The following is a 57,671-nucleotide window of genomic DNA, read 5'->3' as shown; positions in this document are numbered from 1 at the left end:
CGCGCTCGCTGACCCCCGCGTCGTGGATCGAGTACGCCCGCCGGGGCTTGACCGCCCGGACGAAGTCCAGCGACTCGGAGACCTTCAGCCACGGCGCACCTGTCGGCACCAGCAGCGTCGCCACCGGCAGATCCGGGACGAAGAAGGCGTCGCCGGGGTGGTAGAGCCCGCCACCCGTCGTCCCGACGTCGACCACGAATCCGAGGTTCGGGATTCCGGGCAGCCCCTGGTAGACCTCGGCGTGGTCCCGGCCGACCGCCCGCACCCGGAACCCACCCGCGTCGAACTCGTCACCGGAGGCGACCGGCACCACCGCCGGGCCGAGGTCGGCCAGTTGCCCGGTCACGTCGGCGTGGGCGTAGATCCGCAGCGCCGGATTGGTGGCCACCGCCGCGCTGATCCGCTCAATGTCCAGGTGGTCGGGGTGCTCGTGCGTGACCAGCACGTGGTCGACCGAGTCCAGCGCCTCGGTCTCGGACCAGACGCCGGGATCGATCACCAGCGAGCGTCCGTCCGCCTCCAGGCGTACGCAGGCATGGGTGTACTTGATCAACCGCATTCGCCGAGCCTATCCCGGTTCCTCCGCGCTCACCTCTGTTACGCCGCCAGTCTGCCGTCCCGTCCCCCTGTGGCTTGTCGCTAACCGGTCGACCAGGGCATCGTCCGGTACGGGAAGGGACCGTCCAACGTCGTCGGCAGCCGGACCGACGCACGGGTGGCCAACGGTTCGACCGGTGGCTCGACGGCCGGGCAGCGCGTTCCGCGTGCCGGGAGCGTACGGTCGAGGAGATACCGCTCGATGGCGGCGTCGGCGCACTCGCTGCGGCCGTACACGCCGTGTCCCCATCCCTCGTAGCTGAGCAGGACCCCGTTCCGACCGAGCTGTCGGGCCAGCCCGAGCGCCTGGTCGTAACCGGTGATCGGGTCGTGCACCGCGTTCACGACCAGCAGCGGGGTGGCGCTGCCACGGACCCGGAGCCGGTGTTGCGGGTTGGCGATCCGGGCGGGCGAGCCGAGACAGGCCGCGGCCAGGGCGACGTTGGGCGGCGCGTAGCGCATGTCCGGGGCGATCCGTTCCGCCCGACGCAGGTATCCGGCCCACTCCCGGTAGTCGCGCACCGGCAGGCTCCAGTCGTTGCAGAAGATCGAGACCTGCGGGGCCTCGACCTCCACCGGCGGTTCCGGTTCCGACCGTTGCCACGGCCGCGGGCCCGCGGAATCGAGTTCGACGAGGAGGTCCGCCAGGAAGGACCAGTCCGGCCCGTAGAGGATGCTGAAGGAATACCAGATCAGCAGCTCCGGGCGCAGTGTGACGTCCGGATAGTACGGGGACGGGATCTCGCCGCGGGCAACCCGGTCGAGCAGCCGGTGCCAGAACGCCCGGACATCCTGCCCGTGCAGCGGGCTGGTCGGCGTACGGTCGTTCCACTTCACGAACTCGTCGAAGGAGTCCTGCGCGCTGGCCGCCCCGGCGTCGAGGAAACCGCCCGTGCCGAGACTGTGGTCCAGGCTGCTGTCCGAGACGATCGCGCGTACCCGGTCGGGGAAGAGTTCGGCGTACTGCTGGGCGTTCAACGAGCCGTAGGAGAGGCCGTAGTAGGTGAGCTGCCGGTCGCCGAGCACCTCCCGGACGTGATCCATGTCGCGGACCACGCTGAACATGTCGGCATGGTCGACGATCGGGCCGCTGCGCGCCCGGCAGTCCGCCCGCCACCGGGCGTTGAAGGCCAGCCGGGCGTCGAAGTCGGCCTGGCTGCGCATCGCGAACGACGGCTCCTGATCGAGCAGCTCCTGGGAACAGTGGATCGGGGTGCTGAGGCCGACGCCGCGCGGGTCGATGCCGACGATGTCGAAGCGGCTGCGGATCTCCGCACCGAACCGGTCCGCCCCGAAGATCGCCATCAACCTGCCGGAGCCACCGGGGCCGCCCGGGTTGATCTGCATCGAGCCGATCCGGCGGCGCGGATCGGTGGCCGGGCGCCGGGCCAACGCCAGTTCGATCGTCGGTCCCTTCGGACGCGACCAGTCGAGCGGCACCCTGAGCGTGCCGCACTGGGCGGTCCCGTCCTCCGGACACGGCGACCAGTCGATCGCGCCGGGTCGACCGGTGGCCGGGGTTGCCGCCGCGACGTCCGCGACGGCGACCGGCAACGCGAGCGTGGTGACGACCAGGGCGGTGCTGAACAGGAACTTTCCGGTCCGCACGAGTCCTCCATCCGTCGCGGCGACCGACGCGGCCTGACCGTCCGCGCCCGCCGCGAGGCCCCGTCGCCGAGGCGCACGATGTGACGGATGTAAACCTAGCAATGCGTCCGGGCCGCCGGGGAGGTCTCGGCGGGGCGCTCCTACCCGTCCGGGCCACCGGGAGGTTCGGCGGGGCGCCGCCTACCCGTCCGCCGGCCGGGTCGACCGCGCCCTGTCCGGCTCAGACCAGTCGGGTACGCGGGCCGGCCCGGAGCACCCCGGAGGGCAGTTCCCGGCCGACCAGCCGCTCCGCGTAGGCAGCCGCCTCCAGCAGCGCGTCCAGGTCGACACCGGTCTCGATGCCCATGTCGTGCAGCATGTGCACCACCTCCTCGGTGGCCACGTTCCCGCTCGCCCCCGGGGCGTACGGGCAGCCGCCGAGCCCGCCCACGCTGGCGTCGTACTCGGTGATCCCGAGTTCGAGCGCGGTCAGCAGGTTCGCCAGCGCGGTACCCCGGGTGTTGTGGAAGTGCAGCAGCACCGGGATGTCTGGTTGCCGGTTCCGGACGGCGGTGACGAGTTCCCGGACCCGGCGCGGTGTCGCCATCCCGGTGGTGTCACCGAAGGCGACCCGGTCCGCCCCGTCGGCCACCACCCGGTCGACGATGCCGGCCACCCGGGCCGGGTCGACGTCCCCCTCGTACGGGCAGCCGAAGCTGGTCGCCACGATCACCTCGGCGGTCGCCCCCGCCTCGTGCAGCAGTGCGATCAGTCCGGCGATGTCGTCGAGCGACTCGGCGGTGGCGCGGTTGACGTTGCGCCGGTTGTGGGTGTCGCTGGCCGAGACCACCACCTCGATCTCGGTGAAGCCGGCGGCCAGGGCCCGCTGGGCACCCTTCGAGTTCGGCACCAGCGCCGAGTAGCGCACCTCCGGTGCCTTCGTCGCCCGTTCCCACACCTCGTTGGCGTCGGCCATCTGCGGGATCGCCTTCGGGTGTACGAAGGAGACCGCCTCGATCCGGCGTACGCCGGTGCGGCCGAGCAGGTCCAGCAGGCGTACCTTCCCGTCGGTCGGTACCGGCTCCTCGTTCTGTAGCCCGTCGCGCGGCCCGACCTCCCGGATCGAGACCGCGCTCGGCAGGTCGGCACTCACCTGTCGACTCCCATCCGTCTGCCGGCTTCCATCCGCCTGTCGGCTTCCGTCGGGCCGGTCACTTCTTCGCCCGCATCCGGCCGACGATGCCGGTGTCGTAGTCGCCGCCGAGGAACTCGGGGTTGTCGAACAGCTCGGCGAAGAACGGCAGGTTGCACTTCGGTCCGGCGATCTCGAACCCGGCCACCGCCGTACGGGCCCGGTCGATCGCCTCGGCCCGATCGGCCCCGTACACGATCAGCTTCGCCAGCAGTGAGTCGTAGAACGGGGTGACGGTGGTGCCGAGGGCGTACCCGGAATCGACCCGGACCCCCTCGCCGGTCGGCTCCGTCCACGCGGTTACCGCACCCGGGCCGGGCAGGAACCGCTTCGGGTCCTCGGCGTTGACCCGCAGCTCGATGGCGTGCCCGCGCGCGGCCAGCGCGCCCGGGTCGAAGTTCGGCGCCAGGCCGGCGGCCACCCGCAGCTGCTCCTCCACCAGGTCGACGCCGTAGACCAACTCGGTCACCGGATGCTCCACCTGGAGCCGGGTGTTCATCTCCAGGAAGAAGAACTCCCCGGTGGCCGGATCCAGCAGGCACTCCACGGTGCCCGCGTTGCGGTAGCCGACCGCCTCGCCGGCCCGGACCGCCGCCGCCAGCAGCCGCTCCCGCAGCTCGGGCGAGACGGCCGGGGACGGCGACTCCTCGACCAGCTTCTGGTTGCGCCGCTGCACCGAGCACTCCCGCTCGCCGAGCGCCACCACCCGCCCGTCGGCCAGGCCGAGGATCTGCACCTCGACATGCCGCACCCGGGGGAAGTACCGCTCGATCAGCACCGAGCCGTCCCCGAACATCCGCTCGGCGAAGGCGCGCACCCTGTCGTACTCGGTGCGCAGGCTGGCGGGGTCGGTGGCGACGGCCATGCCCATCCCGCCGCCCCCGGCGGCGGCCTTCACCATGACCGGGAAGCCGATCTCCTCGGCGGCGGCGAGCGCCGCCTCGACAGTGCCGGCCGGGTCGGTGGTGCCGGGCGCCACCGGCACGCCCGCGGCAGCCATCAGGTTCCGGGCATTGATCTTGTCGCCCATCGCCGCGATCGCGTCGGCGCCGGGCCCGACCCAGACCAGGCCGTTCGCCTCGACGGTACGGGCGAAGTCCGCGTTCTCCGACAGGAAGCCGTACCCGGGGTGGATCGCCCGAGCGCCTGTCGACTTGGCGGCGGCGAGGATCGCCTCGGTGTTCCGGTAGCTCTGCGCCGGGTTCGCCGGCCCGACGCAGACCGCCTCGTCGGCCTCGCGCACGAACGGCAGGTCGGCATCCGCCTCCGAGTGGACCGCGATCGTCCGCACGTCGAGCCGGCGGGCGGTCCGGATGATCCGACGGGCGATCTCACCACGGTTCGCGACGAGCAGAGACTCGATCATGCGCTACCTCCCAGTACTCGACCCGGCCGTACCTCGTCGTACGGCCGTCCGCGACCCGGCTCAATGCACCCGCTGTCGACCTCCCCCGTCGGTCCGGTGGGCCGTGGGGTCGGGCGCGGCACCTGAGCGCCACGCGTTCAGCTTAACGAACGTTCAGTCACCCGGGAAACGCCGACTCGGTCGGCCGGGGAGCGACGACTCGGTCGGTCGGCCAGGAAGCGACGGCTCGGGAGCGACGGCTCGGGCGGCCGGGCAGCGGCGGCTCGGGCGGCCGGGGACGATCGCTCAGTTGTCCGGGTCGGCGAGCAGCGCGGCCAGGGTGGCGGCCCGGAGCAGCGCGGCCCGTCGCTGGCGGTCCACCTCTCCGCCGAGGAACGGCGTGGAGTTCATCAGGCCGAACGCGGCATGGGCCAGCACCCGCGCCTCGCCCGCCGACAGCTTCGGGTGCAGCGCGGTCAGCACTCCCACCCACTCCTCGACATAGAGCCGCTGGAGCCGCCGGATCTGCCGCCGGGGCTCCTCCGGCAGCCGGTCCAGCTCGTGCAGGTGCAGCGCGATCACCGCCGGATTGGCCAGGGCGAACTCGACATGGAAGTCGATCAGGGATTCGAGGGCCGCCCGGAAGTTCTCCGGATGCTCCGCGACCCGCTGCCGACCACCGGCGAGCAAGCCGTCACTCACCGGCATCAGCGCGGCGATGAGCATCGCCTCCTTGCCGGCGAAGTGGTGGTAAAGGGCCGGACCGGTCACTCCGGCGGCCGACCCGATGTCGTCCATCGAGACACCGTGATAGCCACGGGCCGCGAAGAGACCGACCGCGATCTCCAGAATCTCCTCGCGCCGGGACCGCCGTCGCCGCACGCCGCTGGCGGGCGCGCCGGCCTCCGTCGCCATCACCTGCTCCTCCACCGTCACCCGACCAGCCTAGTCAGCTGTCAATCGCTGGATCCCCGTCGAGTGTCGGCGGCCACTGGTTGGACAGGCCCCCGCCCGAGCGGGCGGACGGGCCGGCGGGGCGGGGCGGCCCGGTCGGGTGGGGATCGGGTCGGCTACTCGTCGGGGTCGAGGGAGTATCTGGCGCGCAGGGCGTCGGCCTCCGCCGTACGGCCGAGGGTGGCGAGCGCGACACTGAGCAGCCAGGCGGTCCGGAGTACCGCCTCGGAGTGCTCGGGCAGGCCGTTCAGGGTGGCCCGGAGCAGCGGTTCCGCCTCGGCCGGCCGGTCCAGCCGGAGCAGTACCTCCCCGGCGAGCAACTCCACCAGGAGCGCCTCGCCGAAGGCCTGGATCGACCGCAGCGCGTCGGCGGTACCGTCCAGCCTGGCCAGCGCCTCGTCCGGCCGGTCCGCGCCGAGCAGCGCCCGTGCCGCGACGTCGGCAAGCATCGCCCGCTCCCACTGCACCGCCGGCTCCACCTCGGCGTCGTCGGAATCCGGCCGCACCGAGCCGCCGGGCAGGGCCGCGGCAACCCGGTCGGCCACCTCCAGCGCGGCCAGCGTCGCCACCGGGTCACCGGCCCAGTGCAGGGCGGCCACCTCACGACGGCGCACCCGCAGCTCGTCCAGCGGCCGCCCGGCCAGCCGGAACGCGGTGGCGGCGGCACCGAACCGCTGCGCCGCGAGGTTGTCCCGGTCCTCGGCGTAGAGCATCTCGCCGGCCTCCTCGAGCACCCCGGCCCGGGCCGGGAGGTTGTCCGGGCCGTCGAGGTTGTCGGCGAGTTCGTCGAGCAGGGCCAGTGCCAGGCCGTCCTCACCGAGCGACCGGTAGACGGCGGCGAGCAGGTGCCGGCACTGGTCCGCGTCGGCCTGCCGGCCGAGCCGGTCCAGCTCGGCCACCGCCTCCTCCGCCGCCTCGGCCGCCTCCACCGGGCGGTCCGCCCGCCGGTAGGCGTCGGCCAGCTCCCAGCGCAGGTAGGCCGCCCCGTCCACGATGCCCCGCTCCACGCAGAGCGCCACCGCCTCCACCAGGTCGTCGACCGCCTCGTCGGGCCGGCCGGCGGCGACCAGCGCCCGGGCCCGCCCGGTCCTGGCCGGCAGCGCCAGCTTGTCGGTGGCCAGCCGCACCGCCTCGTCGTACGCCGAAACCGCCCGCTCCGGGTCGTCGAACGAGTTGGCGTAGCCGAGGCTGGCGACCGCCCGGTGTTCGGGCAGGCCGAGTTCGTCGTAGAGGTCCCGGGCCCGCAGCGCCGCCTCGCCCACCTCGGCGCGCCGGTCCAGCGACTCCAGCACCCGGACCCTGGTCAACGCGATCCGCGCCACCAGGTGGCGGTCGTCGGTACCGGCCGCCTCGGTCGACGCCCGGTCCACTGCCGCCAGCGCCTCGTCGCCCCGCCCCAGCTCGGCGTACGCCACCGCCAGCCGGTCCTGGGCGGCGGCCCGGTACCAGGGGTCACCGTGCGCCATCAGGTGGTCGGCGGACTCCCCGACCAGCGACATCCCCTCGTCCGGCTCGCCGGACATCACAAGCAGTACGCCCAGCCGACCGGCCACCACCTGGGCGCGGAGTGGATCCGGCAGCTCCTGGTACAGCGCCAGCACCTCCCGGTTCGCCGCGACCGCCCCGGCCAGGTCGCCGGCCACCTGCCGCTCGACCGCCCGGAACTCGCCCCGCCGGGCGACGACGGACGGCTGGAGTGACTGCCCGGCGAACCGTTCGTCGAAGGTCGCCAGTACGGCCAGGAGGTCACCGTCGCGTTCGGTACGCCACGCCGTCTCGGCCAGGTCGAGCAACTGCTCCGGGCCGGCGTCGAGCGGCACGTCGAGCGGAGCGGGCGGCTGCCCGGCCGACACCGCCGGTGCGGAGTCCCGGCCCGCCGCTCCGGGACCGGTGCCCGAAACCGACCCGCCCGAACCCGCCTCGACGGTCGAGACCGACCCGCCCGGAGCCGCCTCGACGGTCGAGGTCCCGGCGGCAGGGGTGGGACGGCGGCGGGCGGTCGGTGACAGCGGCAGATAGTCACCGACCGGCTCCTGACCGAGCAGCTCGGCGATGGCCGCCGAGCGCGCCCCGGTGCCATTGCGGGCGTCGAACCGGACCGCCAGCTCCCGGGCCGTACCGGCCAGTTCCTCGGCGAGCGCCGCCACCGGCACCTCGGCCGACGGGCGGTCCAGATGCCCGGGGCGCCGCACCGGCAGCTCGGCGTGACCGTCGGCGGCGAGCCGGTGCAGCAGCAGCGCCCCGCTGGCGGCGAAAACCATCGCGTCGGCCGGTGACGGCGGCTCGTCCAGCCACCCGAGATGCCGTTCCAGCAGCTCCAGCCCGCGCGCCTCGTTGCCGGTCAACGCGCAGAAGATCAGATGGTCACCGACCAGCGACATGTTCGCGATGTTCGTCCGGTGTCGGCGGTACGCCCGCAGGTGAGCGTCGCGCGCCTGCTCCCGCCGGCCGGTGTGCAGGTACGGCAGCAGCAGCGCGGTGAGTACGCACTGCGGCTGCTCGACGCAGCCCAGCCGTCCGGCGAGTACCGGCTCGGCCAGCGCCACCGCCTCCTCCCACCGCCCGAGCGAGGCGAGGTACTCGATCTGGTCGGTCGGGTCGCAGCCGGCACAGTCGGAGAGTTCGTCCCGGGGTGCGGTGATCCACTGGCGGTACCACTGTGCTGCCTCGTCCGCCGCACCGACGTGCACCGCCACCTGGTGCCGGTACTTGTAGACCATCTGGAGGCTGTGGCCGCCAGCCCGGTAGCGCCGCTCCATGTCGTCGAGTACGGCCATCGTGCGGTCCAGCGGCACCTCGGGAAACTCGAGCAGCCCGCTGACCATGTGCTTGAAGTACCAGAGCAGACTGTGCTGATAACGCTGCTGGTAGGGCCTCGGGTTGCGGTCGAACTCGGCCAGGCACCAGGAGAAGGTGACGAACGACCGGGCCGGCTCGCCGCCGTAGTAGTAGGCGGCGGTGGCGAGCATCCGGGCCGCGAAGGCGAGTTGCTCGTCACCGCTGGCGTCGACCTGCCGGAGCAGCGCCTCGGCGGCGGCGACCTGACCGCTGCCGTACGGCATCTCGCCGATCCGGTCGATCGTCCGCCACAGGTCGTCGGTGTCCCGGGCCATCCTCACTCCTGTCCTGGTACGGCCCGGCCGAGCAGGCCGAGGAACGAGCTGTTCAGCAGGGCGGCGTCGGCGGGGCGGATCGGGTGGTAGCCGAGCAGCAGTGCCTGGCCGTACAGGGCTTCGACGGCGAGCCCGACCAGGGCCGGGTCACCGAGTGCGCTGACCCGCCGGACCAGCGGATTACGGTGGTTGAGCACCAGTTGCGGCCGCTCGGGCGGGCCGGAGGCGGCGAGTGCGTCGAGTACCCCGGCCCAGGTCTCGTCGGCTCGCTCCCGGGTCGACCGGAGCTGCTCCTCGAACGCCGCCGACCGGCTCACCAGATAGAGCGCCGGCAGGGACGCCGGGGCGTACGACCGGAGCACCACCTCGACACCGAGCCGGTCCAGGGCACGCTGCGCGGCGCCGGTGAACGGCCGCAGCGCCAGCTCGGTCGCCGGGTCGAGGGCGTCGAAGCGGGTGGTCAGGTCGTTCGGCTCCAGCCGTTCGACAAGCACCGACCGGTCGACTGTCGGCAACCGCTCGATGATCTCGGTGTCGTACGTGTGACCGGCGTTGACCACCGCCAGGTCCTGCGCCGCCGCCACCCCGGCGAGCTGGCGAAACTCGTCGACGCTTGCCGCGTACCGGATCAGGCCGTGCCGTTCGCGGAACTCGGCCAGGGTGGTCTGCCCGGTGTTGGTCTCCATCGGCCACCAGCGCTCGACCAGCCGCAGCATCTCGTCGTCGTGCAGGGCCAGCGCCTTCACCCCGAGGTGGTGCACCTGGAGGAACTCGGCGAGCCGACGCGGCGCGGTGGTGGCGAGCCGGACCAGCCAGCCCCGGAGCTGGTCGCCGAGCGCCTCCCGGGCCGCCTCCAGCAGGCTGTCCTCGTAGAGCGCCTCCCGGCTGGCGGTCGGGCGCAGCTCGGTGGAGTCGACGACGCAGCGGGCGAAGAACGCCCAGTCCGGCAGCAACCCCTCGGCGCCCTCGGTGAGCAGCATCCGCTTCAGGTAGACCCGGTGACCGGCCCGGCCCGCCGGGTTGACCGGAGTGGGCAGTACGAACGCCGCGCCGGTCAGCCCCGCCTCCGGCACCGACAGCGGTACGACGTCGAACGGGGTGAAGCCGAGCACCTCGCGGGCGTACCGGACGAGGTTGTCCCGGCGCACGGAGGGCGACGTGCCTGCGGTGGCCGCCCACGGCGGCGGCCCGGTGGTGGTCTCGACGTCGCCGACGAACACCCGGATCGGCAGCAGCGAACCGAAGATCCGGGCCAGCTCGGTCACCGTCGGCTGGGTCAGCCACTGGTCGGCGTCCCGGCGCGGAACCAGCGTGACTGTGGTACCCGGTTCGGCGCGCTGCCTGTCGGCGGCGTGGGTCGCGCCGTCGGCCGTGGCATCGGTGGCCAGTTCGACCCGGTAGCGGCCGTCGGCATAGCCGGTCCAGAACACGGTCGGCTCGTCGCCGTGCCGGGTGCACACCCGGACCTCGTCGGCGACCAGGAAGCAGGAGAGCAGGCCGATGCCGAACTGGCCGAGGAACTCGTGCCGGGCGAAGCCGAGTTCATCCCTTTTGGAGCTACGGCCGATGGTGGCGAGCAGCTCGTGCACCTGGGACTCGGTCAGGCCGATCCCGGTGTCGTGCACCCGCAGCGTGCCGTCCCCGGTCAGCTCCGGCGGCTCGATCCGGACCACTGCCGGCGCGCCGGGGTCGCCGGCCCGGCGGGCGGTGATGGCGTCCACCGCGTTCTGCAACAACTCCCGCACGTAGACCCGGGGACTGCCGTAGAGGTGATGGCTGAGCAGATCGACCACGCCGCGAAGGTCGACCTGGAAGGTCCGGTCCACGATCTCTTCACTCACTCCCGTCCGGTGACGGCGCTCACGGTACCGGCCCCGGGCGCCACGCCGCGTCCTGCTTTTACGCCGACTTTTCTCGCGCGCCCGGTGTGACGTTCGGCTTGACTCTCGACCGGATCGAGACCGCAGGCTCGCCCGGTCAGGCCGGCACGGTGAGCTGGGAGGGGCGATCATCAGATGTCCGAGGCAGCGACACCAGCGACAACGACGGCTGCGACGACGGCGACATCGCCGGCTGCGGCGTCCGTTGGATGTAGCACCGAGGCACGGCGGGGTGGCGGCGGATTCGGAGCACTGTGGACGGCGGCGGTGATGTCCCGGCTCGGCGACGCGCTGCGTACCCCCGCGCTGGCCCTGCTCGCCGCGTCGCTGACCCGGGACCCTCGGGCGATCGCGGCCGTGGTGGTCGCCGGACAGCTTCCGCCACTGCTGTTCGGCCTGCTCGGCGGCGTCTACGCCGACCGCTGGGACCGGCGCCGCACGATGGCCACAGTGGACGGTCTGCGCGCCGTGCTGGTCGCCGTCTTCGCCCTGCTGGTCGTCACCGGCGAGGTCGGGATCGTCACGCTCGTCGGCTGCGCGTTCCTGCTCGCCACCCTCGGCGTGCTATTCGACGCCGCCGCGTTCGCCGTACTGCCCGGGATCGTGCCCGCCGAGCGGTTGGCGGTGGCCAACGGGCGACTCCAGGCGGGTACCGCCATCGCCGGTGGATTCGTCGGGACGCCACTGGCCGGAGTGCTCTTCACCCTCTCGGCCGCCCTGCCGTTCGCGGTCGACGCCGTCACGTTCGCCCTCGCCGCCCTGCTGGCACTGACCCTGCGACCACCCCTGGTCCGCACGGCAACCACCTCCGCCACCAGCCGCGACACCGCCGCATGGCGGGCGGCCGGTGTCGGGCTGCGGTGGATCTGGCAGGACCACACGCTGCGCCGGATCACCGGCCTGACCGTGGTCACCAACCTGGCCACCAGCGGCCTGATCGCGATCACCGTGCTCTACGCGCTGGAGGTGCTGGCGGTGTCGGCCGCCGGATATGGGCTGTTCATGTCGGTGGGGGTGCTCGGTGCGCTGGCCGGTGGACTCTGCGCGGGCCGGGTCGCCGCCCGGTTCGGCACCCTGCCCGGGCTGCGCTGGGTGCTGGTCGCCGAGACACTGGCGATCGCCACGCTGGCCGTGGCCCGGCATCCGGTGCCGGGCGCCGTCGCACTCGCGGTCTTCTCCGCGGGTACGGCCGTCTGGAATGCGCTCTGGTCGGCGTACGGGCAGCGCAACGTCCCCGCCGAACTGCTGGGGCGGGTCGGCAGCGCCCAGCGTACGGTCGGACTGCTCGCCGCCCCGGTCGGTGCGATCGGCGCCGGCCTGCTCGGCTCCGTCGCCGGCCTACCTCCGGTGCTGTACGCCGCCACAACCATCTTCGCCCTGGTCACGATGATTTCCTGGCGCTCGCTCCGCCCCCACGCTCGAACCGCCGTCGACGTGTAGCGTCCGGTTCGCCCCAGCAGGGCGAACGTCACGTCCTGCGATACTCCGAGGGTGCGGGCGTCGGTGGAAGTGGAAGTGCTACGGGAACTGGTCGGCCGGTTGCTGGGGGTGGAGATCCGTACCCTCGTACCGCTCGGCGAGGGCACCGACCACGTCGCGTACGAGGTGGACGGCGTGTACGTGGTCCGCCAGCAGAAGCTGGTCAACGGCGCGGACGGGGCGGACACCGCTGACGGGGTGTCGGCGATCGAGCGGGAGATCGCACTGCTCGACGTCGTCGCGCGGGTGTCGCCGATCCCGGTGCCCGAGGTGGTCGCCGCGGCGCCCGAGTCGGGTCTGGTGGTGCAGCGCAAGCTGTCGGGTGAGTCGCTGCTCGACCGGCCGCCGACCGATCCGGCAGCCCTGGTCGACCAGCTCGCGGAGTTCCTGACCGCCATCCACGGCATCCCGCAGGGACGGGTCGCCGGCCTGGTCGAGGAGGACCGCTACCCGCTGGCCGACTACCTCGCCGACACCGCCGCCGCGCTGCCGGAGGTCGCCGCGCTGCTCGGTGCCGAGGAACGCATGGCGGTGGACCGGTTCCTGGCCACCCCGCCACCTGTCGAGCCGGACGTACTCGCGTTCTGCCACAACGACCTCGGCGCCGAGCATCTGCTCGCCACGCCGGACCGTACCCGGCTGACCGGCGTACTCGACTGGTCCGACGCGGCGGTTGCCGACCCGGCGCACGACCTGGGCCGGATCTACCGCGACCTCGGCCCGGAGGTCGCCGGCCAGGTGGCCGCGCGGCTTGACCGGCCAACCGGTGACCTGCTGGCCCGCGCCGCGTTCCACGCCCGCTGCGCGCTGATCGAGGACCTGGCGTTCGGCGCGACGGCCGACCGGCGGTACGCCGACGCCGCACTCGCCCACCTGACCCGAACCTTCCGCAACTGACCCCTCGCGGGCCGGGAGTCACCAAGATTCTTGTCGAATCGAGGCGAGCCGCCGACCACAGGTCGCCAAGAATCTTGGCAACCACCACGCGCGCAGCCCGATCGACCGGGAACCGGGTGCGGTTGTCAGGCCTCTACCGGGCATGACGACGACGAGGCGGGACGTGTTTCGGGTAACCGGCGCGCTGTTGGCCGGTACCGCCGGGATCGGGGCGGTCACCGCCACCGCCGGCTGCCAGTTCCGGCCCGGCGACCGGGCCAACGACCAGGCCGGCGAGGAGACCGACCCACGCAATTCGGCCCCGGGCGACGCGCTCGTGGTCGAGTTGGCCGAGGGCAAGCTGGCGGTGGTCGAGGCGTCGACCGGGCGACTGTTGGTCCAGCCCGCCCCGGCGGTGGTCAGCGGCGACGGACGCCGCCTGGTCCGGATCGAGCGCCCAGGCAGCGACACCGCGTCGCAGCGCCCAGCCGGCGCTACCGCCTCGCAGCGCCCGGACGGGGGTACCCGGCTGACCAGTCATCAACTGCCGGACGGCGCCACCGTCAGCGCCGGCACCCTGACCGGGGCGCTGGCGGTCCGCACCACCTCCGCCGACGGTGAGCTGGTGGCGCTCGCCGACGACGCCGGGCCGGGACACACGCCGTACCGGCCGGGGCCTCGGCAGCGGACCACGATCGTGGTCGCCGACGGTGCCGGCCAGCGCCGTCGACTGGAGCTGCCGGGCAACCTCGAACCGGAGGCGTTCGACGTGTCCAACCAGGCACTTTTCGTCCTCGACTATCTGCCGCCGACCGCGCCGGACCGGTACCGGGTACGGGTCGTCGACCTCGCCTCCGGGCGGGTCGAGCCGCTGCTGACCCGGCTCAAGGCGGTGGTGCCGGAGGGTGCCGAGGAGGAGATGCGCGGCGAGGGCCGGCAGGCCGTCCACCATCGGCAGCGCAATCGGCTCTTCACGCTCTACACGCACCAGCCGGACCACGTACACACCCGGGACCGGATCGCCGCCACGGCGGACCCGGGCGGGGCCCGGGACGACGCCCCGCACGTGCACGCCTTCGTGCACACCCTCGACCTGACCGAACGCTGGGCGTTCTGCGTCGACCTGCCGGCGCCGTTCGGCGAGCGGCCGGCGGCCGGGCACACGATCGCGCTGAGTCCGGACGGCAGCCGGCTCTATGTGGCGGACACCGGCTCCGGCGCCCTGGCGGTGATCGATCCCGAAGGGCTCACCGTGCTGAACGTCGTCACCTTCGACGCGCTGCGCGACGCCACCGCCGGGCCGGGCGGTGCGGCGCCAGCCGCCGCGAGCGTCGACGGTGCCGGGATGCTGCTGGTCGGGGCCGGCCGTGAGGTGGTCGGGATGGCGGCCACCGCTGGCGGGGGCCGGGTGCCGCGCTGGTCGACTCCGGCGGAGGTACGCGGCCTCGCCGGCCCACCCGACGGCTCCCGGCTGTACGTCGGCCAGCCCGACGCCGTACTCCGGGTCGACCCCGCCAGTGGGACGGTACGGCAGCGTATCGCCGTACCCGGGCTGGTGGCCCTCCGTCAGGTCGTCCCCGCCAGCGGGAACTAGCCGGGCCGAGCCGAGCGGCCGAACCAGCCGGGCCGGCAGACTAGCCGAGGCCGCCCGGCTGGTCTCCCTTGACCACGGGTGCCCGGACCAGGTTGCCCCACTCGGTCCACGAGCCGTCGTAGTTACGCACCCGGGGGTAGCCGAGCAGGTGCCGCAGCACGAACCAGGTGTGGCTGGACCGCTCGCCGATCCGGCAGTACGCGATCACGTCGTCGTCCGGCGACAGCCCGAGCTGGTCGGCGTAGATCGCCCGCAGCTCGTCGGGCCCCTTGAAGGTGCCGTCGTCGTTCGCCGCCGACTTCCACGGCTTGCTCAGCGCGCCCGGGATGTGCCCGCCGCGCAGCGCGCCCTCCTGCGGGTACTCCGGCATGTGGGTCAACTCCCCGGTGTACTCCTTCGGGGAGCGGACGTCGACGAGCGGCCGGGCCGCCGCGATGTGTGCCAGCACCTGGTCCCGGTACGCCCGGATCGGCGCGTCGTCCCGCTGCGGCGTCGGATAGTCCGCCGGAGGCCGCTCAGTCTTCTCCCGGGTCAGCTCCCGCCCCTCGGCGACCCACTTCTGCCGACCGCCGTCGAGCAGTCGTACATCGGAGTGGCCGAAGAGGGTGAAGACCCAGAGCGCGTAAGCCGCCCACCAGTTGAAGTTGTCGCCGTAGAAGACGATCGTGTCGTCCCGGCCGATCCCCTTCGCCGCACAGAGTTTGGCGAACGCCTCGGCGTCGAGATAGTCCCGGGTCACCTGGTCGTTCAGTTCCAGGTGCCAGTCGACCTTGACCGCGCCCGGAATGTGACCGGTCTCGTAGAGCAGCACGTCCTCGTCCGACTCGACCACCACCAGGCCCGGCTGGCCCAGGTGTTCGGCCAGCCACTCGGTGGTGACCAGACGCTGCGGGTCGGCGTAACCCTGGAGGCTCGGTGCGGGATCGCTCGGCATCGGCATGTTGCCCACCGTACGCCGGGCGGTCGCTGGAGGAGGTCCGCTCTCCTCGGTTACCGTCGTCACATGGCGGAGCCGACCCGGACAGGCGTACGACACGAGGGTCGGACCTTCCGGCGCGAGGACTGGTACGGCGACGAGTTCGTCGAGCACGAGTACGTCGACTGCGAGTTCTTCGACGTCGACCTGACCGAGGCGAGGCTGGACCGGGTCAGTTTCACCAACTGCGCCTTCGGCAACGTCAGGTTCAACGCCTCCCGGCACGCCGACTCGGCCTTCCTGCGCTGCACCTTCACCAGGTGCAACTTCTTCGAGGCCGAGTTCGCCGGCTGCAAGCTGGTCGGCAGCACCTTCGTCGAGTCGGCGGTCCGGCCGTTGACGGTGCTCGGCGGGGACTGGTCGTTCGTCGGTCTGCCCGGTGCCGACCTGCGCGGCGTGACGATCCAGGGCGTACGGATGCGCGAGGCGGACCTGACCGGCGCGAACTGCACCGACGCGATCCTGACCGACGTCGACCTCTCCGGCGCGCAACTGCGCGCGGCCCGGTTCGTCCGGACCGACCTGCGCGGCAGCGACCTCAGCACGCTCGACCCGACCACCGTGGAACGCTCCGGCGCGATCGTCGACCAGAGCCAGGCGATCGTGCTCGCCCAGGCACTCGGCTTCCAGGTCGGCTGAACACCGCCCCGGCCACTGTGGCAAGGCCAGGCCGGCCGGTCACCGCAGGGAGGCCGGCGGGTCAGTCCACGAAGGGCTGACCTTGCTGGTACGGCGCCAGCACCGGGCGCTTGGCGGTGATCGTGTCTCCGGACGACCGGCCGGTGATCCGGCGCCGGACCCAGGGGGCGAGGTGCTGCCCCATCCAGCGCAGATCCGCACCCCGGGCCGCCAGCCACGGTGTCGGGGCGGGCCGGGGCGGCACCACCAGCCAGCCGTCGTCGGGTACGACGTCGAGCGCGGCCAGCACCCGAGCCGCGACCCGGCGGTGCCCGACGGCCGAAAGGTGCAGCCGGTCAGGGCTCCACAGCACCGGGTTGAGGAAGACGTCGTCGGCGAAGAGGTCCACCAGTTTCGCCCCGTGCCGCTGGGCCGTCTCGCCCACCGCCCGGTTGAGCATCGCCACCCGGGGGGCGATGAGCCGCTGCCCCGGCAGCCGGGCCATCACGTCGGCGAACCGGAACACCAACACGTCCGCCCCGGTGGCCCGGAACTCGGCGATGACCTGGTCGAAGCGCTCGACCAGGGGGCGCGGGTCGAAGTTGCGGCGCAGTACGTCGTTGCCACCTGCGGCGAAACTGACCAGGTCGGGGCGCATGGCGAGGGCTGCCGGCACCTGTTCGGCCACGATGTTGCCGAAGAGCCGGCCCCGGATCGCCAGATTGGCGTACCCGAAATCCGGCCCGGCCTGGGTGGCGAGGGTCGCGGCCACCAGATCGGCCCAGCCCCGGAAGCTGCCGTCCGGATATGGGTCGTCCAGGCCCTCGGTGAAGCTGTCCCCGACCGCCACGAAGTTGCGCCAGCGCACGTCGCGCCTCCCCCTGTACCGCTCTCCCCACCGATCGACCGATCTCCCCGCCGATCGACCGGGGGCCAGTCTGTCAGCCCGGCCCCGCCCCGATCACGCCCGGCGCCCGAAGGTGACCGGGACCGCACGCCCGCCCGGCGACGCGCAATTTGCGGTGCCCCGCTCCGGCCGGCGGGTCTAGGCTGCCGGGATGCTGCTACGGATGTCCACGCTGTTTCTGCGTACGCTGCGCGAGGACCCGGCCGACGCGGAGGTGCCGAGCCATCGGTTGCTGGTCCGGGCCGGTTACGTCCGTCGCGCCGCCCCGGGCGGCTACACCTGGCTTCCACTCGGCCGGCTGGTGCTGGACCGGATCACCGAGGTGGTCCGGGAGGAGATGGTCGCGATCGGCGGCCAGGAGGTGCTCTTCCCGGCCCTGCTGCCCCGGGAGCCGTACGAGACGACCGGCCGGTGGACCGAGTACGGCGACGACATCTTCACCCTCAAGGACCGGCGTGGCGCCGACTACCTGCTCGGCCCCACCCACGAGGAGATGGCCGCCCTGCTGGTCCGGGACACCTTCACCTCGTACCGGGACTTCCCGGTCTCGATCTTCCAGGTGCAGACGAAGTACCGCGACGAGGCGCGGCCCCGGGCCGGACTGCTGCGCGGGCGGGAGTTCCTGATGAAGGACTCCTACTCCTTCGACCTGGACCGGGCGGGGCTGGCGGCGGCGTACGACCGGCACCGGGCGGCGTACCAGCGGATCTTCGACCGGCTCGGGTTGTCGTACACGATCGTCGCGGCCACCTCCGGCGCGATGGGCGGCTCCGCGTCGGAGGAGTTCCTCGCCTCGACCCCGGTCGGCGAGGACACCTTCGTCGGCTGTACCGCCTGCGACTACGCGGCGAACACGGAGGCGGTGACGACTCCGCCGGCCCCGGCCGGCGACGTGCACGCCCACCCTCCGGCGCAGGTGCACGACACCCCGGAGACGCCGACCATCGAGAGCCTGGTCGCGCTCGCCAACGACCGGCAACTCGGCGGCCGGACCGACTGGACGGCCGGCGACACCCTCAAGAACGTCGTCGTCGAGCTGCACCGGCCCGGCTCGGACGAGCCCGAGTTGCTGGTCATCGGCGTACCCGGGGACCGTGAGGTCGACCTCAAGCGGCTCGGCGCGGTGCTCAGCCCGGCCACCGTGTCGATGTTCGACGGCTTCGCCGAGCGACCCGAACTGGTTCGCGGCTACCTCGGCCCGCAACTGCTGGCCAAGCTCGGCATCCGTTATCTGGTCGACCCCCGGGTGGCGCCCGGCACCGCCTGGCTGACCGGCGCCAACGAGCCGGGCCGGCACGCCACCGACGTGGTCTGCGGGCGGGACTTCACCCCGGACGGGACGATCGAGGCGGTCGAGGTCCGGGCCGGTGACAGGTGTCCGGCCTGCCGGCCCGGAGCGCTGACGATCCGCCGGGGCATCGAGATCGGGCACGTCTTCCAGCTCGGCCGGCGCTACACAGACGCGTTCCGGGTCGACGTGCTGGGCCAGGACGGCAAGCCGGTCCGGCTGACGATGGGCTGCTACGGCATCGGGGTGTCCCGGGCGGTGGCGGCGATCGCCGAACAGCACCACGACGAGCGGGGACTGGTCTGGCCGGCGGCGGTGGCGCCGTGCGACGTACACCTGGTGGCGGCCGGCAAGGGGCCGCAACTGGAGGCGGCGCTCGACCTCGGCGGGCAACTGGCCGCACGCGGCCTGCGGGTGCTGGTCGACGACCGGACGCACGTCTCGGCAGGGGTCAAGTTCGCCGACGCCGAGCTGATCGGCATCCCGCGCACCGTCGTGGTCGGCCGCCGCTGGGTCGACGGGTACGTCGAACTGCGCGACCGCGCCACCGGAGACCGCAGCGAACTCTCGGCGGCGGAACTGCTGGCCCGGCTGACCGGGCCGACCGGTCCCGGCTCGGCAGGTCCGGCATAGGCGCTCACCGGGTCGTCCGCACTCGCTCGGTGGGGAAACCATTTGTGCGGGCGACGATCACGACGACCAGCACCGGCACCAGCAGCGCAAGGACGCTCCAGGGGAAGGACGAGGTGCCGAGCCGGTCGAGGAGGACGCCACCGACGACTCCGCCACCGGCCATGGCCACGTTCCACAGCGTGACGAGCATCGCCTGTGCAGCGTCTGCCGCCTCGCCGCCCGCGTCGCCCACGGCAGTCTGTAGGAGGGTGGGGGCGCCACCCCAGCCGAGGCCCCAGAGCGTGACCGCGGCGTAGACCAGGGCGGGGCTGTCGGCCAGCACGGCCAGGATGGTGGCTGCCACGGCGACAAGGAACACGCTGGTGATGGTGAGAAGCCGCAGTCGGCGGTGGATGTGCACGCCCACGATCCAGATGCTCACCATGGAGGCGGCGCCGAAGACCAGCAGTACGAGGTCGGTCGAGCCGCCCATGTCGCGATGCTCGAGGAACGTGGCGACGTAGGTGTAGAGGATCGTGTGCGCCAGGACGAAGACCAGGGTGACGGAGAGGACCGCCGGCACGCCGGGGAGGGTGAACGCGTGCGACATTGGGGTACGGCGGCCCTCGGTCCGCTGTCCGGGGTGGTCCGGGACAGCCACAGTGATCCATCCGAGCAGGACGACGGTGAGCCCGGTCATCAGGAGGAACGCCACCTGCCAGTTCACCGCCTTGCCGACGAAGGTCCCCGCGGGCACGCCCAGCGACAGCGCGACCGGAATTCCTGCCATGGCAATCGCGATGGCCTTGCCCTGAAGATGAACGGGTGCCATGCGGCGGGCGTATCCGGCGAGCAGTGCCCAGGCCAGGCCTGCGGCCACCCCGGCGACGAACCGGGCCGCCATGGTCAGGGGATAGCTCGCCGAGAGTGCGGTGACGGTGTTCGCGGCGGCGAAGCCTGTCATCGCCGTCAGCAGCAGACGCTTGCGCCGCCAGCCCGCGGTGGCTGCGGTCAGCGGGATCGCGGTGACTGCGGTTCCGATCGCATAGATCGTCACCGTCTGCCCGGTGGCGGATTCGCTGACGTCGAGATCGGCACTCATCGCGGGCAGCAGACCGGCGGGCAGCGTCTCGGTCAGGCTGGTGATGAAGACCGCCGTGGCGAGTGCGAGGAGCGCCGGCAGGGGGAGTTTCCGGTCGGTGCCGGAACCGGTCGGCCGTACGGGCTCCGTGGTGTGGGTTCGCATGCTGCGTATGCTCGAACCATCACATTGATGTGAAGGTCAAACCGCCGGTTGATGAGGTAGGTCACATGCGAATCGGAGAGCTGTCGGAACGCACCGGCACCCCTCGGCGGCTGCTGCGCTACTACGAGGAGCAGGGACTGATCCTGCCCGATCGCTGCACGAACGGCTACCGCACGTACGACGAACGCTCCGTGGACCGGGTCATGCAGATCAGAGGGCTGCTCGACGCCGGACTGCCGACCCGGATCATCAAACAGATCCTTCCCTGCCTCGACAAGCCCCGGGCCATCCACTTCGCCGACGCGACCCCGGAGATGATCGCCACGCTGGAGGACGAGCGCGATCGCATGGCCGAGCGCATCAGGTTCCTCACCCGCAACAGGGATGCGATCACGGAGTATCTCGACGCGGTACGCGGCGCCGATCGTCCAGATGCCGCCCCCGAAGCGTCTACGACGTCCTGACCCGCTACACCTGGTCCGTCGGCCGGCTGACCCGGCGGGACCGCTGTGCCTGGTAGAACCGCTGGCAGTCGGCGTACCGGGGCAGCAGGTCGGCGGCGCGCAGCTCGGCCAGGCCGGGCGCGTCGGCGTCGCGCTCGGAGAGGATCGGGTCGAGGTCGGCCGGCCAGGGCAGCGCCAACTCCGGATCCCGGACGTGCACGACCCGCTCCCGGGCCGGGGCGTACCGGGCGGAGCAGAGGTAACTGACGATGCTCTCCTCCTCCAACGCCACGAAGGCGTGGCCGAGCCCCTCGGGCAGGTAGACCGCGCGGTTGTCGATTGTGTCCAGCCGGGTCACCTCGTGCCTGCCGAAGGTCGGTGAACCGACCCGCAGGTCGACAACCATGTCGAGTACGGCGCCACGCGGGCAGTAGACGTACTTGCCCTGGCCGATGGGTACGTCCGCCCAGTGCACGCCCCGGATGACGCCCCGCCGGGAGACGCTCTGGTTGGCCTGGGCGACGGTGAGTTCGAAGCCGAGCGCGTCGGCGAAGACCTCCGCGTCGTACCAGACGAGGAGCCGGCCCCGATCGTCGCTGAACTGCTGCGGAAGGAACTCCCAGGCACCGGGAATGGACAGCTCGGTGGCCTTCACTCGCACCTCACAGCGTCGCTCGGATCTCTCCGGCTTATCGGGGCCAACCGCACGATACCGTCCAACAACCCAGAGTGGCCGATCAGAAACCCGACATGGTGTTAGCGTGCCGCCCAGGGGGTAGCAGGTGGTATCGGGAATTCGGGGGTTCGGAGGAACATCGTGACTGAGGTCAGAGTCCGTGACGTGATGACCAGGACGATCGTCTATCTGCCCGCGGCCACCACTCTGGACGAGGCCGCCCGCGCCATGCGGGACGCCGACATCGGCGACGTGGTGGTGACGGACGGGCCGAGCCTGTTCGGCATGGTGACCGATCGGGACATCGTGGTCCGGGCGGTTGCCGAGGGCAGTGACGCCCGGCAGACCACGATCGGCTCGGTGGCCTCCCGGGAGATCGTGATGATCGAGCAGAACTCCACAGCCGCCGACGCCGCCGTCCTGATGCGGGAGCGGGCCGTACGCCGGATCCTGGTCTGTGACAACGACCGCGAACTGGTCGGCATCGTCTCCCTCGGCGACCTGGCGACCCTCCTCGACCCGTCGGCACTGAGCGAGATCAGCGAGCCCAGCCCGCGCCCGTGAGGCACCTCGGTAGCCTGGGATCCATGCCGCAGTCGATGCCGCCCAAGCTCGCCGAGATCGTGGCGGAGTTCGCCGCCGCCCCCCGGGACGTGGTCCTCGAGATGCTGCTGGAGTTTTCCGACGCGGTGCCACCGTTGCCGGCGGAGTTGGCCGGCCACGCCGGGATGGAGCAGGTACCGGAGTGCCAGACGGCCTTCTTCCTGCGTGCCGAGGTGGCCGCCGACCGTACCGTCACGACCTGGTTCGACTGCCCGCCGGAGGCGCCCACCACCCGGGCCTTCGCCGGGATCCTGGCCGAAGGGCTGGCCGGGGCGAGCGCCGACGAGGTACTGGCCGTGCCGGACGACCTCTACCAGCGGATGGGGCTGGCCCAGGCGATCAGCCCGTTGCGGGTACGCGGCGGCAACGCCATCCTGGCCCGGCTCAAGCGGCAGGTCCGGGAACAGCTCGACTGAGCGCGGCGACGGGGAGCCAGGAGCCCTGGCCGGGCGCCCGGCGACGTTTCACGTGCAACGGTATCGACGGTTGTCTTTCAGGGTGCCGCTGGTGGCCGTCCGTTCCACCTCGGCGAGCATCAGCCGAAGCGACAGGCTGTGCCGCTCGGGAGGCAACCGGTCGAGCGCCCGCCGGGCATGGTCCAGACCACCGGCCGCGTCCCCGGCGGAGGCCATCATCAGGCCCCGGTGCAGTTCGATGTGCGTGGCGAACCGGGGCAGGCTGGCCGGTCGGGTCCGGTCCGCCGCGTCCTGTGCGGCCACCGCTCCCGGGTGGCCGAGCCGGGACAGCAGCATCGACTCGAAGGTGTGGAAACGCCACAGTGGCACCGCGAAGTCGGAGATCTGCTCTGAGCTGCCGGCCGTGTCGAAGACCCGGCGGGCATCGTCCAGTTTCGACAGTGCGCCGCCGGTGTCGCCCCGGCAGGCGGCGACGTGCGCCTGCGCGGTGAGCGCGTTCAGCCGGCCCAGGGTCGGCCGCTCGGAGAGCCCGGCGGCCTGCTCGGCGAGGCGGGCGGCGACCGGCAGGTGCGCGCCCTCGTACGCCAGCGCCAGGGCGGCCCGGCCGCGTACCCAGACCCGGGTCTCCAGGTCGCCGGAGCGGTCCGCCGCGATCGCGGCCATCTCGTACGACCGGATCGCTCCCCGACCTCCGTCGTTGCCGGGCAGCGTCTTGCCGTGCACCGTCATCAGCCGGGCGGCGACGCCCCACAGGTGCGGGCTGTCCAGCTCCTGTTGCAGCACGACGAGATCGGCGGCGAGCCGGCCCCGCAGCTCGGCGGCACCGAGCGACATGTAGTCCTGCCCGTACCCCTCGGATCGGGCGACCCAATCGTCGACGTCCCGCCGTGGCCCGATGGCGGCGGCGAACCCGTGCTGCACCAGCTCGGCCACGGCGGACGAGACGACGACTGTCGCGGCGATCGCCAGGGCACCTCTGCGGTTCACGCTGTCTCCCAACACCCGCTCGTAGGCGAGAACCAGATCCGGGGTGGCCGGCCGCTTGCCGAGCTCGACGTTGCACAGATGACTCTTGCTGTAGTTGGTGCGCGCCGCCATCTGGGTCAGGGTGACCTGGGCGTCCGTACGCGCCACCCTCAGCCTTGCGCCGACGTGATCCATCCGTCTACCGCCTGTGCGCTCCGGAAAACACCTGAAAACCGCGCCTACTATCGGTAGTTCTCTGATTACGGGAATGTGGGGATGTGGATCGCTTCAGTTCGATGTGGCACCGATCAATGTTCTACCGCTTCCGGGCGCAGATCGTAAGCCTGGAGTGACCTCGGGATCGGGGCCCGGACAGGAGTTCCACGGCTCGCGGGTATGACACGACTCGACCTCATCGGCCTCCAGGTCGGCTCGTGATCGGTCCACGCGGGACCGGGGCGCGTACCCGCTGTCTTCCCCTGGGAGGCGGGGGCGCCCCTGCCGGGTGCGGCGGCCGTGCCGGCGGCCGCCGCACCTCCCGGGCAGCTCAGGAGGCGACTCGTGGGTGCGAGTGCGGCGGTGCGCCCCGGCGTACGCCGCAGGCGCGGCAGGCGGAGATGACCGGGGCAGCCGCGCGCCGGACACGGAATCGGATGGTGCTCTCCGCCCGGCTCATCGTGATCGAGCACTGGCCGCGCGACGACGGCCGTTGCCCTATTTGCAAATTGCCGTCCTGCCGGGCACTGGCGACGGCACGCGCTTATTTAGAAATGGTGAACGATCAATTCGTACCCACGCACCCGCTCGTCGATGTGGTAGACATCGACAGCCATGCCACCCCAGGGGAGGGGACGACCAGCGCCGAGCCGGTCGACGGGGGCGAAGGGGAGTGTCAGGGATGAGCGAGACGACGCTGTGCCTGCCGTGCGCACTCGCCCTGCGCCCGCCGGTGACCGAGCCGCCGCACAGTTGTCCCGGGCAGGTACGCCTGGTCTCCGGCACCGGCCAGGTCCGGGTCGTGCTCTGCGGGTGCCGGATCTGCTGGCCGGACCGCTCCACCGAGCAGCCAGCGCAGCGGCCGGCGGAGTCGTCAGCCGGCGACTTCCCGGGCGAGCCCCTCGACGACCTCGGCGTTCGGCAGGAGCCCGAGGGCGGCACCGGGTAGCGCGATCTTGCTGTGCCGGACCCCCGACCCGACGATCACGTACGGCGTGCCGAGCACCCGCGAGTCGACAAGGATCGGCCACGAGTCGGGCAGCCCGATCGGGGTGATGCCGCCGTACTCCATGCCGGTCAGCTCGACGGCCTCGGCCATCGGGGCGAAACTCGCCTTGCGTACGTCGAGGTGGCGGCGTACCACCCCGTTCACGTCGGCCCGGGTGGTGGCCAGTACGACGCAGGCCGCGTACCTGACGATCCCCTCCCGCTTGCCGGCCACCACCACACAGTTCGCCGACACGTCCAGCCCGACGTCGTAGGCGGCACAGAAGGCGGCGGTGTCGGCCAGGGTGGCGTCGATCGGTGCCACCAGGATGTCGTCGACGCCGACCGGGGAGTCGGCGGGCCAGCGGTGCAGGGCCTCGGTCACCGGCGCGGCGAGCAGGTCCTGACGGGTCCGGGCCGGCTCGGTCTTCAGGGTTCCCATCACGTCAGTGATCCTCGCACCGCCCGGGACACGGCGAGTGCCGACCCCGGCGGGGACGGCGGTCAGCTGCCGGCGAGGAAGGCGTTGTCCGGCACCAGGGTGCGCTCCCGGAGCCGGTCCCGTTCCGGTGCCTCGGCGGCCCGCTCCCGCCGCAGTTGGACATCCTCGATGCCGTGCCGGACGGCGAACCGGATCACGCCGTAGAGGAAGACGAAGCCGCAGACGTACATCATCGCGGCCAGAGCCATGTAGATCATGCGTTCGAGGGTAGGTGAGACGATACGGAGGTTTTTCGCGTTCCGGACGTTATCGCCCGGTCGGGTGGTCCGGGTACGCCGGTCAGTCGGGCCGGGCGTGCGGTTCCGGTGCCGGCTGCCGCAGTACGGCGTCGAAGACCTGCGCCAGTTCGGCCGCGTCCTCGCCGGCGTGGTGCGTGTGCGGGATACCGGTCAGGCCGAGCGCGTGCTTGATCCGGCCCTTGTGCGTACCGGCCCACTCGGCACCGGTCCGACCCATCCAGTAACTGCGCAGATCCACCCCGGAACCGGTCGCCCCGAACGGGCTCCGGCCGGTGAACCGGACGAAGTACCAGTGCACGAACATCCCGTCCCAGACGGCGGGAGCGGCCAGGAAGACGGGCCGGCCCTGCCTGCGCAGCCCGTTCACCCAGTTCGCCGCGGCGGTCATCGCCACCTCGGCCGGCGGTGCCTCCCGGAGCAGACGCTCCCGGTCGAGGCCGGAGACGGCGAGTGCCTGCGGCACGAACTCGTCGGAGATCGGGCGCAGCTCGGTGTAGAAGCTCAGCTCGGGTCGCCCGGCCACCGCCATGCCCAGCGAGATCATGCTGTACGGCCCGGGGATCGGCCCGTCCGCCTCGACGTCGACCGCGACGTACAGCTCAGGAAGATCAGCCACGGCATCAGCTTGCGGCGGCACGCCGGCCCGGTCCAGCCAATTCCGTCCGCCGATCCACCTACGGCGGTATCCAGCACACCTGAATATTGGTTGAGGTACGCCGGGTTATCCTCGACCAGTGACCGAACCCGCACACACCCTCACCGTCGGACAGCTCGCCGAGCGCAGTGGTGTCGCCGTCTCGGCCCTGCACTTCTACGAGGCCAAGGGCCTGATCGCCAGTACCCGGACCAGCGGCAACCAGCGCCGCTACGGCCGGGACACCCTGCGCCGGGTCGCCTTCATCCGGTTCGCCCAGCGGGTCGGTGTGCCGCTGGCCCAGATCCGGGAGGCGCTGGCCAGCCTCCCCGAGGAGCGCACACCCACCCGGGCGGACTGGGCCCGGCTCTCGGCCGGGTGGCGCGGCCAGCTCGACGAGCGGATCCTCGCCCTGCAACGACTCCGCGACAACCTCTCCGACTGCATCGGCTGCGGCTGCCTCTCGCTGGACCTGTGCGCGCTCTCCAACCCCGACGACATGATGGCCGGTACCGGTTCGGGGCCGCGCCACCTGCTCGCCGGGCTCACCGGGACGGCACCCGTGCCACCGGAGCCGGTCGACGCCCCGGACGGTAGCTGCGGTGCACCGGACGTCTGCACCACGGACAGCCCCGCCGTGGCCCGTGTTTGACGACCGGAAGACCCCCTGCCGGAAGCGGGCAGGCATAAGGCCGCGCTGACCGGGAAGCCAGGGCCGATCCACGGCTCTTGGAGGGTGAGATGCGGTACCCGAGTGCGGCCAGCGACAACCGCCCCACCGCACGGCGGACCGGCCGGCCGGCAGTCCGGCCTGGTCGATGACGCCACTCGGGCTGAGGATTCCCGGCATCGACCTGCGCCGCCTCCACCTGCCCGCCCTGCCCGAGACGCTGTCGCCGCGCACGGTGCCGCAGCTCGTCGCCGGAGTCGCGCACGAGGCGGAGTCGATGGTGGGCCGGGCGGCCCGGGTCGCCGGGCTCAAGCGCCGCGCTGTCTGGTCCCGGCCCGGCCGACACCACATCGAGGTGCACGGTATCGCCCAGCCCGGCGGCGAACGGCTGGCCAGGCAGATCGAACAGGCCCTGGAAGGGCTCTCCGGGGTCGAGTGGGCGCGGGTGAACGCGCCCTCCGGGCGGGTGGTGGTGGCGGTCGGCACGCCCCCGCCCCGACTGCGGTCGCTGATCGCGGTGATCGCGGCCGTGGAGCGTACCGACGGACGGGAGCCAGACCCGGACTGCCCGGAACCGCATCCCCCCGAGGAAGGTCCCCGGACCCGGGGGGCGATGACCAGGATCGCCACCGATGCGTTCGGGCTCGGCCTGTCGGCGGCGGTCCAGGTCATGCCCTTCATCCGGGCACCGCGCGAACTCGCCGGCATGCTGCGCGCGGCGAACCTGCATCCGAAGCTGCACGCGCTGGCCGGGCGCGGACTGGGCAGCGACCACCGGGCCGACTCCTGGCTGCCGCTCGCCACGGTACTGGCGCAGGGCGTGACCGGCGGCTGGGCCGGAATCCTGCTCGACGGCGCCCAGCGGGCCCTGCAGTGGGGCGAGGCCCGCGCCCAGCTGGCCGCCTGGGAGCAGGTCGAGCCGCTGCTCGCCGGCACGCCGGAACGGGCCGGGGCGGTACCGCCCTCGAACAAGCGGCCGCATCCGAAGCCGGACGGCCCGATCGAGCGGTACCAGAAACGGTCCCTCGAATCCGGCGCACTCGCCGGCGTCGCCGCGCTTCCCCTGGCCGGCGGCAAGCGGGCCGCCGCACTCGCGTTGAGCGGCCTCCCGGCCGCGGCCGCCGCCGGGCGGGAGGCGTACGGCGCCAGGCTCGGCTGGCTGCTCGCCCGCCGGGGCGTGATCGCCATGGACCGTACGGTGCTGCGCGAACTCGAACGCCTGGACGTGCTGGTACTCGACGCCGCCGCGCTGCGTTCCGATCGGGGAGTACTGGCCGACCTGCTGCCGCTGCCCGGCGTCGACGCCGAGAAGGCGGCGGGACGGGCCTTCGACCTGTTCGACCCGGAGAGCCCGGATCGGGTACGCGACGCCGACGGTTGGACCCTCGGCCCGGTCGACGCGCTGCGGCTGCCCGCCGGGGCCGGGGCCGAGCAGATCGAGCAGCTCCGCCCCGACGGCGGTACCCTGCTCGGCCTGACCACCGGCGACCGGCTCGCGGCGGTGGTCCGGGTCGCCGCCGAACCCGCACCCGGGATCGACGCGTTGCCGGCCGCTGCCCGGCGGGCCGGCCTGCGACTGCTGGTCGCCGACGACAGCAGCCACGGCAACGACGGCGGGAACGGGAACGGCAGCGGCGGGAACGGCAACGGCACGGGCACGGGCGGGGGCGGACACGACTTCGCCGACGGGCACCTGCCCGGCGGTCCCCGGCTCGCCGGCTCGATCCGGTCGTTGCAGTCCGAGGGGGCGGTGGTCGCCCTGGTCTCCGGTGACCCGCGCGCGCTGGCCGCCGCCGACTGCGGACTCGGGGTGTGGCACGCCGACGAGCCGCCCCCGTGGGGCGCCCACCTGCTGGTCGGCTCCGACCTCGGGGCGGCGGCGCTGGTGATCGGGGCCGTCGAACTGGCCCGTACGGTCGCCCAGCAGAGCATCGCGCTCTCCGCCGGCGCCAGCGGGCTCGGCGCGATCGCCGCGTTCACCACCGCACGGCGGCAACTGCCGGACCGGAGCCTGGCAGCGGTGAACGCCGCCGCCGGACTGGCGTTCGGAAACGGGGTCTGGCGCGCCGGCCGGTTGCCGCGGCGGAGTACCTCGGCCGCCGCGCCACCGACGCCGTGGCACCTGATGCCGGTGCGGACCGTGCTGGACCGGCTCGGCAGCGACCCGGCAGGACTGTCCACAGCAGAGGTGGACCGGCGCGGAACGGCAGCCTCGGTCGGCCCGGCCGAGGCCGTCGACCTGCCCCGGGCGTTCGTCGAGGAGCTGTCGAACCCGCTCACCCCGGTGCTGGCCGGCGGGGCCGGGCTCTCCGCCGCGGTCGGTTCGGTGGCCGACGCCGCGCTGGTCGGTGGCGTGATCGGGCTGACCGCGCTGATCGGCGCCGCACACCGGGTCAACACCGAACGGTCGCTGGCCGAGCTGCTGTCCCGGTCGGCGGTGACCGCCCGGGTCCGCCGGGACGGCACCGAACGGGTGGTCGCCGCCGACGAACTGGTCCCCGGTGACATCGTGGCGCTGGATCCCGGCGACGCCGTCCCGGCGGACTGCCGGGTGGTCGAGGCGGTCGGGCTGGAGGCCGACGAGTCGTCGCTGACCGGTGAGTCGCTGCCGGTGGCGAAGACCAGCCAGCCGGTGGTCGCCGCCGCGGTGGCGGAGCGCCGGTCGATGCTCTACGAGGGAACCACCATCGCCGCCGGGCGGGGCCTGGCCGTGGTGGTGGCGACCGGCGCGGACACCGAGGTCGGCCGGAGCATGGCGTTGGCCGGCGAGGCTGTCCCGACCAGCGGGGTCGAGGCCCGGCTCGGCCGGCTGACCAGGATGTCGATCCCACTCGCCGCGAGTTCGGCGGTGGCGGTCGCCGGGGCCGGGCTGCTCCGGGGCGTACCGCTTGTGCAGTCGGCCGGCACCGCCGCCAACCTCGCGGTCGCCTCCGTACCGGAGGGGTTGCCGTTCCTGGTCAGCGCCGCGCAGTTGGCCGCCGCCCGCCGGCTGGCCGAACACGGCGCGCTGGTCCGCAACCCGCGCACCATCGAGGCGCTGGGCCGGGTCGACGTGCTCTGCTTCGACAAGACCGGCACGCTTACCGAGGGCGAACTGATGTTGGCCGGAGTCGGTGACGGCGAGCGGTACGCCGACCTCGACGGGCTGGACAAGCCACTGCGTGGCGTACTCGCGGCGGCGTTACGGGCCACCCCGGCGGCCGAGTGCCCGGAGGAGGTCAGCCAGCAGACCGACCGGGCGGTGCTGACCGGGGCACGGCGGGCCGGCGTCGGCACCGGCACCCGTACACACCCGTGGCACCAGAGGCACGCGCTGCCGTTCGAGCCGTCCCGGGGCTACCACGCCACGGTCGGCAGGTACCGGGGACACCATCTGCTCAGCGTGAAGGGCGCACCGGAGACGATCCTGCCCAGGTGCGCCCGGCACGGCGACCGGGGCCTGGACGAGGCGGGCCGGCGGGCGCTCCAGGAGACGCTGGACCGGCACGCCGGGGCCGGCCAGCGGGTGCTCGCGGTAGCCGAACGGAACCTGCCCGGCGACACGGTCAGCGAGGACGATGTCCGGGAACTGACCTTCGTCGGCTTCCTGGCCCTCTCCGACGGCGTACGCGACAGCGCCGCCCCGGCGGTGCGCCGGATCCGGCAGGCCGGGGTGCACACCATCATGATCACCGGTGACCATCCGGCCACCGCGGAGGCGATCGCCGCGATCATCAGTACCGACGACACCGACCAGCGGGTGGTCACCGCCACCGAACTCGACCGGCTCGACGACGACGCCCTCGCGGAGCGGCTGGCCCGGACCGACGTGGTGGCCCGGTGTACGCCGACGCACAAGGTACGGATCATCCGGGCGTTGCAGAAGTGCGGCCGTACGGTGGCGATGACCGGCGACGGTGCCAACGACGCGCCCGCGATCCGGCTCGCCGACGTCGGCATCGCGCTCGGCCAGCGGGGTACCCCGGCCGCCCGGGCCGCCGCCGACCTGGTGGTCACCGACGACCGGCTCGAAACGATCATCGCCACCCTGGTCGAGGGGCGCGCCATGTGGTCCTCGGTACGGCACGCGCTGAGCATCCTGGTCGGCGGCAACCTCGGCGAGATCGCGTTCAGTGTGCTCACCGCCGCGCTTACCGGCCGGTCCGCGTTGAACGGCCGGCAGATGCTGCTGGTCAACCTCCTCACCGACCTGGCTCCGGCGATGGCGATCGCGATCCGGGCGCCCCGGGCGGAAAGCATGGACGGCCTGCTCACCGAGGGGCCCGAGACCTCGCTCGGCGCCACCCTCAGCCGGGAGATCGCGTTGCGGGCCGGCACCACGACCCTCGGTGCGACCACCGGCTGGACGCTGGCCCGGTACACCGGCACCCGGCGCCGGGCCGGGACTGTCGCGCTCGCCTCGCTGGTCGGTACCCAGCTCGGCCAGACCCTGCTGGAGGGCGCGACGAGCCCCGGCGTACTGGCCTCGACCGCCGTTTCGGTGGCGGTACTCGCCGGGGTGATCCAGACTCCGGGGCTGAGCCACTTCTTCGGCTGTACCCCGCTCGGGCCGGTCGGCTGGGGAATCGCCGCCGGCAGCGCGCTGAGCGCCACCCTCACCAACACCGTCGTCGACCGCCTGATCACCCCGCCGACCGCCGACGGCCACGACGACGGGACCGGCGACACCAACCGGATCGGCGACACCGACGGAACCGCCGGTACGCGACCGACCGGTGGTGCCGCCGCGAACCGCGACGGCACCACCGACTCCAGCCGATTCGGCAGTTGAACCCCGACCGATCTCCCGGGGGCTGCGGTCAGGAGCCCCTCGGCCGGAGGAACTCCACCGCCCGGTCCGCCGGCAGTTCGGTGATCCTGCCGACCGCGCCGGTCGCCGGGTCGAGCACCTGAAGGGCGTCACCCTTCCCGTCGGCGGTACGCAGCCGCAGCAGCACCCCCTCCGGCAGGTACCCCAGCGGCTCGCTCCACCAGTCACGGGCAGCCGGCGGAGTCGGGCCGGGCCTCGGTGGGCCTGGCTGGTCGGAGTGCGGCAGGTCGAACCGGTAAACCGCCTTGCTGGTCAGGTCGACCCGGATCAGATCGCCGCCGTGGTCGAGCCCCGGCATGCCCTGCTCCGGGTCCGCCACCTCGACCACGCTGAACAGCAGCGACCGCCCGTCCGGGGAGAGCCTCGGCGCCTCGAAGCCCACGCTTTCCAGATGCCGCAGGTGCCGGCGCAGATCGAGCTGGATCGAGGTGGGTTCGGCGCCACTCGCCGGGTCGACGAGCCGGAGTTCGATGCTCGTCCGTCGGGTCGGCTCGTCCGGCATCCTGAGCAGCACCACCTCGCCGCCCGGCAGCACCGCGACTGGCCCCCACCGCCGGCCGTCCACGCCGGGAACCGGCCGCTGCTCGCCACTGGTGACGTCGAGCCGAAGCGGCGGGGCGTTCTCGTCGCGATTGTTGGTGAGCAGCAGCCAGCGGCTCTGCGGCGACCAGGTGGTCGGGGAGAACCCGTCCGCGAGCTGGTGCCGGGTGGTGCCGGTCAGGTCCCGGACGACGTACCGGCCGTCGCGCTGCTCGCCGAGCCAGCGGCCGTCCGGGGAGAGGGTTGGTTCGGTGTACGAGACGAGGAAGCCCGGTGAGGACGAGTCCTGCGCCGAGGTCGGCTCGGCGAGCCGGTGCTGCCGGCCGTCCTCGGTGAGCAGCACCGGTGCGATTTCCTCCCGCTGGCCATCGTAGACGAGTACGCCCCGGCCGACCGGACCGGTGGCCGGCAGCGGATCCGGTCCCGACGCCGGCAGGTCGAGCCGGTCCGGCAGCCAGTCGACGGTCGGCACCGCGACGGCCGTCTGCCCGACGGGCGGGTCCGGCCGCAGTCCGACGACCGCGACGGCGCCGAGGGCGACCACGGCCGCCGCGGCGGCCACCGGGGCCAGCCGGGCCACCCGACGGCGCCGCCGGGCCACCCGGACGGCACGCCCGGTCACGTCGTACGCCTTCGCCTGCTCGGCAACCTCATCGAGCAGGTTCCTCAACGTGCTCATCTGCCACCTCCATCGGGTCACGGATCAGTTCGGCGAGTTCCGGGGCGAGGGTCCGCAGCCGCCCGAGGGCATGGTTGGTCTGGCTCTTCACCGTGCCGACCGAGCAGCCGAGCACCGCCGCGGTCTCGGCCACCGAGAGGTCCTCGAAGAACCGCAGCACCAGCACCGCCCGCTGCCGCCAGGTGAGTCGGGCGAGAGCCCGCTGGAGGAGAAGCCGGGAGACCACGCCGTCGGCGCCGTCCCCGACCGGCCCGATCTCGGGTACGCCTTCGGCGGGCTGCACCACCTGCCGGCGCCACCTGCGCCAGGACAGGATCCGCTCGTTGTACATGACCCGCCGGACGTACGCCTCCGGGTCGCCGGTGGCGGCGACCCGCCGCCACCGCGCCGCGACCTTCACCAGCGCGGCCTGCAACAGGTCCTCGGCGTCGTGATGCCCCCCGGTCAACAGGTAGGCCACCCGGGACAACCGGACCAGCCGTGCCTCGACGAACTCCCGGAATCCAACGTCGTCCTCCACGATTCCTCCCGCCACAACTCGCTCTGCCGGTTACATGCCGGCGGACCGCGACAGGTTGGAACCGACTCCGAACCGCACATGATCACATACTTAGATATCTCCCTACTTCTATTAATTTCCCTTCGAGATCAGTAGCGTCACGTTAGCCATCGGTGGCGGGGGCCACCGGATTGATGGCACGACGGAGGGGGATACATGCGTCGAACGATCGCGATCCTGGCCGCCGGAACATTGGCGGTCGCAGGGTTGACACCGACCGGCGCCCAGGCTCGACCGAACACGGACGAGCACGACACGGGCGTTGCCACCAGCGCCCCGGCGATCGGCCTCGCCAAGGTGAAGCCGAGCGCCGCCAAGCAGCCGGCCGGGCCGAACCCGTTCCTGGCACTCCTGCCGGACCCGGCCAAGGCCGACTACGTCGGGTGGAAGAACTGGCTGATCAAGCAGGCCGACCAGCGGGCCGGGCTGCGGGCACAGCAGCGGGCGGTGGCCGCCGCACCGGTACTCGCCGACGAGGAGGAGCCGGCCGGGATCCGGGGTGGCAACGACACCCCGGCGACCGCACAGCGGATCACCGGATTCGGTACCGGCGCCAAGGACAACCCCCGGCTGCGCATCCTCGGCGCCCTCTCCCCGGAGCAGGTGGAGGCGACGGAGATCGCACCGAACCCGGAGGACGACGGCGCCATCCCGCTGGCCGGCGAGACCGGGGTCGGCACCACCGAGCAGGCCGTCACCACCACGGCCGCGATCGGGGACGGCCCGCACGGCAGCGCGGGCAGCGGCAACGGGGACTTCGACTTCTACGAGGTCACCGGCGTCGCCGGCCGGACCCTGACCGTCGACGTCGACACGCCGGCCGGTGAACTCGACTCGGTCGTCCTGCTCTACGACGCCGAGGGCGAGTTGATCGCACTCAACGACGACAGCCCGGAGGGACTGGACAGCCTGCTGGTGCACCAGTTCACCGCCGACGGCACCTACTACGTGGCGGTGGTCGGGTTCCCGACGATCCCGGCGGACCCGTTCGACTCCGCCAGCGGCGGCGGTGCCGGCACCGAGGGGCCGTACCAGGTCACCATCGGGACCGCCGAGCAGGACAGCGACTTCTTCGCCGTGAAACTGCGGCCGGGTGACGTCGTCGGCGCCTCTGTCGAGGGCTCGGCCGCCGGGATCACGGTCTACGATCCGGACGGCCGCGAGGTGCACGGGTCCGCCCAGGACGCCTCCGCCCTCTACCCGCCGAACAGCCCGCTGCCGGGCGGCGGAAACGCGGTCACCGAGCACGTGGCCGACAAGGCCGGCTGGCACTACGTCGGCGTGACCCTCGGCGACGGCATGTACGACATCACGGTCGAGGCGTACCGGTCGAAGCAGCAGCCACGGCAGACGCTCTTCCTCGACTTCGACGGCGCACGGATCAACACCGCCATCTTCGGCGGCCCGGGCGTACGCACCCTGAGCCCGATGCGCGCCTTCCTCGGCCGCTGGGGGCTGACCGCTGCCGACGAGAACGCGGTGATCGACGGCATCATCGCCGAGGTGCGGGAGAACCTCCGTCGGGACATGATCGAGAGCGGACTGAACGAGCGCTTCGACATCCGGATCCTGAACAGCCGGGACCACGCCGACCCGTTCGGACAGGCGAACGTCAGCCGGATCATCATCGGCGGCAGCATCGAGGAGTCGGGCGTACCGACCATCGGCATCGCGCAGTACATCGACCCGGGCAACTTCGGCACCGAGGACTCCGCACTGGTGCTGCTGGACGTGCTGAGCGAGCCGGCCGGTGACGACCCGTCGCTGAACACGTACATCACCGAGGACAGCAACCGGGTCGAGTTCGTCGGCCGGGCGGTGGGCAACGTGACGGCGCACGAGGCCGGGCACTTCTTCGGCAACTGGCACGTCGACCAGTTCAACGAGCAGGCGAACATCATGGACCAGGGCGGGAACTTCCCGCTGATGTTCGCGGTCGGCCCGGACGGCGTCGGCGGCACCGCCGACGACCCCGACGTCGACTTCGGCGAGGACACCTTCAACCCGGGCGAGGGCTTCACCGGTACCGAGGACACCCTCAGCCGGATCGTCTTCGGCGTCACCCGGTGACCGACGCCTAGCACGGCTCGACGTTCCACGGCGACACTCCACGGCGGCCCCTTCCGGTGCACAACGACCGGGAGGGGCCGCCGGCTGTTCCGGGCACACCGAACGCCACCGAAACCGTGGAAGTCGCCGGGCCTGCTGACCGGATCGTTCCGGATCGGGGCACGATGGTGTCTGCCGTCGTGGACGTCGAGCGGAGAGGATCGGTGGCATGTCATCGCGTGCACTCGTCGTCATCGACGTACAGGAGTCGTTCCGGCAGCGGCCGATCTGGGCGGCCAGCTCGAACCCCGACATCGTCAACCGGGTACGTCAACTGACCGAAGCGTTCCGGGCCTCCGGTGATCTCGTGGTCTGGGTACTGCACACCGAGCCCGGCACCGGCACCGTCTTCGACCCGGCGCTCGGCCACGTCCGGCTGATCGACGGCCTGGAAGCCGAGCCCGGTGAGCCGGTGCTGCACAAGACCTCGCACAACGCGTTCACCACCACCAACCTCCAGCAACTGCTGACCGAGGCGGGCGTGACGGAACTGGCGGTCTGCGGGATCCGCACCGAACAGTGCGTCGAGACCACCGCCCGACTCGCCAGCGATTTCGGCTACCAGGTGACGTTCGTGACCGACGCGACCGCGACGAACCCGATCGAGCACCCCGACGCCCCGCCCGGCCGTACCCTCGCCGAGATCCTCGCCGACCCGCGCACCCTCGGCGTCGACGAGATCGTCGCGCGTACCGAGTACGCGCTGGCCGGCCGCTTCGCCACCATCCGTACCGTGGCGGAGCTGACCGCCGAACGCGCGGAGTCGATCGTCGGGTGACAAGGGTCCTCTTCCTGCTCGCCGCCCGGTTGCACCTGCTCGACCTGGCGGGGCCGGCGCAGGCGTTCTCCACCGCCGCAGACCTCGGCGGCGGCTACGCCCTGCACTACGTCGGCGAGCAGGAGGAGGTCACCACCACCCAGGGCGTACCCCTGCGGGCCCGGACCGACTGGCCGGAGCTGGGCCCCGACGACCTGATCGTGGTCCCCGGCTGGCGTCCCGCCGACCGGCGAAGCTGGGCCGACCACCCCGGATTCACCGCCGCGACCCTGGATCGGCTGGGCCAGCACCACCGCCGGGGCGGCACGGTGGCCAGCGTCTGCGCCGGGGCGTTCGCGCTGGCCGGCGCCGGACTGCTGGACGGCCGGCGCTGCACCACCCACCACGACCTGGCCGAGGAGCTGGCCCGCCGGCATCCCCGGGCCGCCGTCGTCCGGGACGTGCTCTACGTCGTGGACGACCGCGTGGTCACCTCGGCCGGCATCGCCAGCGGGATCGACCTGGCCCTGCACCTGCTCGCCGTGCGGCACGGTCCCGGCTTCGCCGCCCGGGTGGCGCGGGAGATGGTCGTCTACGCCCGGCGCAACGGCGACGAGCGGCAGGCCAGCGCGATGCTGCGGCACCGGGGCCACATCAGCGACGTGGTGCACCGGGCGCAGGACGTCATCGACGCCCGCTTCGCGGACCGGCTGGCCCTGTCCGACCTGGCCGCCAGCGTCGGGGTCAGCGAACGGACCCTCACCCGCCTCTTCGTCCGGATCGTCGGGGTGACGCCGCTGCGCTACCAGCAACTGCTCCGGGTCGAACGCGCCGAGCACCTGATCGGGCACGGCGCCACCGTCGAGGCCGCCGCCCGGGCGGTCGGCTTCGGCGACGCCCGGATGCTGCGCCGGCTACGCAGCCGGGCCACGACCGTCTCGGCCCCGGATCAGCCCGGGAACGTACCGGGTTCCCAGCTCACCCCGTCCGCCGGTACGTTGCCGTAGCCCGGCGAGCGCGTCGGGGCAGGGCGACGGACGAGGCGAGGAGTACCGATGCGGTACGTACGGCTGGGCGGTTCGGGGTTGGAAGTGTCGAGCATCGTCCTCGGTTGCATGAGCTTCGGCGACCCGCAGCGCGGTACGCACTCCTGGTCGCTCGGTCTGGACGAGGCGCGCCCCTTCTTCCGGCAGGCGATCGAGGCCGGGATCACCACCTTCGACACCGCGAACGTCTACTCGCTCGGCACCAGCGAGGAGATCACCGGCCGGTTGCTCGGCGAGTTCGCCCGGCGCGACGAGGTGGTGATCGCCACCAAGGTGCACGGCCGGATGGGTCCGGGACCCAACGGCGGCGGGCTGTCCCGGGCGGCGATCCTCACCCAGGTCGACGAGAGCCTGCGCCGGCTGGGCACCGACTACATCGACCTCTACCAGATCCACCGGTACGACCCGGAGGTGCCGATCGAGGAGACGATGGAGGCACTGCACGATCTGGTACGGGCCGGCAAGGTGCGCTACCTCGGCGCGTCCTCGATGTGGACGTGGCAGTTCGCGCAGGCGCAGTACACCGCCGATCGCAATGGCTGGACCCGGTTCGTCTCCATGCAGGACCAGTACAACCTGATCATGCGGGAGGAGGAGCGGGAGATGCTGCCGTTCTGCCTCGACCAGGGCGTCGGGGTACTGCCCTGGAGTCCGCTGGCCCGGGGTCGGCTGACCCGGGACTGGGACGTCAGCACCACCCGCAGCGAGACGGACAACTTCGGCGGCACCCTCTACCGGCAGGCCGAGGAGGCGGACCGTCGGGTCGTCGGCGCGGTCGCCGAGGTGGCCACCGAGCTCGGGGTACCCCGGGCCCAGGTCGCGCTCGCCTGGCTGCTGCACCAGCCGGCGGTGACCGCCCCGATCGTCGGAGCGACGAAGCCCGAACACATCACCGACGCGGTCGCCGCGGTCGCACTCACGCTCGGCGAGGACGAACTGCGTCGGCTCGGCGAACACTATGTACCGCACGCCCCGGAAGGCTTCTGACCCTTCCGCCGTCCGGTGGTCACTGCCGGGTTGCGGACCCGGGTCGGCCAGAAGTGTCGAGGCGGGACGCTCGGCTCCGATCTCTGGAAGTCAGGCGCGGATGGTCGACGTCGGGCTCGACGGTCCGCAGAGGTGAGGAGCCGAGAAATGAAGTACATGCTGTTGATCCACAGCAACCCGCAGAACTGGGGTCATCCGACCTTCCTCTACACGGCGCAGGCGCAGGCGATGTCGCTCGAGGAGCGGGTCGAGCTGTCCCGAGAGCTGGAGACGCTGCTGGCGGAGATCACTGAATCGGGCGAACTGGTGACCGCGGAGGCGCTGCCGGATCCGGCCCGTACCCGGACCGTCCGGAGCCGCGACGGGGTGCCGACGGTCACCGACGGGCCGTTCGTCGAGGCCAAGGAGCAGTTCGCCGGCTTCTTCATCGTCGACTGCGAGACTCCGGAACGGGCGACGGAGATCGCTGCCCGGTTCCCTGACATCCGCTTCGGCGGCGCGGTGGAGATACGTCCGCTCATGGAGCGGTCCGGCCAGGAGATGTGAGGACCGGACGCTGCCATGCAGCCTGAGGAGGCCGTCGAGGACCTGCTACGCCGGTTGGCGCCGCGGGTCCTCGCCGCGCTCGTCCGGCACTACGGAAACTTCGAGGCCGCCGAGGACGCGGTCCAGGAGGCGCTGCTGGCCGCCGCGACGCAGTGGCCCGACAGCGGGGTACCGGAAAGTCCGCTCGGTTGGCTGATCCGGGTCGCCTCCCGCCGGCTGACCGACGAGCTGCGCAGCGACCTGGCCCGTCGCCGCCGGGAGGCGACGGTGGTGGCCAACGCCGTGCCGGACGAGATGTTCGCACCCCCCGCCGATCTCGCCGACCCGCGCGATTCGGACGACACGCTCACCCTGCTGGTGCTCTGCTGCCATCCGAGCCTCACCCCCGCCTCCCGGATCGCGTTGACGCTGCGGGCGGTGGGTGGTCTGACCACCGTCGAGATCGCCAGGGCGTTCCTGGTTCCCGAGACGACCATGGCGCAGCGGATCAGTCGCGCCAAGCAGCGGATCAGGGCGGCCGGCGCGCGGTTCCATCTGCCGCCGGTGGAGGAGCGGGCGGAACGGTTCCGGGCGGTGCTGCACGTGCTGTACCTGATCTTCAACGAGGGCTACACCGCCACGACCGGCCCGGACGTGCACCGGGCCGACCTGGCCGTCGAGGCGATCCGGCTCACCCAGACAGTCTCCCGGATACTGCCCGACGATGGCGAGGTCGCCGGACTTCTCGCGCTGATGCTGCTCACCGACGCGCGGCGGCCGGCGCGTACCGGCCCGGACGGCAGGCTGGTTCCGCTGGCCGAGCAGGACCGGAGCAGGTGGAACCGGGGGTACGTCGACGAGGGGTTGGCGATCGTCACCCGTACGCTCGCCCGCGCGCCGCTCGGGCCGTACCAGGTCCAGGCCGCGATCGCCGCGGTACACGCGGAGGCCGACCGTGCCGAGCAGACCGACTGGCCGCAGATACTCGCGCTCTACCAGATCCTCGAACGCCTGGCACCGAACCCGATGGTGACGCTCAACCACGCGGTGGCGGCGGCGATGGCCCAGGGGCCACAGGTCGGACTGGCCCTGCTCGCACCGCTCGACAACGATGAACGGGTCGCCGGGCACCACCGTCTGCACGCCGTCCGGGCCCACCTGCTGGAGTTGGCCGGCGACGCCATGGGTGCCCGGGAGAGCTATCTCGTCGCTGCCCGGCTGACCACCAGCCTGCCGGAGCAGGAGTACCTGCAGAACCGCGCGGCTCGGCTGGCATAGCGGCGCGGCGGCGACCGCCCGGCCCACGGCGGTGGGCGAGCACGCTCGTTACGGCCGTTCCGCCTCGGGGTCGTTCGGTTCCGGGTCGCTCACGATGTCGCCGGACGCCTCGATCGCCCTGATGAAGCGACGGAACATCGGCCAAGGCACGGTCCCGAAGCCGTGGATGGTGAGAGCGACACCGTCCCCGGTTTCGGGGACGAAGGGACCACTGTCCGGGGAGGCGTCGGGTATGCGGACCTCGATGTAGTCGTTGCGCTCGGCCTCGGGCTTGACCTCGTACAGCTCGTAGCACCAGGCGTCATGCTCGGCGAGGTGGAACGAGTTGACCTCGAACCGTTGGCCGTCGTGCCACCAGACGTTGTTGGCGGAGAGAGGTTCGGCATCCCGGGTTGGCGCGGCCTCGTCGTCCACCAGGTCGCCCGAGGACTCGACCAGGTCGAGGAACCGGCGTAGGACAGGCCAGGGCGCTTCACCTCGGCCGAGGTGGACCACGGCGAGGCGGGCGGGCTCGGGGGTGAAGGGGCCATCGTCCGGGGTTGCGTCGGGAATGGCGACAGCGATGTGTGGTCCGGTGCCTGGTGCTCCGCTCAGTCCGTCAAGCTCGTAGCGCCACGCGTCCTCGGGCAGGCAGTAGAAGGAGACGATGTCGTAATGCTTGCCACCGTGAGACCAGATTTCCACAGCAGGATGCTCACACAAGCGCTCGTTGTACGCGCCAGAGATATTCGGGACCGGGATCGATCAAAGAAGGTGTGGTGGAGCCGAGGGGACTCGAACCCCTAACCCCTGCCTTGCAAAGGCAGTGCTCTGCCAGTTGAGCTACGGCCCCGGGCGGGACGATGCCGCCCCGGGGGATGGCAGTCCGGGTCGACGGTCCTACCGCAGGTCGGGCGCGGTGGTGGCCTCGTGCCAGAGAGCGCGCTCGTCGTTGGATTCCCTGACCTTCTTGTAGACCAGGGCCGCGACACCCACCACGCCGACAACGAGCAGGATCTTCTTCAACATGGACGTATCCTCACGCTCGACGAGCTGTCGGACGGTATGAAGTGGGGCTAGATGGAATCGAACCATCGACCTCAGAGTTATCAGCTCTGCGCTCTAACCGACTGAGCTATAGCCCCCCGTTGCGACGAGCAAGGTTACCGTACCTCCGGCGCCGACCCCAACTCGGGGGGCGGCGGTTCGGAACGCGAGCCGTCGACCAGCTATGACGCAGACCGTACCCGAATGGCGAACGCCGGGGCCACCGCTTTGCGGCGCGGCGCCCCGGCGTCGGCGAGGTTGCTGTGCTGTCGTTCAGTCGCGCTCGGCGAGGGTGAGCTCGACGCCGCCGACCAGGTCGGCGCAGACGTTGTAGATGAACGCACCGAGGGTGGCGAGCGCGGTGAAGAGCACCACGTTCACCAGCCCGATCAGGCCGGAGGTGAGGATGACGCCCTTGGCGGTGATCTGGAAGGTGTTGCCGCCCTGGCCGCCGCTCGCGCTGATCATGTCGGTCAGGGTGCCGTTCACGCTGTCGAAGACCCCCATGGCGTCGAGCGCCAGATAGAGCACGGAGGTCGCGACGATCACCACGATGAACAACACGAGCGAGACGGCGAAGGAGAACTTCATCACAGACCAGGGATCGATCCGCTTGAGGTTCAGCCGGGCGCGGCGGGGGCCGCGTGAGGCGGCGGAGCTGACGGTACTGCGGGCGGCGCGGACCGCCTCGGTCACCCGGGCCGCACCAACCGCGCCGGCACCAGCCCCGGCCCCAGCCCCAGCCCCCGGGGCGGCGACCCCGACACCCGCGCCAGGGGCTCCGGGAGCGCCTGCCCCGGGGCGCGCCGTCGTGCCGCCGAGACCGAAGCGATTCGAGGTACCCGATGCCTGGGCGGTCCCGCCGGCCCGCCCCAGCCGGAACGTGCTCTGCGACGCACCGCTGATCGGTTGGGTCGCCTCGGCACCGGTCGCGGCGGCACCTGTGGAACCGGGCCGGCTGGGAATCCGCTCGGTACGGTTCGGGTCGCCGGAGGGCTCCAGCCGGCTCGTCACGGTCGCATCGCTCTTGCCCGCCTGACTGTTGCCCGCCTGATCGGAGCGGTTCACCCCGGAGCTGCTGCCTCTCGAAGCCGCGCCGGTCGCCGCCGGAGACGTCGCGGCGGTCGCGGCTTCCGTCGTGGCAGGCGCCGGCTTGCCGGCCTCGGCCGCCTCGGTCGACGGCGTCGTCGACCCCTCGGGCAGCTGGTCGGGTGGCGGCGGCATGCCCGGCGCCCGGGTGAACTTGGGGGACGGCGTGTCGGCGCTGACCATCGCCCGGCCGACGGCCGCGCGGCCGGTCGCGGATGCACCGCCTGCGGCGGCCTCCTCGTCGACCGGGTTGGTCGAGGTCCCCGCAGCCCCCGACTTCGCCTGTGTCTCCGTCATCAACTAGTCCTGTTCGTCAGGCTCGTCGGCATTGCGAGCAATCGCCACAATAGTCACGCCGTCTGGTAGGTCCATCAGTTTGACCCCCATTGTGTTCCGATCACGCGTTCGGCGTACAGGCTTCACTGGAGTCCGGATCACACCGCCGTTGCTGGTGATGGCGAACAGCTCGTCGTCCGGGCTGATGACGACCGCGCCGACCAGACCGCCGCGGCGCTCCGTGATCTTCGCGGTCAGCACCCCTTTACCTCCCCTACCCTGCACGGGGTATTCCTCGATCGGGGTACGTTTCGCGTAACCCCCGTTCGTCGCCACGAGGACATCGAGATCCATGCCCTCGCGGACCACCTCCATCGCCAGCAGCACGTCGTCGTCGGTGAACCGCATCCCGATCACGCCCGAGGTGGCCCGACCCATCGGCCGGAGCGCCTCGTCGGTGGCGTTGAACCGGATCGCCTGCGCCTTCTTGGACACCAGCAGGAGGTCGTCCCCGGGTCCCGCAAGCGCCGCTCCGACCAGCTCGTCCTCGTCGCGGAGGTTGATCGCGATGATGCCGCCGGAGCGGTTGGAATCGAACTCCTCCAACCTCGTCTTCTTGACCAGACCATTCCTGGTGGCCAGTACCAGGTACGGCGCGACCTGGTAGTCCGGAATCTCGATCACCTGGGCGATCTGCTCGTCAGGCTGGAAGGCAAGCAGATTGGCCACGTGCTGGCCTCTCGCCACCCTACTGGCCTCCGGCAACTCGTACGCCTTGGCCCGGTACACCCTCCCCTTATTGGTGAAGAAGAGCATCCAGTCGTGCGTGGAGCAGACGAAGAAGTTGCTGACGATATCGTCCTGGCGCAGTGTCGCGCCACTGACCCCCTTGCCGCCCCGGCGCTGCGAACGGTAGAGGTCGACCTTGGTCCGCTTGGCGTACCCGGTCCGGGTGATCGTGACCACCACGTCCTCGCGGGCGATCAGGTCCTCCATCGAGACCTCGCCCTCGAAGGGCACGATCTTGGTCCGCCGCTCGTCGCCCCACTTGGCCACGATCTCGCCGAGTTCCTCGGAGACGATCTTCCGCTGCCGCTCCGGCTTGGCGAGGATGTCCTTGAGGTCGGCGATCTCCAGCTCGATCTTGGCCAGCTCGTCGATGATCTTCTGGCGTTCCAGCGCGGCGAGCCGGCGGAGCTGCATGTCCAGGATCGCGGTGGCCTGCACCTCGTCGATGTCGAGGAGCTGGATCAGGCCCTGCCTGGCCTCCTCCACCGTGGGCGAGCGCCGGATCAGCGCGATGACCTCGTCGAGCGCGTCCAACGCCTTGACCAGACCCCGCAGGATGTGCGCCCGTTCCTCGGCCTTGCGCAACCGGTACGCCGTCCGCCGCCGGATCACGTCGATCTGGTGCTCGACGTAGTACCGGATGAACTGGGCCAGGTTGAGCGTGCGCGGCACCCCGTCGACCAGGGCCAGCATGTTGGCGCCGAAGGTCTCCTGAAGCTGGGTGTGCTTGTAGAGGTTGTTCAGCACCACCTTGGCGACCGCGTCGCGCTTGAGCACCAGCACGATCCGCATACCGGTACGCCCGGAGGACTCGTCCCGGATGTCGGCGATCCCGGCGAGCTTGCCCTCCTTGATCAGCTCGGCGATCCGCTCGGCGAGGTTGTCGGGGTTGACCTGGTACGGCAGCTCGGTGACGACGAGGCTCGTCCGGCCCCTCTTGTCCTCCTCCACCTCCACCACCGCGCGCATCCGGATCGAGCCCCGCCCGGTCCGGTACGCGTCCTGGATCGGGGTGGTCCCGACGATCAGCCCGTGGGTCGGGAAGTCCGGCCCCTTGACGATCCCGATCAACTCGTCGAGCGTGGTGGCCTCGTCGGCGTCCGGGTTCTCCAGGCACCACTGCACCGCGGCGGCGATCTCCCGCAGGTTGTGCGGCGGGATCTTGGTGGCCATGCCGACCGCGATGCCCTCGGAACCGTTCACCAGCAGGTTCGGGATCCGGGACGGCAGGATCGTCGGCTCCTTGGCCCGGCCGTCGTAGTTGTCCTGGAAGTCGACGGTGTCCTCGTCGATGTCCCGGAGCATCTCCATCGCCAGCGGGTCGAGCTTGCATTCGGTGTTGTGGCTGACGAACCCGTTGCTGACGAAGGAGTGGTCGTCGGTGTCTACCCGCAGGCTGTAAACGGGCTGTACGCCCGCGTCGACGATTTCGGCGACCTCGGCGTAGTAGAACCGGCCGTCCACCAGCGGCTCGACGACGTCGCGCACCTCCCGTTCGGTGATCCGAGCCGCGATCTCGGCCCGGTCCCGCTCCCAGCGCTCGATCCGGTCGACGTTGTGGCGACGCAGCCAGTCCCGCTCGGTCCAGCGCTGTGCGCCGTGCTCCCGGATGAAATCGCCGACGTACGGCACGTGGTCACCCGACAACGCCGTGCTGGTTGCCGGCACGCTCGCCAGCTCAGACTCCAGCTTCGCCTGCTTGCGGCCGAGGAAGCCGACCCGCTGCGCGAACAGCCGGGCGTCTCGGCGGTTGGTCACCACGACCTTGGTCTCACCGTTGTCGTACCGGCACTGTCGGCTGACCACGCCGAACTCCAGCAGCAACTGCTGGACCTCGCGGGCCAGCCGCTCGCTGCGGGTCGAGTACGAGATCTGCATGGTGTTGCGGGGCAGCAGCGACGAGGATCCGTCGCCCTCGAAGAGCGCCTGGAGGAAGGCGCGCTTGACCGCTGCCGGCCCCTGCCAGACGAACTCCGGCACGAACTTCGCCGCACTCCGTGCCCCAACCAGCTCGCCCAGAGCTGTATCTGAAAGCTGCCTGACACCTGCCCGCAGGCGATACAGCGTCTTACCAGAGGTCATTCGCTCCTCGAAGAACCACCGCTTACCGCCTACCGCAAGGTCGAACGCAGCAACGACCCGAGTGAAGAAGGCTTTGTCTACATTGGCAAACTCCACCCATTGGTCGGAAATCCAGCCTTCGCTGACAAGTGCGCCGGCCAGGACCGCCGCCTCGACGTGCTCCAGCATCGGGTAGCCGATCTCGTCCGGCACCGTCCGCTGAAGCACCACCCGGTCACCAGGGCGGACCTCGGCCAGCAACTTCCAGAGCAGGGTCGGCACCCCGGCCACCGCCACCAGGCAGAGCACCGGGTGGTTGTGCGTACCGGTCAGCTCATAGCCCTCGCGGGTGCGCAGCCGCAACGTCGGGTGCTCGCCGGAGTGGAAGAACTTCGAGGCCCGGACCAGGTCGCCGTTGCGGTCCCGGACCTTGAGGTCGATGTCGGTCTCGGAGCTGGGCGCGGCACCGGGAACGATCTGGTCGATCCGCACCGTTCCCTCGGCGGCACGAATTCGGGCATTTCCGCTGATACAGTAACGCATCGCGGCAGCCGGGTCATTTCCGGGCGAACCAAAGTTGCCGTTGCCGTCGACCAGCGGGTAGCGCAGCGACCAGGTCTGGGCCATCCGGACCAGTGCGTCGTAGATCGCAGAGTCGCCGTGCGGGTGGAACTGACCCATCACGTCGCCGACCACCCGGGAGCACTTCACGTACCCACGGTCCGGGCGGTAGCCGGAGTCGAACATCGCGTAGAGGATCTTCCGGTGTACGGGCTTGAGCCCGTCCCGTACGTCCGGCAGCGCCCGCCCGACGATCACGCTCATCGCGTAGTCGAGGTAGGAGCGCTGCATCTCCACCTCGAGCCCGACCGGCTCGATCCGGTCGTGCTGGGCCACCGCGCTCGCGGCCGCTTCCTGCTCCGGCTCGTTAGCGGAGGACTCGGGAGTATCCGTCACTGTCAACCCTTATCAGACTCAAAGCCGCATTCCGCTGTGGATAACGGCTGTGGAAACCGTGAAAGCTGTGGATAACTGTGTGGAACGGCGGTCCCGGCTGGCCGTTCGGCCGATGCGGGAGCCGCCGTGCCGCCACTAGATGTCGAGGAACCGGACGTCCTTGGCGTTGCGCTGGATGAACGAGCGGCGTGCCTCCACGTCCTCGCCCATCAGGACGCTGAACAGCTCGTCCGCGGTCGCCGCGTCGTCCAGGGTGACCTGGCGGAGGGTACGCGTGGCCGGGTTCATCGTGGTCTCCCACAACTCTGGGTAGTTCATCTCGCCGAGACCCTTGAACCGCTGGATGTCATCCGGCTTGGCGTTCGCCTTCTTCTGCTGCCGCAGCGCGATCAGCCCGTCCCGCTCCCGGTCGGAGTAGGCGTACTGGGCGTCGTCGCCCTTCCGGTTCCACTTGATCTTGTAGAGCGGCGGCGCCGCCAGGTAGACGTGCCCCAGCTCCACCAGCGGCCGCATGAACCGGAACAGCAGGGTCAGCAGCAGGGTCTGGATGTGCTGGCCGTCGACGTCGGCGTCGGCCATCAGCACGATCTTGTGATAGCGCAGCTTCTCGATGTCGAAGTCGTCGTGGATGCCGGTACCGAGCGCGGTGATCAGCGCCTGGACCTCGTTGTTCTTCAACACCCGGTCGATCCGGGCCTTCTCCACGTTGAGGATCTTGCCCCGGATCGGCAGGATCGCCTGGGTCCTCGGGTCCCGGCCCTGCTTCGCCGAACCGCCCGCCGAGTCACCCTCGACGATGAAGACCTCGGACTCGCGCGGGTCGGTGGACTGGCAGTCGGCGAGCTTGCCCGGCATCGAACCGGACTCCAGCAGCGACTTGCGCCGGGCCAGCTTGCGGGCCTGCTGGGCCGCGATCCGGGCCCGGGCCGCCTGGGTGGCCTTGGTGATGATCAGCTTCGCCTCGGCCGGGTTGCGGTCGAACCAGTCGACCAGCCACTCGTTGCAGACCCGCTGCACGAAGCTCTTCACCGGGGTGTTGCCGAGCTTGGTCTTGGTCTGCCCCTCGAACTGCGGGTTGGTCAGCTTGACCGAGATGATCGCGGCGAGCCCTTCCCGGATGTCCTCGCCGGAGAGCTTCTCGTCATTCTTGAGCAGCTTCTTGTCCGCGCCGTACCGGTTGACCACGCTGGTCAACGCGGCCCGGAAGCCCTCCTCGTGGGTACCGCCCTCGTGCGTGTTGATGGTGTTGGCGAAGGTGTAGACCGACTCGCCGTACGACTCGTTCCACTGCATGGCGATCTCGACCGACATGCCCTCGCTCTCCTCCTCGGCCCCGAACTCGACCACCGTCTTGTGGATCGGGTTCTTCGAGGCGTTGAGGTGCCGGACGAAGTCGGAGATGCCGCCCTTGTAGCAGAAGGTCACCTCACGCGGTTTGCCGTCATCCTCCTGCACCCGCTCGTCGCGGAGTTGGATGGTCAGCCCCCGGTTGAGGAAGGCGTACTCCTGGATGCGCCGGTAGATCGTCTCGAAGGCGAAGTCGACGGTCTCGAAGACCGACGGGTCCGGCCAGAACGAGACCGACGAGCCGGTGGTGTTGGTGGTCTCGCCCTTCTCCAGCGGGGAGGGCTTGGAGTTGGCGTAGCTCTGCCGCCAGACGTAACCGTCCTTGTGGATCTCCACGAACATCCGGGTGGAGAGCGCGTTGACCACCGACACGCCGACGCCGTGCAGGCCGCCGGAGACCGCGTACGCCTTGCCGTCGAACTTGCCGCCCGCGTGCAGGACGGTCAGCGCCACCTCGACGCCCGGCTTCTTCAGCTTCGGATGCAGGTCGACCGGGAAGCCCCGGCCGTTGTCTGTGACCCGGACGCCGCCGTCGGCGAGCAGCACCACCTCGATGGTGTCGCAGTAGCCGGCGAGCGCCTCGTCCACCGCGTTGTCCACGACCTCCCAGACCAGGTGGTGCAGACCGCGTTCACCAGTCGATCCGATGTACATACCGGGCCGCTTGCGGACGGCCTCCAGGCCCTCCAGAACGGTGATCGACTCGGCGCCGTACTCCTGCTTCTTCTGCGCTGCCACCTTGGCCACTTTCTCGCGCCGCCCACACCGTGCGATGCGGGAGCGCGGGTTTGGTGGGCGGCCCGCGACCGGGCGCGTGGGCCGGCACCACGAGGAACTCCGGGGTACGGTCGAACGCGCCGGTCGCCGCGGTTGCCCACGGATCGCGATCGGCTCGGACCCGGCGCGGCGCCGGCCGGACCGTTTCGGGCCCGGGTCCCGCTCCACACCGTGTCGTCGTCTCGCCGTCAATCCTACTGTGCCCGGATGACACATTGGGTATGCGGCACCCCTGCGCGGCGCCCTCAGACCCACGTAGACGGCCGTACCCCCTCGCCCACGACTCCCCCCACACGCCCGGGATTGAATCGGGGGCGGTTTCCGGGATCGTCGCGTCCTCACCTGCCGACACCCCCCAACCTGGTCGTTCCCGCCCAGCCGGGGCGAGCCGGGACGCAGCGTCGCGGCGTACCCCGCCCGGGGGTCGCGCGGAGGGTGAGCGGTGCCGTAACTTGGCGACGCCGGAAGTAAGCTCCGTGGCCAGGATGCCCGGTAAGAGCATCGGACGGTCCATCCGACCGGTTTCGTCAGGTGCATGGAGAGGTGACGCCCGATGGGGCTGGACAACGTCGCGGTGCGCTGGCCGCGAACCGGCCGCTTCTACGATCCGGTCGCCCCGGCCGAGTTCGTCGACTTCGGCGAGCTGGCCGACGCGCCCGAGGTGGCCGCGCCGACTGCGGCGCTGGCCGGATACATCGCCAAGAACGGCTCGGTCCGGGCGACCGCCTACACCGAACTGGTCGACCTGCTGCTCGGGCTGAACGGGGTGCTCTACGCCACCGAGGCCGCCGCCGAGGACGAGGACCCGGTGATCGACCCCGACGGCTGCGCCTGGATCGCCGGCGGCCTGGAGCGGTTCGTGGACGGGCACCGGGCACACGGCGAGTCGGTGACCTTCGACACGGTCAGCGCCGTACTCCGGGCCGCGCTGGCCGACGGCCGTCTGGCGGAACAGCAACTGCGCTGGCTGGACAGCCGCCTCGACGCGCTGCGCGACGAGTCCGGCGCTCCGCCGCAGTGGAGCTTCCCCCGCTCCGAGCTGGCCGTGCTGGCCGGCTTCTACCGCAGGTGCGCCGAACGCGGCTTCGCCGTCTACGCCGACTCCTGACCGTCGACCCGCCGCCGGCACCCCCGTTCGACATCCCCTCCGCCGAACAGCCATGTCATAGCTGGTCCGAATTACTAATTACGCACCAGTACGCCGTGACGCAGCTCATCGCCCCCTGAACGGCGACGCAGCGCAGCAGCAACACTCGAACGTCACTCGGAAAGCAACGCTCCGATGACGGTCAGTCACGGCGCCGGGACGTACGCTCCGCCCTCGCCGCCAGCAACGGGGAGGGTTCGCAGCCTTGCGTACGACCTTCGGGGCGCTGCGCCACCGGAACTTCCGGATCTGGGCCGGCGCCGGCCTGGTCTCGGTGATCGGCACCTGGATGCAGGTGCTCGGAGTCAACTGGTACGTCCTCCAGCAGACCGGCTCGGCCACCTCCATGGGCCTGGCGGTGCTGCTCCAGGCGCTGCCCACCCTGCTGCTCAGCGGCTGGGGCGGGGCACTCGCGGACCGGCTGCCCGCCCGACCGCTGCTGGTCGCCACCCAGTTCGGGCACGCCGGGCTCGCCGCCGGCCTGGCCGCGGTGGCCTGGTCGGACACGCCACAGATGTCGACGATCTATCTGATCTCGCTGGTCAGCGGCGTGCTCTCGGCGCTCGAAGGACCGGTGATGGGCCGGTACGGCTCGACAATGGTGCACCGGGAGAGCCTCGGCAACGCCCTCGCCCTGGGCTCGCTCGGCAACTCCGCCGGGCGGATCCTCGGCATGAGCGTCGGTGCCGTAGTGGTGGCCGCCACCGGGCCGGCACTGCTGTTCGTGATCAACTCCATCAGCTTCACCGCCGTGGTCGCCGCGCTGCTCGCCGTACGCCAGCGGGAGCTGTACCAGCCGGAGGCCGGCCCGCCGGAACGGGGCGACGCCCGGCACGGCGTACGCGCCGGACTGCGCTACCTCTGCCGGCAGCCGGTCGTACTCATCGCCCTGGCCCTCGCCTTCGTCCTCGGCAGCCTGGGCCGCAACTACCAGGTCACCATGGCGGCGATGAGCGCCGGCCCGCTCGGCGGCGGGGCCGGCGGCTACGGGCTGCTCTCCACGGTCTTCGCGGTCGGCACCGTACTCGGTGCGGTGGCCGCCGCCCGCAGCCGCGACCTCAGCTACCGGCTGCTGGTCGGCGCCGGGGTGGCCGCCAGCGTGTTGCAGGCCGTCGCCGGGCTGGCCCCCGGGATCTGGACCTTCGCCGCCGCGATCCTGCCGATCGCCGCCGCCGCGGTGATCATCGACACCACCGTGGGCACCCGGGCCCAGCTCGACACCGACGGCGCCATGCGGGGTCGGGTGCTGGCCGCGATCGCGGTCACCGGCTCGGTTGCCGCCGCCGTCGGCGCCCCGCTCCTCGGCTGGCTCTCCGAGCACGTCGGTCCCCGGCAGACCCTGGTGCTCGCCGGATGCCTCGGACTGCTCGCCTCGATCTGGGCCGGTGCCGCGCTGTCCCGCCGGCAGCCGGCGGCCGTCCGTTCCGCCACACGCCGATCCACCCCGCGCTGGCTCACCCCGCGCCGGCTCGCACCGCGGCGACGCGCGCTGCCGGCCGCCCGATCCGCCGCCGCCCGGCGCCGGACCACGGCTGGCCGGGGCCGAATCACGGTCGCCCGGCGTCGGATCGCGTTCGGCCGGCTCACCCGGCGCCTGCCGTCGGTCCGGCTCAGCCGTAGGTGTCCCGAGGGCCACGTCCTCGTACCCGCCGTGGACCCCGCGACCAGGACGGTGCCGTCGGGCCGTGCACGTGCAGCCGACGAACCACGCCGTGCCCGACCTCGGCTGCGATCCGCCGCAGCAGCGAACCGGCGAGCAGCCGCAGCTGCGTCGCCCACGCAGTCGACTCCGCCTCGACCGTGAGTTCACCGTTCTCCAGCTTCACCGGTCGGCTGTGCTCGGCCACGTCCGGGCCGACCACCCGCTCCCAGGCACCGAAGACGGTCGCCTCGGCGGCCGGCTGCTGCCAGCCCCGGGCCTTCACCAGCCGGGCCAGCACCGTACCGAGCAACTGCGGATCTCGGGGGTCCGGCCCCGGCCCGGAGTAGCCGCGCGGGCGGCGCCGCTGCCCGCCCGGCCGGCCGGCCGTCGAGCCGGCGCCGCCGGACCCGCCCGCCGCGCCGTCGGCCGCCGACTCCGCGTCCAGATCCGCTCCGCCGGGGGTACGTCGACGCGGGGCGGGCCCCTTGCGTTTGGCGAGCGCGGCGTCGAGTACCGCCCGGGCCAGCGCCGGACCGGCCAGGTCACCGTCTCCGGCCGCCGGTGCCGGAGCGGCCTCCGCCGGCCGGGGTGTCTCTGGATCAGTCGGCACGGCGCACCTGCCCCTCGGAGACCTCGTAGCGGGCGCCCCGCAGCGCCTGCGGCACGTCGTCGGCGACCGCGCAGGTGACCAGGAGCTGACTGGCCCCGGCAACCAGCTCGGCCAGGCGCTCCCGGCGACCGCTGTCCAGTTCGGCGAAGACGTCGTCGAGCACCAGCACCGGTTCGACGCCGTCGGCGCGGAGCAGGTCGTAGGCGGCGAGCCGGAGCGCCAGCGCGTACGACCAGGACTCGCCGTGGCTCGCGTACCCCCGGGCCGGGAGCGAGCCCAACGTCAACGTCAGCTCGTCGCGGTGCGGCCCGACCAGCGTCATGCCACGATCGATCTCCGCCGGTCGAGCCTGCGCGAGCGCGGTCGACAGGGCCGCCTCCAGAGCCGACCGGTCCGGTACCGGGTCGGTCAGCTCCACCGACGGCCGGTACGCGATCGACGCCGCGCCCCGCCCGGCCGCCACCGCGTCGTACGCCTTTGTCACGTGCGGGCCGAGCGCGGCGACCAGCTCCAGCCGGCCGGCCAGCAGCTCCGCCCCGTGCCGGGCCAGGTGGGTGTCCCAGACCGCGAGGGTCGACAGGTCCCCGCCCTCGGCCGGGCGCTCGGCGTCGGGCCGGGCGGCCCGTCCCCGCCCGCCGGCGGTCTTCCGGGCCAGATAGGAGGTACGCAGCAACGCGTTGCGTTGCTTCACCACCCGCTCGTAGTCGGCGCGGACGGCGGCGTACCGGGGCATCCGGGTGACCAGCAGGTCGTCCAGGTAACGCCGGCGCTCGGCCGGGTCACCCCGAACCAGCTCCAGGTCCTCCGGAGCGAAGAGGACCAGCCGCAGCGCGCCGAGCACGTCCCGGGCGCGGCGGGCCGGTGAGCGGTTCAACCGGGCCCGGTTGGCCCGCCCGGGGGCGATCTCCAACTCGACGAGAAGTTCCCGGCCCTCGTGCACGATCGCGCACCGCAGCACCGCCGTCGCGGCGCCGGCCCGGACCAGCGGGGCGTCGGTGGCGACCCGGTGGCTGTCAAGCGTCGCCACGTAGCCGAGCGCCTCGACGAGGTTGGTCTTGCCCACCCCGTTCGGGCCGACGAGGACGTTCCCACCCGGCTCCAGGTCGACGCCGACCCGCTCGTACGAGCGGAAGTCGACCAGTTCGAGCCGGCGGACGTACACCGGTCAGTGCTTGCGTACGGCGTGCCCGCCGAACTGCTGTCGCAGTGCGGAGACGGCCTTCAGCGCGGGCGAGTCGTCCTGGCGGGAACCGAACCGGGCGAAGAGCGAAGCGGCGATGACGTTCAGCGGTACGGCGAGCCGGACCGCCTCGTCCACCGTCCAGCGACCCTCGCCGGTGTCCTCGGTGTAGTCGCTGAGCTGGGAGAGTTCCGGATCCTCCTCGAGGGCCCGGTCGAGCAGGTCGAGCAGCCAGGACCGGACGACGGTGCCCTCCCGCCAGGACTTGATCACACCGGGCACGTTCGTCACCAGCTCGGAGGCGGTGAGCAGCTCGTAGCCCTCGGCGTAGGCGTGCATCAGGCCGTACTCGATGCCGTTGTGCACCATCTTGGCGTAGTGCCCGGCGCCGACCGGCCCGGAGTGTACGAAGCCGAACTCGCCCGCCGGCTTGAGCGCGTCGAAGATCGGCATCAACCGCTCGACGTGCCGCTCGTCGCCGCCGACCATCAGGCCGTAGCCGTTCTCCCGGCCCCAGACGCCGCCGGAGACCCCGACGTCGATGTAGCCGAGGCCGTGCCGGTCGAGCTTCTCCGCCCGGGGCAGGTCGTCGCTGAACCGGGAGTTCCCGCCGTCGATCACGATGTCTCCGGCGGAGAGCACCTCGATCAGCCCGTCGACCGTCGGCTCGGTGTACTGCACCGGCACCATCACCCAGACCGCCCGGGGTGCGGCCAGCTTCTCGGCCAGCTCCGCCAGGCTGGCCACGTCGGAGAGCGCCGGGTTCTGGTCGTAGCCGATCACTTCGTGTCCGGCGGCGCGCAGTCGTTCGCGCATGTTGCCGCCCATCCGGCCGAGCCCCACCAGGCCGAGTTGCATGAACTTTCCTTCCAGAACCGGTGCGATCAGCGGGTGACCCGGATCGGCATGATCAGATAGCGGTAGCCGGGGATGATCTCCCCGTCCTCGCCGGAGGGCGAGATCACCGCGGGCTTGAAGGCGTCGACGAAGGTGAAGACCGCCAGCGCCGAGCCAAGGTTCTGGAGTCCGTCGATCAGGTACTGCGGGTTGAAGCCGATGGTCAGCGGCTCGCCGGTGAACGTGGCGTCCATCGCCTCGCTCGCCCGGGCCTCCTCGGTGCTGCCGGCCTCGACCACCAGGCCGTCCGAGCTGAAGTTGAGCAGCACCGGCGTGGTCCGGCCGCCGACCAGCGACACCCGCTTGACGACCTCGACGAGCGCGGCGACCGAGACCCGGGCCTCCGCGTTGGAGCTGGCCGGGAAGAGCGAGCGCACCGGCGGGTAGTTGGCGCCGTCCAGCAGCCGGCTGGTGGTCCGGCGGGTGCCACCGGCGAACCCGATCAGCCCCTCACCGGCGGCCCCCTGGGAGAGCGCCATCGTGACGTCGCCGCCGAGCGGACCGAGGGCCTTGGCGGTGTCGTGCAGGGTCCGGGCCGGCACCAGCGCGTTGATGCTGACCTCCGGGTCGTCCGGCCGCCAGTCGATCTCGCGCAGGGCCAGCCGGTACCGGTCGGTGGCGAGCATCGACAGGGTCGTGCCGTTCAGCTCGATGCGTACGCCGGTCATCATCGGCAGCGTCTCGTCCCGGCCGGCGGCAATCGCGACCTGGCCGACCGCGGCGGCGAAGGTGGCCGCGTCGATGGTGCCGGCGCTGCCCGGCATCTCCGGCAGGGTCGGGTAGTCCTCGACCGGCATCGTCGGCAGGGTGAACCGGGCGCTGCCGCAGACCAGCTCCAGGTGCGCTCCGGCGGCGGCGATGTCGACCGGCTTGGCCGGCAGCGCCTTGGTGATCTCCGCCAGCAGCCGGCCGGAGACCAGCGCGGCACCCTCCGCCTCGCTCTGCACGTCGACGGTCACCTGGCTGGAGACCTCGTAGTCGAAGCCCGAGACGTGCAGCCCGCCCTCGCCGACCCGCAGCAGTACGCCGGCCAGCACCGGCACCGAGGGACGGTTGGGCAGACTCTTCGCGGTCCACGCCACGGCGTCGGCGAGCGCGTCACGCTCCACGCGGAACTTCATGCCATGCCTCCGGATCGACGTCAGCGACAACTGTCTCATGCCGGCGGCTGCCTTCCGGCCCCGCCAACCGTGCGGGTCTGCATCGCACCTTAGGACCCGGCCGCATCGGCTGTGCGCCCGACCCCGGCACTTCGACAGATCCTGACCCCTGGGTACGACGGTTCAAAAGAGTCCACAGGATGCCCAACGCCGATGATTGGTTTTTGTTCTCTTGAAGAGATAACTCAATCGTCTTCATCGGTGCTGTGCAAACTGTGGAGAAGCAGCCTCTTGCCTGGTCAGCGGGTTGTCCACCGGTGTGCGGGGTGTGGACAACAGGGGTCGGAACGGGTCTCGCGATCCACAGGCGCCGCCGGGGGCGGAGTTATCCACGCCTGTCCACCGGTTGTCCACCGGGTTACCCACCGGCTTTTCCCCATCTGTGGGCACAGCCGTCGGAAGATCGACATACACCGTCCCCAGAACCTTCAACAGCCCGTGCACAGCCGAGCGCTGCCGGTGGAAAACTTTGTCACGCTCAGTGATTGTCCACACACGTTTCCCCAGCCTCTGTCCACAGGTTGTGGGTTGCGGGTGCCGGCCGGCATCGAAGTTATCCACCGTCGGTGGACAACCACCTGTGGACAGGTTGGGTACAACCGGTGTCCCTGGGGACGGCCGGAAGCCGGTCGACCGGGCACCGCGCAGGTTCTCCCGACACGACCGAGGGCCGGGTACGGGCCGATCGGGCGCCCGTACCCGGCCCTCGCCGGTCGTCGGTGGGTCAGGTGATCTGCTTGATCCGGTTCGTCAACTCGGCGATCTGGTTGTAGAGCGACCGGCGCTCCGCCATCTGCTGCCGGATCTTCCGGTCGGCGTGCATCACTGTGGTGTGGTCCCGCCCGCCGAACGCCTGGCCGATCCGGGGCAGCGACAGGTCGGTCAGCTCCCGGCACAGGTACATCGCCACCTGGCGGGCGTTGACGAGCACCCGGGACCGGGACTGCCCGCGCAGGTCCTCCAGGCTCACCCCGAAGTAGTCGGCGGTGGAGATCATGATCTGGTCGGCGGTGATCTCCGGCCCGGAGCCGTCCGGGATGAAGTCCCGGAGCACCTCCTCGGCGAGCGCGAGTTCGACAGGTGACCGGGTCAGCGAGGCGAACGCGGTCACCCGGATCAGCGCGCCCTCGAGTTCCCGGATCGAGTTGGCGATCCGCGAGGCGATGAACTCCAGTACGTCCGGTGGGGCGAAGAGCCGCTCCTGGGCCGCCTTCTTCTGCAGGATCGCGATCCGGGTCTCCAGGTCCGGCGGCTGGATGTCGGCGAGCAGTCCCCACTCGAAGCGGGTACGCAGCCGGTCCTCCAGCGTCGCCAGGTCCTTCGGCTTCCGGTCCGAGGTGATCACGATCTGCTTGTTGGCGTTGTGCAGCGTGTTGAAGGTGTGGAAGAACTCCTCCTGGGTCCGCTCGCGGTTCTCCAGGAACTGGATGTCGTCGATCAACAGGATGTCGACGTCGCGGTAGCGGCGCTGGAAGGCACTCGTCTTGTCGTCCCGCAGCGAGTTGATGAAGTCGTTGGTGAACTCCTCGGTCGAGACGTACCGGACCGAGCGGGCGTTGCCCAGCGTCGTCGCGTAGTGCCCGATGGCGTGCAGCAGGTGGGTCTTGCCCAGGCCGGAGCTGCCGTAGATGAACAGCGGGTTGTACGCCTTCGCAGGCGACTCGGCGACCGCCACCGAGGCCGCGTGGGCGAACCGGTTTGACGAGCCGATGACGAAGGTCTCGAACATGTACTTCGGGTTCAGCCGGTTGCCGCTGACGTCTCCGGCCCCGCCGACCCCGCCCGGTCGGCGGTCGTCCCGGCCACCGGGCCGGTGCAGGGCGTTGGCGCCGCCCCGGCCCGGACCGTTGTCCGGGCCGCCGTCCCGACCCGGCCCGAGCCGTCCGGCATCGTCCCGGCTGTCGTGGTAGCGGCGGTCGCCCGGCCGGTGGTCACCGAACTGGCCGAGATTGCCGGTGTCGCCCCCGCGCTCGTCGAAGCCCCGCCGCTCCTGCTGCGGCGGAGCCTGCCGGTACGGCTCCGGATAGGGGGCGGCGAAGAGCGTCTCCTGGCCGTCCCGGCTGTTCGGGATCAGGCCGCCGCGAGGAGTGTCGGGGCGCCCGGACGACCGCCCCGTACCGCCGGACGGCACCTGGGCCGAGCCGGTGAACGGCGGTGGTTTGCGACCACCGGTCTGGTCGGGCACCGGGTTGCGGTGTTCGGGTACGTCCGGTCCGCCGCCGGCCGGGAACTCCTGCTCCGGTCGTACCGGATATTCGCGTTCGGCGTCGCCGGGAAAGCGCAGCGGCTCGACCCGGTAGCCCGGGGCGGGGGCGGGGTCGGCGTACCCGGCGGGCGCCCGGTCGTCGTAGCCGGTCGGCTCGGCACCGGGGTAGCCACCCTGCGGGTCGGGGTCGCCGTAGCCACCGCTCTGGGCCGATCCGCCGGGATAGCCCGCCGGACCGCCGGAGACCGGATAACCCGGGGGTCCGCCCAGCCCGGCCGGTTCCGGCCCGGTCGGGTAGCCACCGGCCGGGCGTGGCTGCCCGTCCTCAGGTGGTCGTACGGTAACCGCCACCTGGACCGCCCGGCCCAGCCGGCGGGAGAGCGCCTCGGTGATCGCCGGGCGGAGCCGCGACTCGATCACGTCCCGGGTGAACGCGTCCGGTACGGAGAGCAGCGCGGTGTCCTCGATGATCGTGTGCAGACGGGTCAGTCGGAGATAGGCGCGCTGCTGAGCCGAAATGATCTCGTCGGCCAGTTCCTCTGTCGTCGCCGCCCACACCGCGCCAAGGTCGATCGTGTCGGCCACCGTCGCGCCACCCCCA

Annotated in this window: 45 protein-coding genes, 2 tRNA genes and 2 pseudogenes (1 of these 49 running past the window's edge); 20 read left to right on the top strand and 29 right to left on the bottom strand. The window is 71.6% G+C overall.

Features of this window, described 5'->3' with window-relative positions; all coding sequences use genetic code 11:
- The 7 genes from CLT71_RS22650 to CLT71_RS22620 all read right to left on the bottom strand — a co-directional run.
- Positions 1 to 559, bottom strand: the 5' portion of a protein-coding gene (locus CLT71_RS22650) for an MBL fold metallo-hydrolase (RefSeq protein ID WP_101368870.1). It extends 89 nt beyond the left edge of the window; only the first 559 of its 648 coding nucleotides appear in the window; it begins with the start codon at positions 557 to 559; its stop codon lies beyond the left edge, outside the window.
- A gap of 80 nt (positions 560 to 639) precedes the next feature.
- The gene (locus CLT71_RS22645) at positions 640 to 2,205 is read right to left on the bottom strand and encodes an alpha/beta hydrolase (protein WP_486483396.1); all 1,566 of its coding nucleotides are present in this window, start codon (positions 2,203 to 2,205) and stop codon (positions 640 to 642) included.
- 220 nt (positions 2,206 to 2,425) lie between these two features.
- Positions 2,426 to 3,325: a hydroxymethylglutaryl-CoA lyase gene (locus tag CLT71_RS22640; protein ID WP_101371698.1), complete on the bottom strand. Its 900-nt coding sequence runs from the start codon at positions 3,323 to 3,325 to the stop codon at positions 2,426 to 2,428.
- A gap of 70 nt (positions 3,326 to 3,395) precedes the next feature.
- Positions 3,396 to 4,742: an ATP-binding protein gene (locus tag CLT71_RS22635; protein ID WP_101368869.1), complete on the bottom strand. Its 1,347-nt coding sequence runs from the start codon at positions 4,740 to 4,742 to the stop codon at positions 3,396 to 3,398.
- 285 nt (positions 4,743 to 5,027) lie between these two features.
- Positions 5,028 to 5,636, bottom strand: a complete 609-nt coding sequence (locus tag CLT71_RS22630) for a TetR/AcrR family transcriptional regulator (protein WP_101371697.1) — start codon at positions 5,634 to 5,636, stop codon at positions 5,028 to 5,030.
- A gap of 155 nt (positions 5,637 to 5,791) precedes the next feature.
- On the bottom strand, positions 5,792 to 8,788 hold the full coding sequence (locus tag CLT71_RS22625; protein ID WP_101368868.1) for a hypothetical protein: 2,997 nt from the start codon (positions 8,786 to 8,788) through the stop codon (positions 5,792 to 5,794).
- A 2-nt stretch (positions 8,789 to 8,790) separates the two neighbouring features.
- Entirely contained in the window at positions 8,791 to 10,614 is a 1,824-nt protein-coding gene (locus tag CLT71_RS22620) for an HSP90 family protein (protein ID WP_101371696.1), read from the bottom strand.
- Positions 10,615 to 10,920: 306 nt separating this feature from the next.
- Here CLT71_RS22620 and CLT71_RS22615 point away from each other — a divergent pair, with 306 nt between their 5' ends.
- The 3 genes from CLT71_RS22615 (at position 10,921) to CLT71_RS22605 (ending at position 14,617) form a co-directional block, all read left to right on the top strand.
- Positions 10,921 to 12,108, top strand: coding sequence for an MFS transporter (locus tag CLT71_RS22615; RefSeq protein ID WP_486483715.1), 1,188 nt, complete (start codon positions 10,921 to 10,923; stop codon positions 12,106 to 12,108).
- 63 nt (positions 12,109 to 12,171) lie between these two features.
- Positions 12,172 to 13,044 carry an aminoglycoside phosphotransferase family protein gene (locus tag CLT71_RS22610; RefSeq protein ID WP_158242278.1) on the top strand — a complete coding sequence of 291 codons (873 nt, stop codon included), beginning with the start codon at positions 12,172 to 12,174 and terminating at the stop codon, positions 13,042 to 13,044.
- A 142-nt stretch (positions 13,045 to 13,186) separates the two neighbouring features.
- Positions 13,187 to 14,617, top strand: a complete 1,431-nt coding sequence (locus tag CLT71_RS22605) for a hypothetical protein (protein ID WP_143743543.1) — start codon at positions 13,187 to 13,189, stop codon at positions 14,615 to 14,617.
- A gap of 40 nt (positions 14,618 to 14,657) precedes the next feature.
- Here the strand turns inward: CLT71_RS22605 and CLT71_RS22600 are convergent, their stop codons facing one another.
- Positions 14,658 to 15,557 (bottom strand): sulfurtransferase, encoded by a 900-nt coding sequence (locus CLT71_RS22600; RefSeq protein ID WP_101371695.1) that lies wholly within the window; start codon positions 15,555 to 15,557, stop codon positions 14,658 to 14,660.
- 63 nt (positions 15,558 to 15,620) lie between these two features.
- Between CLT71_RS22600 and CLT71_RS22595 the strand changes: the two genes are divergently transcribed.
- Positions 15,621 to 16,232 (top strand): pentapeptide repeat-containing protein, encoded by a 612-nt coding sequence (locus CLT71_RS22595; protein WP_101368864.1) that lies wholly within the window; start codon positions 15,621 to 15,623, stop codon positions 16,230 to 16,232.
- A 61-nt stretch (positions 16,233 to 16,293) separates the two neighbouring features.
- Here CLT71_RS22595 and CLT71_RS22590 read toward each other — a convergent pair whose 3' ends face one another.
- Positions 16,294 to 17,079 (bottom strand): SGNH/GDSL hydrolase family protein, encoded by a 786-nt coding sequence (locus CLT71_RS22590; RefSeq protein WP_101368863.1) that lies wholly within the window; start codon positions 17,077 to 17,079, stop codon positions 16,294 to 16,296.
- Positions 17,080 to 17,269: 190 nt separating this feature from the next.
- Between CLT71_RS22590 and CLT71_RS22585 the strand changes: the two genes are divergently transcribed.
- Positions 17,270 to 19,039, top strand: a complete 1,770-nt coding sequence (locus CLT71_RS22585) for a proline--tRNA ligase (protein WP_101368862.1) — start codon at positions 17,270 to 17,272, stop codon at positions 19,037 to 19,039.
- Positions 19,040 to 19,043: 4 nt separating this feature from the next.
- Here CLT71_RS22585 and CLT71_RS22580 read toward each other — a convergent pair whose 3' ends face one another.
- On the bottom strand, positions 19,044 to 20,264 hold the full coding sequence (locus tag CLT71_RS22580) for an MFS transporter (protein WP_101368861.1): 1,221 nt from the start codon (positions 20,262 to 20,264) through the stop codon (positions 19,044 to 19,046).
- Between the two features lie 65 nt (positions 20,265 to 20,329).
- Here CLT71_RS22580 and CLT71_RS22575 point away from each other — a divergent pair, with 65 nt between their 5' ends.
- Positions 20,330 to 20,728 carry a MerR family transcriptional regulator gene (locus CLT71_RS22575; RefSeq protein WP_101368860.1) on the top strand — a complete coding sequence of 133 codons (399 nt, stop codon included), beginning with the start codon at positions 20,330 to 20,332 and terminating at the stop codon, positions 20,726 to 20,728.
- Positions 20,729 to 20,732: 4 nt separating this feature from the next.
- On the opposite strand, the gene CLT71_RS22570 is transcribed toward CLT71_RS22575, so the two are convergent.
- Positions 20,733 to 21,362: a dTDP-4-dehydrorhamnose 3,5-epimerase gene (locus CLT71_RS22570; RefSeq protein ID WP_101368859.1), complete on the bottom strand. Its 630-nt coding sequence runs from the start codon at positions 21,360 to 21,362 to the stop codon at positions 20,733 to 20,735.
- Positions 21,363 to 21,524: 162 nt separating this feature from the next.
- Here CLT71_RS22570 and CLT71_RS22565 point away from each other — a divergent pair, with 162 nt between their 5' ends.
- Positions 21,525 to 21,947: a CBS domain-containing protein gene (locus tag CLT71_RS22565; RefSeq protein WP_101368858.1), complete on the top strand. Its 423-nt coding sequence runs from the start codon at positions 21,525 to 21,527 to the stop codon at positions 21,945 to 21,947.
- A gap of 23 nt (positions 21,948 to 21,970) precedes the next feature.
- Entirely contained in the window at positions 21,971 to 22,402 is a 432-nt protein-coding gene (locus CLT71_RS22560) for a SufE family protein (protein ID WP_101368857.1), read from the top strand.
- 48 nt (positions 22,403 to 22,450) lie between these two features.
- Here the strand turns inward: CLT71_RS22560 and CLT71_RS22555 are convergent, their stop codons facing one another.
- Positions 22,451 to 23,563, bottom strand: a complete 1,113-nt coding sequence (locus CLT71_RS22555; protein ID WP_101368856.1) for a helix-turn-helix domain-containing protein — start codon at positions 23,561 to 23,563, stop codon at positions 22,451 to 22,453.
- 458 nt (positions 23,564 to 24,021) lie between these two features.
- Between CLT71_RS22555 and CLT71_RS22550 the strand changes: the two genes are divergently transcribed.
- Positions 24,022 to 24,270 carry a hypothetical protein gene (locus CLT71_RS22550; RefSeq protein WP_199188009.1) on the top strand — a complete coding sequence of 83 codons (249 nt, stop codon included), beginning with the start codon at positions 24,022 to 24,024 and terminating at the stop codon, positions 24,268 to 24,270.
- Positions 24,267 to 24,533 carry a hypothetical protein gene (locus CLT71_RS36565; RefSeq protein ID WP_143743541.1) on the top strand — a complete coding sequence of 89 codons (267 nt, stop codon included), beginning with the start codon at positions 24,267 to 24,269 and terminating at the stop codon, positions 24,531 to 24,533. Before CLT71_RS22550 ends, CLT71_RS36565 begins: the two co-directional genes overlap by 4 nt.
- Here CLT71_RS36565 and CLT71_RS22545 read toward each other — a convergent pair.
- From CLT71_RS22545 to CLT71_RS22535, 3 genes are all read right to left on the bottom strand, one after another.
- Complete coding sequence (locus CLT71_RS22545) at positions 24,459 to 25,013, bottom strand: YbaK/EbsC family protein (RefSeq protein ID WP_101368854.1); 555 nt, start codon at positions 25,011 to 25,013, stop codon at positions 24,459 to 24,461. The genes CLT71_RS36565 and CLT71_RS22545 overlap by 75 nt on opposite strands.
- Positions 25,014 to 25,075: 62 nt before the next feature.
- Positions 25,076 to 25,270, bottom strand: coding sequence for a hypothetical protein (locus CLT71_RS22540; protein ID WP_101368853.1), 195 nt, complete (start codon positions 25,268 to 25,270; stop codon positions 25,076 to 25,078).
- 82 nt (positions 25,271 to 25,352) lie between these two features.
- Positions 25,353 to 25,928, bottom strand: a complete 576-nt coding sequence (locus CLT71_RS22535) for an exonuclease (protein WP_101368852.1) — start codon at positions 25,926 to 25,928, stop codon at positions 25,353 to 25,355.
- Between the two features lie 118 nt (positions 25,929 to 26,046).
- On the opposite strand from CLT71_RS22535, the pseudogene soxR reads away from it, so the two are divergent.
- A pseudogene (gene soxR / locus CLT71_RS22530) lies at positions 26,047 to 26,484 on the top strand (redox-sensitive transcriptional activator SoxR); the annotation flags it as partial.
- A 280-nt stretch (positions 26,485 to 26,764) separates the two neighbouring features.
- Positions 26,765 to 31,387, top strand: coding sequence for a cation-translocating P-type ATPase (locus CLT71_RS22525; protein ID WP_101368850.1), 4,623 nt, complete (start codon positions 26,765 to 26,767; stop codon positions 31,385 to 31,387).
- 28 nt (positions 31,388 to 31,415) lie between these two features.
- Here the strand turns inward: CLT71_RS22525 and CLT71_RS22520 are convergent, their stop codons facing one another.
- Positions 31,416 to 32,645: a tolB family protein gene (locus tag CLT71_RS22520; protein ID WP_101368849.1), complete on the bottom strand. Its 1,230-nt coding sequence runs from the start codon at positions 32,643 to 32,645 to the stop codon at positions 31,416 to 31,418.
- Positions 32,617 to 33,165: a SigE family RNA polymerase sigma factor gene (locus CLT71_RS22515; RefSeq protein WP_101368848.1), complete on the bottom strand. Its 549-nt coding sequence runs from the start codon at positions 33,163 to 33,165 to the stop codon at positions 32,617 to 32,619. Before CLT71_RS22515 ends, CLT71_RS22520 begins: the two co-directional genes overlap by 29 nt.
- Before the next feature lie 195 nt (positions 33,166 to 33,360).
- Between CLT71_RS22515 and CLT71_RS22510 the strand changes: the two genes are divergently transcribed.
- The 6 genes from CLT71_RS22510 (at position 33,361) to CLT71_RS22485 (ending at position 39,906) form a co-directional block, all read left to right on the top strand.
- Positions 33,361 to 35,274: a PPC domain-containing protein gene (locus CLT71_RS22510; protein WP_101368847.1), complete on the top strand. Its 1,914-nt coding sequence runs from the start codon at positions 33,361 to 33,363 to the stop codon at positions 35,272 to 35,274.
- 208 nt (positions 35,275 to 35,482) lie between these two features.
- Positions 35,483 to 36,091, top strand: a complete 609-nt coding sequence (locus tag CLT71_RS22505) for an isochorismatase family protein (RefSeq protein ID WP_101368846.1) — start codon at positions 35,483 to 35,485, stop codon at positions 36,089 to 36,091.
- Positions 36,088 to 37,077 carry a DJ-1/PfpI family protein gene (locus CLT71_RS22500; protein WP_101368845.1) on the top strand — a complete coding sequence of 330 codons (990 nt, stop codon included), beginning with the start codon at positions 36,088 to 36,090 and terminating at the stop codon, positions 37,075 to 37,077. The genes CLT71_RS22505 and CLT71_RS22500 overlap by 4 nt, the downstream gene beginning before the upstream one ends.
- A gap of 48 nt (positions 37,078 to 37,125) precedes the next feature.
- A complete protein-coding gene (locus CLT71_RS22495; RefSeq protein WP_101368844.1) occupies positions 37,126 to 38,103 on the top strand; it encodes an aldo/keto reductase in 978 nt (325 codons plus the stop codon).
- Positions 38,104 to 38,250: 147 nt separating this feature from the next.
- On the top strand, positions 38,251 to 38,649 hold the full coding sequence (locus CLT71_RS22490) for a YciI family protein (protein WP_101368843.1): 399 nt from the start codon (positions 38,251 to 38,253) through the stop codon (positions 38,647 to 38,649).
- A 15-nt stretch (positions 38,650 to 38,664) separates the two neighbouring features.
- On the top strand, positions 38,665 to 39,906 hold the full coding sequence (locus CLT71_RS22485; RefSeq protein ID WP_101368842.1) for a sigma-70 family RNA polymerase sigma factor: 1,242 nt from the start codon (positions 38,665 to 38,667) through the stop codon (positions 39,904 to 39,906).
- A gap of 48 nt (positions 39,907 to 39,954) precedes the next feature.
- On the opposite strand, the gene CLT71_RS22480 is transcribed toward CLT71_RS22485, so the two are convergent.
- The 7 genes from CLT71_RS22480 to gyrB all read right to left on the bottom strand — a co-directional run bounded on the left by CLT71_RS22480 (position 39,955) and on the right by gyrB (position 48,189).
- The gene (locus tag CLT71_RS22480; protein ID WP_101368841.1) at positions 39,955 to 40,590 is read right to left on the bottom strand and encodes a hypothetical protein; all 636 of its coding nucleotides are present in this window, start codon (positions 40,588 to 40,590) and stop codon (positions 39,955 to 39,957) included.
- Positions 40,591 to 40,662: 72 nt separating this feature from the next.
- Positions 40,663 to 40,738, bottom strand: a tRNA-Ala gene (locus CLT71_RS22475).
- A 47-nt stretch (positions 40,739 to 40,785) separates the two neighbouring features.
- Positions 40,786 to 40,914, bottom strand: coding sequence for a DLW-39 family protein (locus CLT71_RS38165; RefSeq protein ID WP_234359542.1), 129 nt, complete (start codon positions 40,912 to 40,914; stop codon positions 40,786 to 40,788).
- Positions 40,915 to 40,956: 42 nt separating this feature from the next.
- A tRNA-Ile gene (locus tag CLT71_RS22470) sits at positions 40,957 to 41,030 on the bottom strand.
- 175 nt (positions 41,031 to 41,205) lie between these two features.
- Positions 41,206 to 42,318, bottom strand: a complete 1,113-nt coding sequence (locus CLT71_RS22465; protein WP_101368840.1) for a DUF3566 domain-containing protein — start codon at positions 42,316 to 42,318, stop codon at positions 41,206 to 41,208.
- A 3-nt stretch (positions 42,319 to 42,321) separates the two neighbouring features.
- The gene (gyrA, locus tag CLT71_RS22460) at positions 42,322 to 46,104 is read right to left on the bottom strand and encodes an intein-containing DNA gyrase subunit A (RefSeq protein ID WP_101371694.1); all 3,783 of its coding nucleotides are present in this window, start codon (positions 46,102 to 46,104) and stop codon (positions 42,322 to 42,324) included.
- 135 nt (positions 46,105 to 46,239) lie between these two features.
- Positions 46,240 to 48,189, bottom strand: coding sequence for a DNA topoisomerase (ATP-hydrolyzing) subunit B (gene gyrB / locus CLT71_RS22455; protein ID WP_101371693.1), 1,950 nt, complete (start codon positions 48,187 to 48,189; stop codon positions 46,240 to 46,242).
- A 592-nt stretch (positions 48,190 to 48,781) separates the two neighbouring features.
- Between gyrB and CLT71_RS22450 the strand changes: the two genes are divergently transcribed.
- Both CLT71_RS22450 and CLT71_RS38160 read left to right on the top strand, forming a co-directional pair.
- Entirely contained in the window at positions 48,782 to 49,336 is a 555-nt protein-coding gene (locus CLT71_RS22450; protein ID WP_101368839.1) for a hypothetical protein, read from the top strand.
- A 244-nt stretch (positions 49,337 to 49,580) separates the two neighbouring features.
- A pseudogene (locus CLT71_RS38160) lies at positions 49,581 to 50,786 on the top strand (MFS transporter); the annotation flags it as partial.
- A gap of 199 nt (positions 50,787 to 50,985) precedes the next feature.
- Here the strand turns inward: CLT71_RS38160 and CLT71_RS22440 are convergent.
- The 5 genes from CLT71_RS22440 to dnaA all read right to left on the bottom strand — a co-directional run bounded on the left by CLT71_RS22440 (position 50,986) and on the right by dnaA (position 57,655).
- Positions 50,986 to 51,627, bottom strand: a complete 642-nt coding sequence (locus CLT71_RS22440; RefSeq protein WP_101368838.1) for a DciA family protein — start codon at positions 51,625 to 51,627, stop codon at positions 50,986 to 50,988.
- The gene (gene recF / locus CLT71_RS22435) at positions 51,617 to 52,789 is read right to left on the bottom strand and encodes a DNA replication/repair protein RecF (RefSeq protein ID WP_101368837.1); all 1,173 of its coding nucleotides are present in this window, start codon (positions 52,787 to 52,789) and stop codon (positions 51,617 to 51,619) included. Before recF ends, CLT71_RS22440 begins: the two co-directional genes overlap by 11 nt.
- A 3-nt stretch (positions 52,790 to 52,792) precedes the next feature.
- Complete coding sequence (gene gnd, locus CLT71_RS22430; protein ID WP_101368836.1) at positions 52,793 to 53,665, bottom strand: phosphogluconate dehydrogenase (NAD(+)-dependent, decarboxylating); 873 nt, start codon at positions 53,663 to 53,665, stop codon at positions 52,793 to 52,795.
- Between the two features lie 26 nt (positions 53,666 to 53,691).
- A complete protein-coding gene (gene dnaN, locus CLT71_RS22425) occupies positions 53,692 to 54,825 on the bottom strand; it encodes a DNA polymerase III subunit beta (RefSeq protein WP_101368835.1) in 1,134 nt (377 codons plus the stop codon).
- Positions 54,826 to 55,588: 763 nt separating this feature from the next.
- Positions 55,589 to 57,655 (bottom strand): chromosomal replication initiator protein DnaA, encoded by a 2,067-nt coding sequence (gene dnaA / locus CLT71_RS22420; RefSeq protein WP_143743539.1) that lies wholly within the window; start codon positions 57,653 to 57,655, stop codon positions 55,589 to 55,591.
- Positions 57,656 to 57,671: the final 16 nt, after the last annotated feature.

Source organism: Plantactinospora sp. CNZ320 (genome assembly GCF_002846275.1).
The sequence above is the reverse complement of the archived record's forward strand: the minus strand, read 5'-3'. Positions and strand labels throughout refer to the sequence as shown.

Bases quoted from the DNA above. Each gene is read 5' to 3' on its own strand.
- CLT71_RS22635 (WP_101368869.1), bottom strand. From the start codon at position 4,742: ATGATCGAGTCTCTGCTCGTCGCGAACCGTGGTGAGATCGCCCGTCGG.
- CLT71_RS22630 (WP_101371697.1), bottom strand. From the start codon at position 5,636: ATGGCGACGGAGGCCGGCGCGCCCGCCAGCGGCGTGCGGCGACGGCGG.
- CLT71_RS22625 (WP_101368868.1), bottom strand. From the start codon at position 8,788: ATGGCCCGGGACACCGACGACCTGTGGCGGACGATCGACCGGATCGGC.
- CLT71_RS22605 (WP_143743543.1), top strand. From the start codon at position 13,187: ATGACGACGACGAGGCGGGACGTGTTTCGGGTAACCGGCGCGCTGTTG.
- CLT71_RS22600 (WP_101371695.1), bottom strand. From the start codon at position 15,557: ATGCCGATGCCGAGCGATCCCGCACCGAGCCTCCAGGGTTACGCCGAC.
- CLT71_RS22595 (WP_101368864.1), top strand. From the start codon at position 15,621: ATGGCGGAGCCGACCCGGACAGGCGTACGACACGAGGGTCGGACCTTC.
- CLT71_RS22585 (WP_101368862.1), top strand. From the start codon at position 17,270: ATGCTGCTACGGATGTCCACGCTGTTTCTGCGTACGCTGCGCGAGGAC.
- CLT71_RS22580 (WP_101368861.1), bottom strand. From the start codon at position 20,264: ATGCGAACCCACACCACGGAGCCCGTACGGCCGACCGGTTCCGGCACC.
- CLT71_RS22575 (WP_101368860.1), top strand. From the start codon at position 20,330: ATGCGAATCGGAGAGCTGTCGGAACGCACCGGCACCCCTCGGCGGCTG.
- CLT71_RS22560 (WP_101368857.1), top strand. From the start codon at position 21,971: ATGCCGCAGTCGATGCCGCCCAAGCTCGCCGAGATCGTGGCGGAGTTC.
- CLT71_RS22555 (WP_101368856.1), bottom strand. From the start codon at position 23,563: ATGGATCACGTCGGCGCAAGGCTGAGGGTGGCGCGTACGGACGCCCAG.
- CLT71_RS22550 (WP_199188009.1), top strand. From the start codon at position 24,022: ATGGTGCTCTCCGCCCGGCTCATCGTGATCGAGCACTGGCCGCGCGAC.
- CLT71_RS36565 (WP_143743541.1), top strand. From the start codon at position 24,267: ATGAGCGAGACGACGCTGTGCCTGCCGTGCGCACTCGCCCTGCGCCCG.
- CLT71_RS22545 (WP_101368854.1), bottom strand. From the start codon at position 25,013: ATGGGAACCCTGAAGACCGAGCCGGCCCGGACCCGTCAGGACCTGCTC.
- CLT71_RS22540 (WP_101368853.1), bottom strand. From the start codon at position 25,270: ATGATCTACATGGCTCTGGCCGCGATGATGTACGTCTGCGGCTTCGTC.
- CLT71_RS22525 (WP_101368850.1), top strand. From the start codon at position 26,765: ATGACGCCACTCGGGCTGAGGATTCCCGGCATCGACCTGCGCCGCCTC.
- CLT71_RS22520 (WP_101368849.1), bottom strand. From the start codon at position 32,645: ATGAGCACGTTGAGGAACCTGCTCGATGAGGTTGCCGAGCAGGCGAAG.
- CLT71_RS22510 (WP_101368847.1), top strand. From the start codon at position 33,361: ATGCGTCGAACGATCGCGATCCTGGCCGCCGGAACATTGGCGGTCGCA.
- CLT71_RS22505 (WP_101368846.1), top strand. From the start codon at position 35,483: ATGTCATCGCGTGCACTCGTCGTCATCGACGTACAGGAGTCGTTCCGG.
- CLT71_RS22495 (WP_101368844.1), top strand. From the start codon at position 37,126: ATGCGGTACGTACGGCTGGGCGGTTCGGGGTTGGAAGTGTCGAGCATC.
- CLT71_RS22490 (WP_101368843.1), top strand. From the start codon at position 38,251: ATGAAGTACATGCTGTTGATCCACAGCAACCCGCAGAACTGGGGTCAT.
- CLT71_RS22485 (WP_101368842.1), top strand. From the start codon at position 38,665: ATGCAGCCTGAGGAGGCCGTCGAGGACCTGCTACGCCGGTTGGCGCCG.
- CLT71_RS38165 (WP_234359542.1), bottom strand. From the start codon at position 40,914: ATGTTGAAGAAGATCCTGCTCGTTGTCGGCGTGGTGGGTGTCGCGGCC.
- CLT71_RS22465 (WP_101368840.1), bottom strand. From the start codon at position 42,318: ATGACGGAGACACAGGCGAAGTCGGGGGCTGCGGGGACCTCGACCAAC.
- CLT71_RS22450 (WP_101368839.1), top strand. From the start codon at position 48,782: ATGGGGCTGGACAACGTCGCGGTGCGCTGGCCGCGAACCGGCCGCTTC.
- gnd (WP_101368836.1), bottom strand. From the start codon at position 53,665: ATGCAACTCGGCCTGGTGGGGCTCGGCCGGATGGGCGGCAACATGCGC.
- dnaN (WP_101368835.1), bottom strand. From the start codon at position 54,825: ATGAAGTTCCGCGTGGAGCGTGACGCGCTCGCCGACGCCGTGGCGTGG.